General features: G+C 69.8%; 28 protein-coding genes and 2 pseudogenes (1 of these 30 cut by a window edge). 21 read left to right on the forward strand and 9 right to left on the reverse strand.

The features are described from left to right. Positions 1 to 864, reverse strand: partial view of a serine/threonine-protein kinase gene (locus tag QR64_RS06505; protein WP_039584583.1) — the beginning only. The gene continues 2,637 nt to the left of window position 1, outside the view; the window shows 864 of its 3,501 coding nt (coding positions 1-864); it begins with the start codon at positions 862 to 864; its stop codon lies off the left edge, out of view. A 159-nt stretch (positions 865 to 1,023) separates the two neighbouring features. Here QR64_RS06505 and QR64_RS06510 point away from each other — a divergent pair, with 159 nt between their 5' ends. The 7 genes from QR64_RS06510 to QR64_RS06540 all read left to right on the forward strand — a co-directional run bounded on the left by QR64_RS06510 (position 1,024) and on the right by QR64_RS06540 (position 9,702). Then, positions 1,024 to 1,380, forward strand: coding sequence for a hypothetical protein (locus tag QR64_RS06510; RefSeq protein ID WP_006553871.1), 357 nt, complete (start codon positions 1,024 to 1,026; stop codon positions 1,378 to 1,380). Between the two features lie 7 nt (positions 1,381 to 1,387). Continuing rightward, on the forward strand, positions 1,388 to 2,530 hold the full coding sequence (locus QR64_RS06515) for a class I SAM-dependent methyltransferase (RefSeq protein WP_039584584.1): 1,143 nt from the start codon (positions 1,388 to 1,390) through the stop codon (positions 2,528 to 2,530). 96 nt (positions 2,531 to 2,626) lie between these two features. After that, positions 2,627 to 3,469: a Bax inhibitor-1/YccA family membrane protein gene (locus tag QR64_RS06520; protein ID WP_006553873.1), complete on the forward strand. Its 843-nt coding sequence runs from the start codon at positions 2,627 to 2,629 to the stop codon at positions 3,467 to 3,469. A gap of 119 nt (positions 3,470 to 3,588) precedes the next feature. Beyond that, complete coding sequence (locus QR64_RS06525) at positions 3,589 to 4,974, forward strand: cystathionine beta-synthase (protein ID WP_006553874.1); 1,386 nt, start codon at positions 3,589 to 3,591, stop codon at positions 4,972 to 4,974. Between the two features lie 13 nt (positions 4,975 to 4,987). Further along, entirely contained in the window at positions 4,988 to 6,139 is a 1,152-nt protein-coding gene (locus QR64_RS06530; RefSeq protein WP_019288736.1) for a cystathionine gamma-synthase, read from the forward strand. A gap of 141 nt (positions 6,140 to 6,280) precedes the next feature. Next, positions 6,281 to 8,191, forward strand: a complete 1,911-nt coding sequence (locus QR64_RS06535) for an SEC-C domain-containing protein (protein ID WP_235367035.1) — start codon at positions 6,281 to 6,283, stop codon at positions 8,189 to 8,191. A 149-nt stretch (positions 8,192 to 8,340) separates the two neighbouring features. Next, positions 8,341 to 9,702 (forward strand): NlpC/P60 family protein, encoded by a 1,362-nt coding sequence (locus tag QR64_RS06540; RefSeq protein WP_006553877.1) that lies wholly within the window; start codon positions 8,341 to 8,343, stop codon positions 9,700 to 9,702. A 92-nt stretch (positions 9,703 to 9,794) separates the two neighbouring features. Here the strand turns inward: QR64_RS06540 and greA are convergent, their stop codons facing one another. Continuing rightward, positions 9,795 to 10,289 (reverse strand): transcription elongation factor GreA, encoded by a 495-nt coding sequence (greA, locus tag QR64_RS06545; RefSeq protein WP_033097234.1) that lies wholly within the window; start codon positions 10,287 to 10,289, stop codon positions 9,795 to 9,797. 247 nt (positions 10,290 to 10,536) lie between these two features. Next, positions 10,537 to 10,965: a DUF4307 domain-containing protein gene (locus QR64_RS06550; RefSeq protein ID WP_039584586.1), complete on the reverse strand. Its 429-nt coding sequence runs from the start codon at positions 10,963 to 10,965 to the stop codon at positions 10,537 to 10,539. Positions 10,966 to 11,127: 162 nt separating this feature from the next. Between QR64_RS06550 and mca the strand changes: the two genes are divergently transcribed. Genes mca through QR64_RS06565 form a run of 3 tightly spaced genes read left to right on the forward strand, consistent with a single transcriptional unit; the run spans position 11,128 to position 14,361 of the window. Next, positions 11,128 to 12,006 (forward strand): mycothiol conjugate amidase Mca, encoded by an 879-nt coding sequence (gene mca / locus QR64_RS06555; protein WP_006553880.1) that lies wholly within the window; start codon positions 11,128 to 11,130, stop codon positions 12,004 to 12,006. Continuing rightward, on the forward strand, positions 12,003 to 12,323 hold the full coding sequence (locus tag QR64_RS06560; protein WP_006553881.1) for a hypothetical protein: 321 nt from the start codon (positions 12,003 to 12,005) through the stop codon (positions 12,321 to 12,323). Before mca ends, QR64_RS06560 begins: the two co-directional genes overlap by 4 nt. Before the next feature lie 43 nt (positions 12,324 to 12,366). Beyond that, a complete protein-coding gene (locus tag QR64_RS06565; RefSeq protein ID WP_039584587.1) occupies positions 12,367 to 14,361 on the forward strand; it encodes a thioredoxin domain-containing protein in 1,995 nt (664 codons plus the stop codon). 64 nt (positions 14,362 to 14,425) lie between these two features. Here the strand turns inward: QR64_RS06565 and QR64_RS06570 are convergent, their stop codons facing one another. Then, positions 14,426 to 15,343: a mechanosensitive ion channel family protein gene (locus QR64_RS06570; RefSeq protein WP_039584588.1), complete on the reverse strand. Its 918-nt coding sequence runs from the start codon at positions 15,341 to 15,343 to the stop codon at positions 14,426 to 14,428. Positions 15,344 to 15,417: 74 nt separating this feature from the next. Further along, positions 15,418 to 16,086, reverse strand: a complete 669-nt coding sequence (gene trhA / locus QR64_RS06575) for a PAQR family membrane homeostasis protein TrhA (protein WP_024103272.1) — start codon at positions 16,084 to 16,086, stop codon at positions 15,418 to 15,420. A 157-nt stretch (positions 16,087 to 16,243) separates the two neighbouring features. Here trhA and QR64_RS06580 point away from each other — a divergent pair, with 157 nt between their 5' ends. Continuing rightward, positions 16,244 to 17,011 carry an isoprenyl transferase gene (locus QR64_RS06580; RefSeq protein ID WP_006553884.1) on the forward strand — a complete coding sequence of 256 codons (768 nt, stop codon included), beginning with the start codon at positions 16,244 to 16,246 and terminating at the stop codon, positions 17,009 to 17,011. Between the two features lie 73 nt (positions 17,012 to 17,084). Here QR64_RS06580 and coaA read toward each other — a convergent pair. Continuing rightward, positions 17,085 to 18,015 (reverse strand): annotated as a pseudogene (gene coaA / locus QR64_RS06585) (type I pantothenate kinase); the annotation flags it as partial. Between the two features lie 151 nt (positions 18,016 to 18,166). Between coaA and QR64_RS06590 the strand changes: the two are divergent. The 4 genes from QR64_RS06590 (at position 18,167) to panD (ending at position 22,052) form a co-directional block, all read left to right on the forward strand. After that, on the forward strand, positions 18,167 to 19,357 hold the full coding sequence (locus QR64_RS06590) for a hypothetical protein (protein WP_039584589.1): 1,191 nt from the start codon (positions 18,167 to 18,169) through the stop codon (positions 19,355 to 19,357). Positions 19,358 to 19,452: 95 nt separating this feature from the next. Further along, positions 19,453 to 20,748, forward strand: a complete 1,296-nt coding sequence (glyA, locus tag QR64_RS06595) for a serine hydroxymethyltransferase (protein WP_039584591.1) — start codon at positions 19,453 to 19,455, stop codon at positions 20,746 to 20,748. 161 nt (positions 20,749 to 20,909) lie between these two features. Then, the gene (locus QR64_RS06600) at positions 20,910 to 21,596 is read left to right on the forward strand and encodes an isochorismatase family protein (RefSeq protein WP_039584592.1); all 687 of its coding nucleotides are present in this window, start codon (positions 20,910 to 20,912) and stop codon (positions 21,594 to 21,596) included. A 33-nt stretch (positions 21,597 to 21,629) separates the two neighbouring features. Further along, on the forward strand, positions 21,630 to 22,052 hold the full coding sequence (panD, locus tag QR64_RS06605; protein ID WP_039584594.1) for an aspartate 1-decarboxylase: 423 nt from the start codon (positions 21,630 to 21,632) through the stop codon (positions 22,050 to 22,052). A 76-nt stretch (positions 22,053 to 22,128) separates the two neighbouring features. Here the strand turns inward: panD and QR64_RS06610 are convergent, their stop codons facing one another. Further along, positions 22,129 to 23,004 (reverse strand): siderophore-interacting protein, encoded by an 876-nt coding sequence (locus QR64_RS06610; protein WP_019288729.1) that lies wholly within the window; start codon positions 23,002 to 23,004, stop codon positions 22,129 to 22,131. A gap of 137 nt (positions 23,005 to 23,141) precedes the next feature. On the opposite strand from QR64_RS06610, the gene QR64_RS06615 reads away from it, so the two are divergent. The 5 genes from QR64_RS06615 to QR64_RS06635 all read left to right on the forward strand — a co-directional run bounded on the left by QR64_RS06615 (position 23,142) and on the right by QR64_RS06635 (position 50,064). After that, positions 23,142 to 33,767, forward strand: a complete 10,626-nt coding sequence (locus QR64_RS06615) for a non-ribosomal peptide synthetase (protein WP_052227217.1) — start codon at positions 23,142 to 23,144, stop codon at positions 33,765 to 33,767. Positions 33,768 to 33,842: 75 nt separating this feature from the next. After that, the gene (locus QR64_RS06620; RefSeq protein ID WP_039584609.1) at positions 33,843 to 46,070 is read left to right on the forward strand and encodes a non-ribosomal peptide synthetase; all 12,228 of its coding nucleotides are present in this window, start codon (positions 33,843 to 33,845) and stop codon (positions 46,068 to 46,070) included. Continuing rightward, positions 46,067 to 47,110: an ABC transporter substrate-binding protein gene (locus QR64_RS06625; protein ID WP_006553897.1), complete on the forward strand. Its 1,044-nt coding sequence runs from the start codon at positions 46,067 to 46,069 to the stop codon at positions 47,108 to 47,110. Before QR64_RS06620 ends, QR64_RS06625 begins: the two co-directional genes overlap by 4 nt. Positions 47,111 to 47,120: 10 nt before the next feature. Beyond that, entirely contained in the window at positions 47,121 to 48,374 is a 1,254-nt protein-coding gene (gene entS / locus QR64_RS06630) for an enterobactin transporter EntS (protein WP_039584596.1), read from the forward strand. A gap of 325 nt (positions 48,375 to 48,699) precedes the next feature. Beyond that, positions 48,700 to 50,064, forward strand: a complete 1,365-nt coding sequence (locus QR64_RS06635) for a PhoH family protein (RefSeq protein ID WP_024103276.1) — start codon at positions 48,700 to 48,702, stop codon at positions 50,062 to 50,064. Positions 50,065 to 50,106: 42 nt separating this feature from the next. Here the strand turns inward: QR64_RS06635 and QR64_RS25605 are convergent. Further along, positions 50,107 to 50,511 (reverse strand): annotated as a pseudogene (locus QR64_RS25605) (carboxymuconolactone decarboxylase family protein); the annotation flags it as partial. Positions 50,512 to 50,602: 91 nt separating this feature from the next. Next, on the reverse strand, positions 50,603 to 51,025 hold the full coding sequence (locus QR64_RS06645) for a limonene-1,2-epoxide hydrolase family protein (RefSeq protein ID WP_019288723.1): 423 nt from the start codon (positions 51,023 to 51,025) through the stop codon (positions 50,603 to 50,605). 160 nt (positions 51,026 to 51,185) lie between these two features. Here QR64_RS06645 and QR64_RS06650 point away from each other — a divergent pair, with 160 nt between their 5' ends. Beyond that, on the forward strand, positions 51,186 to 51,776 hold the full coding sequence (locus tag QR64_RS06650; RefSeq protein WP_232238033.1) for an LGFP repeat-containing protein: 591 nt from the start codon (positions 51,186 to 51,188) through the stop codon (positions 51,774 to 51,776). The last annotated feature ends 103 nt before the right edge of the window (positions 51,777 to 51,879 follow it).

A 51,879-nucleotide genomic window follows, 5' to 3' on the forward strand; every position in this document is an offset into this window, starting at 1 on the left:
GCGGAGCAGATCGCCGAACTCGGCGGCCGTCTGCGGCCGGTTCTCGGCATCGGTCGCCATGCCGCGCTCGAGGGCCTCGCACACGTCGTCGGGGATGCCCTCGCCGCGCAGGTCGGGGACGGGCTCGGAGGTGATGCGCACGAACTGCGCGACGATCTTCTCGCCCTCCTTCCGCTCGAAGGCGGCGTGACCGGTGATCGCCGCGAACAGGGTCGCGGAGAGGCCGTAGACGTCGGCGGCCGGAGTCGCGGCATGACCGCGCAGCACCTCCGGTGCCGTGAACGCGGGGGAACCGGTGATCTCACCGGCAGTGGTGCGGAAGCCGCCGCCGACGCGGGCGATACCGAAATCCGTCAGCTGCGGTTCGCCGTACTCGGTGAGCAGGATGTTGCCGGGCTTGATGTCGCGGTGCAGGACGTCGGAACGATGCGCCGTCTCGAGTGCTCCGGCGACCTTCACCCCGATCCGGACCGCCTCCGGCCAGGCGATCGGTCCGTGCCGCCGGATGCGGGTGTCGAGAGAGTCGTGCGGGTGATAGTGCATCACCAGATAGGGCAGGCCCGTGTCCGTCGCGCCGGCCTGCAGCACGGTGACGATGTTGGGGTGGCCGGAGAGCCGCCCCATCGCGCGTTGCTCGCGTAGGAAGCGTTCGAGATCGGCGGGTTCGGGGGAGCGGCGCAGCACTTTCACCGCGACGTCGCGGTCGAGTTCGGCCTGCCGGCAGCGGTAGACCACACCGAAGCCGCCGCGGCCGATCTCCACGGCGTCGGTGAAACCGGCATCGTGCAGCGCGCGCACGATGTCGGTCTCTGCGACGTCGACAATCGGCGCGCGCTGAGTGGCGGCCGGATCGTTCTCGGTCATCGGCGCAATCACCTCGGGAAGCCGTTTCCCCAGGATAGTCTCGAAATGTGCACGCCCGCCGCAGATCGTGCGTCGCCCCTGTTCTAACGTGGTCCGGCCGGACCACGGTGCCTCACCGGGAACGGACGAAACGACACTGCGACCAGAAGTGGGACATAGATGAAGAAGACTCTCGCGGCGCTGTTCGGTGCAGGTGTGGTCCTGCTTGCGGCGGCGTGTGGATCCTCGGACGGATCCGACTCGGCCGAGGAGACCACCACCACGACGAGCACCTCGGCTTCGGCGGAGGCCGGCACCTCGGGCACCAGCGTCGAACTCGGTAAGAGCTACGAGGAGAACTGCGAGGCTCTGCTGCCCTACCTCGACGAGCTCGAGGAGTGGGGCCAGGACCGCGTGGCAGCGGCCCAGGCCGTCGCCGACGCCCAGCAGCAGCTCCCGGCCTGGCAGGATCTCAGCGAAGAGGAGCAGGCCGACACCCTGCGTGCCATCGAGAACGCCGGAAAGGGCGAGTGCTGACGGTCGAGTGGTGATCGACGAGTTGTACGACAGGTTGAGGCGCTTCCCGGATGTGGAAGCGCCCAACCTGTTCGCCGTCGACGGGGCCGATCGCCTGCTCCTCGACGAAGCCGCGCCCGCACTGGAATCCGCAGCGCCGGGCACGATCGTGGTCGTCGACGACCAGTACGGCGCCCTGACCCTGGGTGCGGCCGTCCGGTTCGGCGCGGAGCGGATCCGGGTGCATCAGGACTCGGTGGTGGCCGAACGCGCCCTGGCTGCGAACGCCGAGCGTGAGGATCTCACCGACCGCTACCGTTCCTGCGGACTCGACGCGGACCTGCTCGCCGGTGCCCGAGTGGTACTGCTGCGTCTTCCCCGTTCGCTGTCGGCGCTCACCGAGATCGCCGAGATCGTGGCCCGCCACGCCGACCCCGAGGTCGTCGTGTTCGCCGGTGGCCGCGACAAGCACATCAGCCTTGCGATGAACGACGTCCTCGCTGCGTCCTTCGCAGAGGTCCGCGCGTCGCGGGGACGGCAGAAGTCGCGTGTGCTCACCGCGCGCCGAGCAACGCCCGGACCGGCCTCGTATCCCGTCCGTGAGAGGCTCGACGAACTCGGCCTCACCGTGGTCGCGCACGGGGCCGCCTTCGCCGGCCCGCGCCTCGACATCGGTACCCGTTTCCTCCTCGACTTCTTCCCCCGTCTCGACTTCCCCCGTAACGACACGGACGAGCAGATCGCGGTGGACCTCGGCTGCGGCACCGGCGTCCTCGCCGCGATGCTCGCCCGGCAACTGCCCGACGTTCGCGTGATCGCGACCGATCACTCCGCCGCCGCCGTCGCCTCCGCCGCGGAGACGGCCGCCGCGAACGGGCTCGCCGACCGGATCGACACGCTCCGCGACGACGCCGCGAGTTCGATCGCCGCCGGGTCGGTCGACCTCGTGGTGTGTAATCCGCCCTTCCACATCGGCGCCGCCGTGCACACCGGCGCGGCCCACAAGATGTTCGACGCCGCAGCCCGGATCCTCCGCCCGGGAGGACAGATGTGGACGGTCTACAACCGCCACCTCGACTACCGCCCCGCGCTGTCGGGCATCGTCGGGCCGACCCGCGTCGAGGGCCGCAACCGCAAGTTCACGGTGACCAGGTCGGTACGGAGCCGGTAGAGTCCGATTAGTCCGAGCTTTCTCGACGAAACGGGAACTCGTGAGGTTACTGCCTCGTTGAACGGACAGAAGCGACCACGAGAAGGGAAGTGCACGGTGCGCACCACCAGTAACCCGGTGTTCCGCAACCTGCCCAAGCAAGAGGGCGGCGGATACGCCACGTTCGGCTCTGCGACGGCGGGCGCCGCGCAGGCCACCCAGCAATTCGGTCAGCCCCAGACGGATCCGTGGGCACGTCCCACCGACCAGCGGACCATGACGATCGACGACGTCGTCACCAAGACCGGCATCACGCTCGGCGTGCTCGCCGTCTCGGCACTCATCTCCTACGTCCTGGTCAACTCCAACGTCGGCCTGGCAGCTCCGTTCGTCATCGGCGGCGGTCTGATCGGCCTCGTCCTGGTGCTGGTCGCGACGTTCGGCCGCAAGATGGACAACCCGGCGATCGTCCTCGCCTATGCGGTGGCGGAAGGCTTCTTCCTCGGCGCGCTGTCGTTCATGTTCACCGACATCACGTTCGGTGGCGCCGGCGGCGCGACTCTGATCGCGCAGGCCGTCCTCGGTACCTTCGGCGTGTTCTTCGGCATGCTCGTCGTGTACCGCACCGGCGCCATCCGCGTCACGCCGCGCCTGACCCGCATGATCGTCGGCGCCCTCGTCGGTGTCCTGGTCCTGGCGCTGGGCAACCTCGTCGCCGGCTTCTTCATCGACGGTGGCCTGGGCCTGCGCGACGGCGGCCCGATCGCCATCATCTTCAGCCTCGTGTGCATCGGCATCGCGGCGTTCAGCTTCCTGCTGGACTTCGACTCCGCCGATCAGCTGATCCGCGCACAGGCCCCCGAGAAGGCCGCCTGGGGCGTCGCCCTCGGCCTGACCGTCACCCTGGTGTGGCTGTACGTAGAGATCCTGCGACTGCTCAGCTACTTCCAGAACGACTAGCAGTACGCCATGAAGACCCCGGACCACGGTCCGGGGTCTTCGTCGTTTCCCAGGGGGTGTTTTCCCAGGGGTGTACACCTTCACCCTGTCGGAAAGCCACGACGTGGGAACATGGAGTCATGCGCATTGCGGATTCCGTCATCGACCTCATCGGAAACACCCCCCTCGTCAAGCTCAACACGGTGGTGAAACCCGGATCGGGGCTCGTAGCGGCGAAGATCGAATACCTCAATCCCGGCGGCAGCTCCAAGGACCGTATCGCGGTGAAGATGATCGATGCGGCCGAAGCGTCGGGCGAACTGAAGCCGGGCGGGACGATCGTCGAGCCCACCTCCGGCAACACCGGCATCGGCCTGGCCCTGGTCGCGCAGCAGCGCGGCTACAAGTGCGTGTTCGTGTGCCCCGACAAGGTCGGCGAGGACAAGCGCAACGTGCTGCGGGCCTACGGTGCCGAGGTGGTCGTGTGCCCGACCGCGGTCCCGCCGGAGCACCCCGACAGCTACTACAGCGTCTCCGACCGTCTCGCCCGTGAGCTCCCCGGTGGCTGGAAGCCCAACCAGTACTCCAACCCGGGGGGCCCGGCGAGCCACTACGAGACCACCGGCCCGGAGATCTGGAACGACACCGACGGCAAGATCACGCACTTCGTTGCTGGCGTCGGCACCGGCGGCACCATCTCGGGTACCGGCCGGTACCTCAAGGAGGTCTCCAACGGTGCGGTGAAGGTCGTCGGCGTCGACCCCGAGGGCTCGGTGTACTCGGGCGGCACCGGCCGGCCGTACCTCGTCGAAGGTGTCGGTGAGGACTTCTGGCCCTCGGCCTACGACCCGTCGATCCCCGACGAGATCATCGCCGTCTCCGACGCCGACTCGTTCGAGATGACCCGTCGCCTCGCCCGCGAGGAAGGCCTGCTCGTCGGTGGCTCCTGCGGCATGGCCGTCGTCGCCGCACTGCAGGTTGCCGAGCGCGAGGGCCCCGACGCGGTCGTTGTCGTGCTGCTGCCCGACGGTGGTCGCGGCTACATGTCGAAGATCTTCAACGACAAGTGGATGGCCAGCTACGGCTTCCTCCGCGCGCCGCTCGACGGCAAGCCCGACGACTCCACCGTCGGCGACGTGCTGCGCGGCAAGAGCGGCGACCTGCCCGACCTCGTGCACACCCACCCGTCCGAGACGGTGCGCGACGCCATCGAGATCCTTCGGGAGTACGGCGTCTCGCAGATGCCGGTCGTGGGTGCCGAACCGCCCGTCACCGCAGGTGAGGTGGCTGGTTCGGTCAGCGAGCGCGAACTGCTCAGCGCCGTCTTCGAAGGTCGCGCGAATCTCGCCGATCCGGTCGAGAAGCACATGAGCCCGCCGCTGCCGAACATCGGCGTGGGCGAGTCGATCGACTCCGCCACGAAGGCGTTCGGCGATACCGACGCGCTCATGGTGATCGACGACGGCAAGCCCGTCGGTGTCATCACCCGCCACGACCTGCTCGGATTCATCTCTCAAGGCCGATAGGACACAGATCTTCATGACAGACCAGAACCAGCACGGTTTCGCGACCCGCGCCATCCACGCCGGGTACGAGCCCGACCCCCAGACCGGTGCCGTCAACGTGCCGATCTACGCGTCGTCGACCTTCGCCCAGGACGGCGTCGGCGAGATGCGCAACGGCTTCGAGTACGCCCGCACCGGCAACCCCACCCGTCGTCCCCTCGAGGCGAACCTCGCCGCGCTCGAGAACGGCACCTACGGCCGGGCGTTCGGCTCGGGCATGGCCGCTACCGACTGCCTGCTCCGTTCGGTGCTGCGTCCGGGCGACCACCTCGTCATCCCCAACGACGCGTACGGCGGCACCTTCCGTCTCATCGACAAGGTGTTCACGCAGTGGGGGATCGAGTACACCCCGGCCGCGATCAACGACGCCGACGAGGTGCGCGCGGCCGTGCGCCCGAACACCAAGCTCGTGTGGGTGGAGACGCCCACCAACCCGCTGCTCAACATCGGCGACATCTCGGCGCTCGCCGACATCGCGCACGAGGGTGGTGCCAAGCTCGTCGTCGACAACACCTTCGCGTCGCCGTACCTGCAGCAGCCGCTCACCTTCGGTGCCGACGTCGTGCTGCATTCGACCACCAAGTACATCGGTGGTCACTCCGACGTCGTCGGTGGCGCGCTGGTGACGAACGACGAGGAGCTCGACGCCGCCTTCGCGTTCCTGCAGAACGGTGCGGGCGCCGTGCCGGGCCCGTTCGACGCCTTCCTCACGCTGCGCGGCATCAAGACGCTCGCGGTGCGGATGGAGAAGCACTCCGACAACGCCGAGAAGCTCGTCGACTTCCTGTCGGGACATTCCGCCGTGACCAAGGTGCTGTACCCGGGTCTCGAATCGCATCCGGGCCACGAGTACGCGGCCAAGCAGATGCGTCGCTTCGGTGGCATGATTTCCGTGCGCCTCGCCGGTGGCCGCCAGGCCGCGCTGGACTTCTGCAAGCGCACCGAGATCTTCACCCTCGCGGAGTCGCTCGGTGGTGTGGAGTCGCTCATCGAGCATCCGGGTGCGATGACCCACGCCTCCACCGCCGGGTCGCTGCTCGAGGTCCCCGAGGACCTCGTCCGGCTGTCGGTGGGTATCGAGGACGCCGCCGACCTGCTCGCCGACGTCGAACAGGCGCTCGGCTGACACACCGGTCGTAGAAGACAGGCGAAGAAGGCGTCCCGAAGGACGCCTTCTTCTCGTGTCGATCGGGAAAACACCGACGGCGACGTGCGGAAGGAACCGCATAGCCCCCGGAAGCACTGCCGGGCGCCGTACGATCACGTGGTGACGGACAGCGAACATCCCGAATCCGCCCTGTGGGACACCGTGCTCGACACGGTACGGCGCCATGGACCCATGACGATCGACGAGGTGGCCGATCATCTCGAGGAGCACGGATTCGGCTCGGCCGAGCAAGTGATGATCGATCTCGAACAGTCGGAACCGCATCCGCTGTTGATGTGGTTGTCCGACGACCGTGTCGCGGCGACGGATGCGCTGTTCGAGGGCAGGATGCTCACACACCGCCTCACCGCGGACGAACTCGACCGGCACGCGATCCCGGTCGACGACATCGAACCGCTCCTGCTGCTCGTCTCCGAGGACGACGAGTTCGATCTCGTGCAGCCCGGTGGATTCGAAGCTGCTGCCACGCAAAACGATCCGGATTCGGATGAGATCGTCCGCAAGGAGACGATCGTCTTTCCCGAAGGAGCCCTGGCGGGTCACGAGGCGGGAGACCTGCTCGCACTCACCGTGCGGGACGGTCGCTTGTCGTTCGCTCCGGTCGACGACGAAGTCCGAAGTAGTGAGGCCGAATTCGTGCACGCGCTCGAACAGACCATCGCCCGTCAGCAGGTGGCGAGCCTCGGGGGCGCCTTCCTCGACGTGCTCGCCGATGTACCGGACGCGTTCTCCGCGCCGTCCCTGCCGCTCGGGGACTTGCTCGCCGGAGCCGGTCTGGTCCGCAGCGGAGACCTGGTGGCACCGAACGGTTTCGACTTCGACGGATACTCCGACCGGGCAATGTTCGAGATCTATGCCGAACAGCTCGGGATCCCCGTCGACGCCGTGCCCGGCGTGGCCCTGTTCGCGTCGCTGGTCGAAGCCCTCGAACGCGGCGACGACGCCGAACTCGACGAGCGTTTCGCCGTGGGAAAATCCGGTCTGTACTCGGTGCTGTCCGATCCCGAGATCGCCGAGACCGTCTACGACGAACTGGTGGGGGAGAAGCTCGCGCCCGAGGCGATCGAACAGGCCGCGCTGTGGCTGCTCGACCATGCGCCGCGACGTGCGGCGGGGGCAGCGCACTGGATCGCCGGTCGCGCGGCCGAATCGACCGGACGCCTCACGGAAGCCGAACGGCACTACGAGCGCTCGGCCGACCTCGACTCCGCCTTCGACCTCCCGTTGTTCGACCTCGCGCGCTTCGCTTCCGATCGCGGGGACGCGATACGGGGGCTGTCTCTGCTCGCCCGGGTGCCGGGCGGCGACGAGCATCCCCTCCACGAAGTGCTCGAACGGTACCGGCCGAAGGAGGTCCCGGGGCTCGGCCGCAACGACCGCTGCTGGTGCGGGTCGGGCCGCAAGTACAAGGCGTGCCATCTCGGGCGCGCCGAGCACTCGCTCGAGGAACGCTCCGACTGGCTGTACATGAAGGCGGCCATGCACGCCCTCGAACCCGAATGGGCCGAACAGCGGGTCGCGCTGGCGGAGGCGCGTTCCGGCTACGGGGACGACGACGCGGTGGCCGAGGCCGTCGCCGATCCTCTCGTCGAGGACGTCCTGCTCTTCGATGCCGGCGCCTTCGCGGATTTCGTCGAGCGTCGCGGTGAGTTGCTGCCCGAGGACGAGGCCGAGCTCGCCCGCTCGTGGCTGGCGGTCGAGCGTTCGGTCTTCGAGGTCGAGGCGAGTGCGCCGGAGGAGTCGCTCACGCTGCGCAACGTCCGTAGCGATCGGGTGGTGGAGGTGTCCGCGCCCTGGCTCGCGGGTGAGGTGCCCGCCGGGACGTTGCTGTGCGCCCGTGTGATGCCGGTGGGGGAGGACCGGTGGGTGATGCCCGGCGGCTGCGAACCGGTGACGAAGGATCAGCGGGACACGCTCGTCACGCTGCTGGACGAGGACGCGGTCGATCCGGTGGACATCATGGACGTCCTGACCCAGCCGGACGCCGCAGACTTCTATCCGGAACCGTAACTCCGGACCCTCAGGAAGCACCGGTCCCACTGGTCCCAGCACTAGAACGTGTTCCTGAATATATGTGATAAGAACATCCGGAAGCCGCACTGGTGATCGACCTCACAGTTACGGTGAGAGCGATTGATGGATGGATGTGGGGGTAGCGGATGTCGGTGGACCCGTCTGCGGTCATCGTGGCAGTGGCTACGGCAGCAAGTGCGCTCGTTCAGGGCGTGGACCTACCAGCAGAGATCAAGGATCAGATCAACGGGGCGATCGAGTCGTTCGAGGCAACTGCCGAGAACGCCGACACGGATGCGGCGAATCTCGTCGCGTCCTTGCCGGAACCGATGCAGCAGGGAGCACAACAGGCGGTCGCGGATGCGACGACGGCGGTCGCGGGAGCGATCGAGCCGCATCTGCCCGAGGACGCGGCCGCGGCCCTGCACCCCGCCGATCCGCAAGCAGCTCCGCCCGCTCTGGCGCCCGAACCGCCGGCCGCGCGTCCCGGGCCCTTCGGAATACCGGTCCAACCCCCGGCGACCGGTGTGGTCGGGAACCCGCAACCGGGTCCCACGATCCCGGGCACCGGGATCACGTTGCCGTCGATCCCGGCGATCCTTCCCGGAACGCGACTCGCACCCATCGGTGCGATCGCAGTGTTCGCGCCGTGGCTGAAGAAGGCCGGCGAACTGTGCGAAGGGGTCTCCGCGCCGGTCCTCGCGGCCCTCTACTCCGCCGAGAACGGTTTCCGGTACGGCCCGACCGCGCCGGTCTCGCCGGTCGGCGCCCGCGGCCCGGGACAGTTCATGCCCGGCACCTGGGACCAGTACGGCAAGGACGCCGACGGTGACGGCAAGGCCGACGTCCTCGGCATCGCCGACCCGGTCATGGCGTCGGGCAACCTCCTGTGCGACAACTACAAGCTCATCGACGACTGGAAGAAGCGCGGACTGGTCGAGGGCGACACCCTCGATCTGACCCTCGCGGCCTACAACGCCGGCGTCGGCGCGGTGAAGCGCTCGGGTGGCATGCCGTCCGGTCATCCCGACTACGAGAACCAGACGAAGCCCTACGTCGCGAAGATCCGCGCGACCGAGCACGTCTTCGCCCGCATGCTCTCGCCGTTCCTGGGTCTGGGCATCGGAGGCGGAGCCGGCGACGTCGGTAATCGCATCGTCGACCTTGCCTTCAAGTACCTCGGCCTGCCGTACGTCTGGGGTGGCGGCAATATCAACGGGCCGTCCGGCGGCGGTTTCGACTGCTCCGGCCTGACGTCGTACGCGGTCTTCGCCGCGACGGGCATCACGCTGCCGCGCACGTCCGAGACACAGTGGCACATCGGCACCGAGGTGCCGCTGTACGCGGCGCGCCCCGGCGACCTGCTGTTCGGCAACTGGCAGGCCGGCGGACCCGGTCACGTCGCCATCTACATCGGTGGCGGGCAGATGGTGCACGCACCCACCACCGGCGACGTCGTGCGGGTGGGGCCGGTCTTCCCCGACATGAAGGCGCGGCGCATCTTCTGACACCTGCCGTGAACACGCGAAAGGCCCGACCGAGAGAATCCGGTCGGGCCTTTCGGCTGCAGAGGGGACTGCCGCGGTGCGGCACTCGGCGATCAGCCGCGGTAAGGTTCCGCGCTCACCAGTGTCACCTTCATGGTGTTGCCGTTGGGCAGCGTGTACTCGCGGGTCTCGCCGACCTTCGCGTCGATCAGGGCGCCACCGAGGGGCGAGCTGGGGGAGTAGGTCTCGAGCTCGCTGTTGCGGGCACCTTCTTCGCGGGTCGCGATCAAGAACGTCTCCGTGTCGGACTCGTCGCCGGCGTAGTAGACGGTGACGACGGAACCGGGGAGGGCCACGCCCGACTCGGTCGGAGCAACGCCGACCTTGGCGGTGCCCAGCAGCTCCTGGAGCTGACGGATACGGGCTTCCTGCTGGCCCTGCTCCTCGCGGGCCGCGTGGTAGCCGCCGTTCTCCTTGAGGTCGCCTTCCTCGCGACGCTCGTTGATCTCGGCGGCGATGACAGGACGATTCGCGATGAGCTGGTCCAGCTCGGCCTTGAGTCGGTCGTACGACTCCTGCGTCAGCCAGGTCACCTGGGTCTCGGTCATCCTCGATCACTTCCTTCGGGTTGGAGCCCCCGGCTCCGTGGACAAGTCGTGCACATGCAACGACCGCGACAGCACGACCCCCGTCGTCCCCCCTGGTTGTCAGGCTGAACGGAAGTCGTACTGTCTGTTGATGCTCTTATGCAGCAATACACGGCCCCAAAGGGTGGAACCGTGTATCCGGCTATTTTAGCATCACTATCGTCGCTGCTCCGGAAAAGCGCAGGAAGCCGCTGGTCGCGGTAGATTCCTAGGGTGCGCGGAGGTAGTCGGGAGCCTCGGTGCTGCAGCCGTAGGTATCGCCCATTCCGGGGCGTTGTGACGTCTTGACCGTGGATGTCAGCACGACCGTCTGCGAATCGGACGCCGGGATGAGGACCTCGCGCCGTCCGGTCTCGCTGCCGTCCTTCGACCGCGCCCGGATGATGCAGACAGCATCCTCGGACGGATCGTCCCGCGTGACCTTGAGCTGGATGTCGATGGTGCTGTCGTCGATGATCTCGAAGGCGAGGACCTCCGACTCGATCGGAGCCGAGTTGTTCTGGAACAGCACGAACGCCACGACGAGCCCGGCGAGCAGACCGGCGATGGTGAAACCCCAGCGCTTGCCGCGTGTCGACACGCGGGGCCCGGGGTACCGGGAGGAGGGGTACCGGTCGGTGGGCAGGGTGTTGCTCATCACTTTGCTTTCACAGCGGAACGATGGATCGGGCGTCGCCGCAGGGTCACGGCTGACGTCGGAATTATCAGGTGGAACTATAGAGGACGGATCCGTAGCGACCGCGACGCGGGCGCAGGGTCGGTTCCGGCGAAGCAGACGACGTGAGGTGGAGGAATACACGTGAGCGGACTACGGCTCATGGCCGTGCACGCCCATCCCGACGACGAGTCGAGCAAGGGCGCGGCCACGATGGCCCGGTACTCGGCCGAGGGACACGAGGTCCTGGTGGTCACGCTCACGGGCGGAGAGCGCGGCGACATCCTGAACCCCGCCATGGACGTGCCCGGCATTCGCGAACGCATGAGCGAGGTGCGTCAGGAGGAGATGGCCGAGGCCGCCCGCATCCTCGGGGTGCGGCACCAGTGGCTCGGCTTCGTCGACTCCGGACTGCCCGAGGGCGACCCCAAGCCTCCGCTGCCGGAGGGCTGCTTCGCTGCGATCCCGCTCGACGAACCGGTCCGCCGGCTCGTGCAGTCGGTGCGCGAGTTCCGCCCCCACGTCATGACCACCTACGACGAGAACGGTGGCTACCCGCATCCCGACCACATCCGGTGCCACGAGGTGTCGGTCGCGGCCTACGAAGCGGCCGCGGATCCGGATTTCCATCCCGAGCTGGGCGAGCCCTGGGCGGTGAGCAAGCTCTACTACTCGCACGGTTTCATCCGTAAGCGGCTCGAGCTGTTCCGCGAGGAGTACGAGCGTCGCGGGGAGCCGTTCCCGATGGAGCAGTGGCTCAACAAGTGGCGCACCGAGCAGGGCGACATCATGGGGCGCGTGACCACCCAGATCACCTGTGGCGACTACTTCCCGAAGCGCGACGACGCGCTGCGGGCCCACGCCACCCAGATCGACCCCAACGGATCCTTCTTCGCGGTGCCGTTGGACATCCAGCAGAAGGTGTGGCCGACCGAGGAGTTCGAGTTGGCCAAGACCCGCGTGAGCACGGTACTTCCCGAGACGGATCTGTTCGCGGGCATCGAGGACGGACAGGGCAAATGACGATAGGCACGCTCGCGGTCGATGTTCTGGCCGTCGAGATTCTGGCCCAGGAGCCGACCGGCCCCGAGTTCGGCAAGGCGTCTCCGCTCGGACTGGCCATCGTGGTGGTCCTGCTGGTCGCGACCGCTCTGCTGATCTGGAACATGAACAAGCGGCTGAAGAAGCTGCCCGAGAACTTCCAGCCGGAGCATCCCGAACCCGACCAGGCCGTGGACGACGGCACGCTGCCGGGTGCGATGCCCGGCGGAGCCGAGGAGAAGGCCGGCGGCACGAAGGCCACCGGTCCGGAACGTCCGGAACCCACCAAGGGAAGCTGACGACCGGCCGTCACCGGCGGTGCTCCTTCCGTAGCGTGGGGGCATGGCGAACCGACTGGCCGACGCCCTGAGCCCTTATCTGAGGCAGCACGCCGACAATCCGGTCCACTGGCAGGAATGGGGCGACGACGCGCTCGCGGAGGCGCGCGAGCGCGACGTGCCGATCCTGCTGTCGATCGGGTACGCGGCCTGCCACTGGTGTCACGTCATGGCACACGAGTCGTTCGAGGACGAGGCCACGGCCGCTGTCATGAACGAGAACTTCGTGTGCATCAAGGTCGACCGTGAGGAACGGCCGGACATCGACGCGGTCTACATGAACGCGACCGTCGCCATGGCCGGTCAGGGCGGATGGCCGATGACCTGCTTCCTCACCCCCGACGGCTCGCCTTTCTACTGCGGCACGTATTACCCGAACACGCCGCGCGGCGGCATGCCGTCCTTCGTCCAACTTCTCGAGGCCATCACCCAGACCTGGCACAACCGGCGCGATGAGGTCTCGCAGGCCGCCGACGCCGTGGCCACCGAACTCCGTCGCAGCAGCGGGGGACTGCCCGTCGGGGAGGCCGCTGTCGAGGCGGTCCTGCTCGACGCGGCGGCCGCTGCGATCGCCACCGACGAGGATCGCGAACACGGCGGCTTCGGGGGCGCACCCAAGTTCCCGCCGTCCAACCTGCTCGAGGGCCTGCTGCGCGGATACGAGCGCACGCGCTCCGCCGACACGCTCGGTCTCGTCGAGCGCACGACCGACGCGATGGCGCGAGGTGGGATCTACGACCAGCTCGGTGGCGGTTTCGCCCGCTACAGCGTCGACTCCGCCTGGACGGTGCCGCACTTCGAGAAGATGCTCTACGACAACGCGCTGCTCCTACGGCTGTACGCGCACCTCGCGCGGGTGACCGGCGCGGAACTGCCGACGCGGGTCACCCGGGAGACCGCCGAATTCCTGCTGCGCGACCTGCTCACCACCGACGGCGGATTCGCCTCGGCGCTCGACGCCGACACGGACGGGGTCGAGGGCCTGACCTACGTGTGGACCCCCGATCAGCTCGTCGAGGTGCTCGGCGCGGACGACGGCCGGTGGGCCGCGGAGGCCTTCACCGTCACTCCCGGCGGCACCTTCGAACACGGCACCTCGGTGTTGCAGCTGCTCGGCGAGCCCGACGATCCGGCCCGTCTCGCCGACGTGCGGGCACGCCTGTTCGCGGCCCGGCAGGATCGCGCGCAACCCGGACGCGACGACAAGGTCGTCACCGCGTGGAACGGCTTCGCGATCACCGCACTGGCAGAGGCCGGCATCGCACTGGGCGAACCCGCCTGGATCGACGCGGCGGCGAGGTGCGCTCGACCCAGCTCCGATCCCCGGTCCCCTGATGGACGACTGCGCCGCGCGTCGCTCGGAGGTGTCGTCGGATCTCCGGTGGGCGTGCTCGAGGACTACGGAGCACTCGTCACCGCGCTGCTCGCCGTCCATCAGGGGACCGGGGATCGGAGCTGGGTCGAGCGCGCGCGAGAACTCGCCGACGTCGCGCTCACGCAGTTCGCGGATCCGGAAAGTCCCGGGAGCTGGTTCGACACCGCGCACGACGCCGAATCGCTGGTCGCCCGGCCGCGCGATCCGGTCGACGGGGCGACGCCGTCGGGGGCGTCGCTGATCGCCGAGGCGTTGCTCGGTCTGTCCGCGCTGGTGCACGACGATCCCCGCTACGCCGATGCCGCCGCGCTGTCGCTGTCGGCGGCCTCGATCCTGCTCGAGAAAGCGCCGCGTGCCGGAGGGCACTGGCTGACCGTGGCCGAGGCGTCGGTGCGCGGTCCGCTGCAGGTCGCCGTCGCGGGTGGCGGCGCACTCCTCGACCTCGCGCGCCGGCTCGCACCGGGGGGAGCGATCGTGGTGGGCGGCGAACCCGACTCGTCGCCGCTGCTCGATGGTCGGCCGCTCGTCGACGGAGCATCCGCGGCCTACGTGTGCCGGGGCTTCGTGTGCGATCGGCCGGTGACGACGGAGACGGATCTGCGCGAGGTGCTCGCCGCGCTCTGACTCGTCGGGGCCAGGCGGTGCCAGGGGCGGTGAATCGGTGCGCTCGGTCCTCTACTTCGAGGGTCTAGCTGCTCACGGCGGCTGCGACCGCGACGTTCGGCGACTCGATGCCGTTCTGATCGAACGACTCGAGCACCGCGCGGGTGAGACTGCGGCGGATCGCCCACTGCTTGCCGGCGCGCACGCGCACGGTCAGCCGCAGCGTCACCGCACCCGCCGTCACGGAGTTGACCCCGAGCAGTTCGGGCTTCTCCAGGACGTCGGGTGCGATGTCCTCGCGTTCGACGCCGTCGAGTACGGCCCGCAGGGCGATCTGGCAGGCGCGGTCGACATTGGAGGTCGGTGCGATGGGTACGTCGATCACGGAGACCGCGTGGCCCTGGCTCATGTTGCCGACGCGCAGGATCTCGCCGTTGCGGCAGAACCACAGGGTGCCGTCGATGTCGCGGACGGTCGTCACGCGCAGGCCGACCGACTCGACGGTGCCCACCGCGTCGCCGAGGTCCACCACGTCGCCCACACCGTACTGGTCCTCGAGCAGCATGAACATGCCCGAGATGAAGTCCCGCACGAGGTTCTGCGCACCGAAACCAAGAGCAACGCCGGCGATACCGGCCGAGGCGATGAACGGCGCGACGTTGAAGCCGAGCGTGTCGAGCGTCTGCAGCACCACCCAGACGAGCACGACGACCGACACACCGGATTTGAATACCGAGCCGATCGTCTGGGCACGCTGGATCCGGCGTTCGCGCGCGTAGGGATCACCGATGGCGCGTTCGGCGCGTTCCTGCAGCGGTGCGAGGAACGATCGGCGGGGCTTGCCGGATTTCTCACGCGGCTTCGTCATGCGGTCGATCAGTCGGTGGAGGACGAAGCGGAGCACGATCGCGACGACGATGTAACTCACGATCGCGAGCGGCCGGTGGATCAGCCAGTCCCTGTTGGTCTCGGTCAGTTCGAAGGCGAGCAACGGAATAGACATCCCCCGCGAGTCTACAAACGGGTGCCGGAGGCTTCAGGTGGTGTGAGAAGTTGCACGAAGCGGTCGGTGAGGTTTCAACCGAGAATCACGAGCCACACCGCTATCGCGTGACACAGTGCCGCGATGACCGTGGCCGCGTGAAAGAACTCGTGGTGCCCGAACGTCGCGGGCCACGGATCGGGCCAGCGGGTCGCGTAGAGGATCGCTCCTCCGCTGTAGAACAGCCCCCCGACCAGCAGGAGCAGCATGGGAGCGAGACCGACCTCGGCGACCAGCTGTCCGGCAACGGGCACGATGGCCCATCCGAGCAGCAGATACAGCGGCACACCGACCCAGCGCGGCGCCGTAGGCCACAGCATCTTCAGGGCCACGCCCGCCAGCGCGCCCGCCCACACGACGATCAGCAGCGGTCGCCCGGACTCCGGGGGCAGGGCGAGTGTCGCGAACGGGGTGTAGCTGCCGGCGATGAACACGAAGATCATCGAATGGTCGGCGCGCTTCATCCACACGCGGGACCGGGGCCCCCAGTTCAGGCGGTGGTAGAGCGCGCTGACGCCGAACACACCGCACACGGTGAGGCTGTAGATGGTCGCGGGGAGTACGGCGTCCGGGCGGTCGGCGAGGAAGGCGGCGGCCGAGACGAGGGCGACGCCGGCGATGACGGCCACACCGAAGGCCCAGGCGTGGATCCATCCGCGCATCCGCGGTTTGACGGGTAGTTCCTCGAGGCCGAATGCCGTCATGCGTGCGCTCCTCTCGGTACCGATCAGTAACCTACGCACCCGTAGGTTTGTTCCGTCGTCACGTTACAGCCCGTGAGGGCGCTCCGGGAGACTCTGTGGCCACCGACGCGACCGTCCGTACGCCTGGGCGTAATGTGACTCGCGTGGTGATGACGGGGTGAGCGTCCGCGGACTGCTGTACCGGCTCTACGAGCGCAGGCTGCTGAAGGAACTCGACGGAGCACGGCATCCGCGACACGTCGCGGTCATGTGCGACGGCAATCGGCGTTGGGCGCGCGAGAACGGCTTCACCGACGTCAGTCACGGCCACCGCGAAGGTGCCAAGAAGATCGCCGAGCTGCTGAGCTGGTGCGACGCGGCCGGTATCGAGACGGCGACGATCTACCTGCTGTCCACCGAGAACCTCCGGCGCGACCCGGAGGAGCTCGATGCTCTGCTCGAGATCATCTCCGACGTGGTGGAGGAGATCTCCGCGCCCGGCCAGAACTGGGGCGTGAAGATCGTCGGCACCACCGACCTGCTCCCGGCCGACCACGCCAAGCGGCTGCACGAGGCCGCGGCCGGCACCGCGGGCCGGACGGGCACGCACGTCAACGTCGCCGTCGGGTACGGCGGTCGCCAGGAGATCGTCGACGCGGTGCAGTCGCTCCTGCGGGTGCGCTACGCGCAGGGGTTGCGTGGCGAAGAGCTCGTCGAGTCCGTGACGGTCGACGGTGTCGACAGCCACCTCTACACGTCCGGTCAACCCGATCCGGACCTCGTGATCCGTACCTCCGGCGAGCAGCGACTGTCCGGATTCCTGCTCTGGCAGTCCGCCTACTCGGAGATCTGGTTCACCGAGGCGTACTGGCCCGAGTTCCGCCGGGTCGACTTCCTGCGCGCGCTGCGCGACTACGCCGCCCGGCACCGCCGGTTCGGCGCCTGACGGCACCCGCCGGTTCGGCGCCTGACGGCGCCCGCCGGTTCGGCGCCTGGAACAGGGCCGAGCGGCGGGGCGNAGAGCTTGCGCAACCGGAGCCGGTTGATGGCGTGATCCGAGTCCTTGCGCAGGACCAGGGTCGCGCGGGGACGCGTCGGCAGGATGTTCTCCACCAGGTTCGGCAGGTTGATCGAGTGCCAGATCTCCTTCGCGGCACTCATCGCGTCCCGGTCCGACAGGTTCGCGTAGTGGTGGAAGTGCGCCTCGGGATCCGCGAAGGACGTCTTACGCAGCGCGAGAAAGCGTTCCACGTACCACTTCTCGATGTCCTCGATACGCGCGTCGACGTAGATCGAGAAGTCGAACAGGTCGGAGACCATCAACCGCGGACCGGTCTGCAGCACGTTCAGGCCCTCGATGATGAGGATGTCCGGCTGCCGCACGATGTGGTACTGACCCGGGATGATGTCGTACGAGATGTGGGAGTAGATCGGCGCCGCAACCTCTTTCGCTCCCGACTTGACCTCGGTGACGAACCGCAGCAGTTTGCGCCGGTCGTAGCTCTCGGGAAAACCCTTGCGGTGCATGATGTTGCGCCGCACCAGTTCCTTGGTGGGGTAGAGGAACCCGTCGGTGGTCACGAGATCCACCCGCGGGTGATGGTCCCAGCGTGCCAGCAACGCCTGCAGCACACGGGCCGTGGTGGACTTGCCGACCGCCACCGAACCGGCCACACCGATCACGAACGGCACCTGCTGGTCGGGATGCTTCTCCCCGAGGAAGGTCGCGGTCGCGGCGAACAACCGCTGCTTCGCTGCGACCTGCAGGTGGATCAACCGGGCGAGGGGGAGATACACCTCCGCGACCTCCGCGAGATCGATCTGCTCGCCCAGGCCCCGAAGCCCGATGAGTTCGTCCTCGGTGAGGACGAGGGGAGTCGACTTCCGCAGCGTCCGCCACTGCTTGCGGTCGAACTCGACATACGGGCTCGGTTCGTTCAGACGAGCCATCGGCACGGCTTCCCGGTGGCGCGGCGGATGCGGCGTTGCATGTCCATGTAACGGATTGTGCTCGCTGACACAGGCGGATGCCTCCCCGGGGTCCCCACCCCGGCGGGTTCTCCCGTGTCGGGTCGCCGACGAGCGACTACGCTCGGCCGGTATGGGAGCCGACGACTTCGTGAACGAATATCTGCTGCTGGGCCTGGCTTTCGACCGGCTCGAGGACGGGTACGTCGACGCCTACACCGGCGATCCCGCGCTGCGGCGGAAGGTCGAGAACGCCCCGACCCCCGATCCCCGTGATCTATCACACACCGCGCGACGCCTGCGGGACGAACTTCCCGGTGCGGCACTGTCCGACGAGCGCACCCGTTTCCTCGACGTGCATCTGCGCGCCCTCGACTGCTCGGCCCGCAAGTTCGCGGGGGAGGAGATCGGTTTCGTCGACGAGGTCGAGGCATACTTCGACGTCCGCATCGCGCCCGGCGACGAGGACACCTACCGCGACGCGCACCGTCGCCTCGATGCGTTGCTGCCCGGCACCGGATCGCTCACCGAACGGATGCAGGCCCACCGCAAGTCCGATGTGATCCCCGCCGATCGTCTCGCCGAATGCGTCGACGCGTTCTCGAGCGCTCTACGGGAGAAGGTGCGGGCGGTCTACCCATTGCCCGACACCGAGCGTGTCGAGTACGAGATCGTCGGCGACAAGCCGTGGTCGGGCTTCAACTACTACCTCGGCGACTACCGTTCGCGGGTCGCGATCAACTCCGATCTCGAACAGACGATGGCGCACCTGCCGCGGCTGATCGCGCACGAGGCGTATCCCGGGCACCACACCGAGCACTGCCGCAAGGAGGCCGGTCTCGTCGCCGGCGGTCAGGCCGAGCAGACGTTGTTCCTCGTCAACACCCCGCAGTGCCTCATGGCGGAAGGGCTCGCCGATCTTGCGCTCGAAGCGATCGTCGGCCCGGGCTGGGGGGAGTGGGCGCAGGACATCTACGCCGATCTCGGGCTCCGGTTCGACGGCGAACTGGCCGAGCAACTGTCCGAGGCGTCCGAGCAGTTGCTCTCGGTGCGGCAGGACGCCGCGCTGCTGCTCCACGATCGCGGGCGCAGCCACGACGAGGTCGTGGAATTCCTGCAGCGCTGGTCGCTGTCGAGCCCCGACCGTGCCCGGCAGTCGCTGCGGTTCCTGTCGTCGCCGTTGTGGCGCGCCTATATCAGCACCTATGTGGAGGGCTACCGGCTCCTCGGCAGCTGGCTCGGGCAGGTTCCGGCCGGAGCCGAGCGCGCCGACCGTTTCCGGCGCCTGCTCGACGAACCCCTGGTGCCCAGCAGCCTGCGGTGAACCGCAGGTCGCTCGGGGACCGGCTTCCGGAGCGGTGGACGGCCTTCGTAGACTGGAGGACGTATCCCTGACGTCCTCTGCTTGGAGAAACCTCGATGACCGCTGCGCCCGGCGCCGACGTGAACACTGCCGCACTGAACGACCTCGATCCCGAGGTCGCCGAGGCCATGGCCGGCGAGCTGTCGCGTCAGCGCGACACGCTCGAGATGATCGCGTCGGAGAACTTCGTGCCGCGCGCCGTCCTCCAGGCCCAGGGCAGCGTCCTGACCAACAAGTACGCCGAGGGTTACCCCGGTCGTCGCTACTACGGCGGCTGCGAGAACGTCGACGTCGTCGAGGACCTCGCCCGTAACCGCGCCAAGGAGCTCTTCGGCGCCGATTTCGCGAACGTGCAGCCGCACTCGGGTGCGCAGGCGAACGCGGCGGTGCTCATGGCGCTGATGACCCCCGGCGAGAAGCTGCTCGGTCTCGACCTCGCGCACGGCGGCCACCTCACGCACGGCATGAAGCTCAACTTCTCCGGCAAGCTGTACGACGTCGCGTCCTACAGGGTCAGCAAGGACGACCACCGCATCGACATGGACGAGGTCCGCGACATCGCGCTGCGCGAGAAGCCGAAGGTCATCGTCGCCGGCTGGTCCGCCTACCCGCGCCACGAGGACTTCGCCGCCTTCCGCTCCATCGCCGACGAGGTCGGTGCCTACCTGTGGGTCGACATGGCGCACTTCGCCGGTCTGGTCGCCGCAGGCCTGCACCCGTCGCCGGTGCCCTACGCCGACGTCGTCTCCACCACCGTGCACAAGACCCTCGGTGGCCCGCGTTCCGGCCTGATCCTCGCCAAGCAGGAATGGGCGAAGAAGATCAACTCGGCCGTCTTCCCCGGCCAGCAGGGCGGACCGCTCATGCACGCGATCGCCGCGAAGGCCGTCGCGCTGAAGATCGCCGCGAGCGACGAGTTCAAGGACCGCCAGCGGCGCACCCTCTCCGGTGCCCGGATCATCGCCGACCGCCTGTCGCAGTCCGACGTCGCCGACAAGGGCATCTCGGTGCTCACCGGTGGCACCGACGTGCACCTGGTCCTGGTCGACCTGCGCAACTCGCAGCTCGACGGCCAGCAGGGTGAGGACGCCCTCCACGAGGTCGGCATCACCGTCAACCGCAACGCCGTGCCGTTCGATCCGCGTCCCCCGATGGTCACCTCGGGCCTGCGCATCGGCACCCCGGCGCTCGCGACCCGCGGTTTCGGCGACGAGCAGTTCACCGAGGTCGCCGAGATCATCGCGCAGACGCTCGTCGGTGGCGCCGACGCCGAGTCGCTGCGGACCCGCGTGAGCGCCCTGGCACAGTCCGTGCCGCTGTACGAGGGCCTCGAGGACTGGCGTCTGATCTGACGGCTTCCTACTGTCGCCGACCGGCCCGCACCGATCTCCGGTGCGGGCCGGTCGGCGTATCAGGGGTCGAGACATCCCACCGTAGGGCTGGTTAGGGTAGCCTACGCATGCCGACACTGTCGGTGCCCGCACGCGTACCCCGAACAGCAGAAGGAAGTCGCATGGCCATCCCGAGCATCGATCCGTACGAGTTGCCTACCAGCGACGAGATTCCCGCTGCTCGGGTGGACTGGACGATCGATACGTCCCGCTGTGCACTGCTGATCCACGACATGCAGAAGTACTTCATCGACGCCTACCGGCGCGATGCCGAACCCCTCGCGACCGTGGTGCCCAACATCGTCCGCCTCCGCGAGGCGTGCCTGGCCGCCGGTATCCCCGTCGTCTACACGATGCAGCCCGGCGACCAGCATCCGTCGCGTCGCGGCATCCTTGCCGACTTCTGGGGCGTCGGGCTGAGCACCGGCCGCGACACCGAGGTCATCGACGAACTGACCCCCGGCCCGGACGACATCCAGGTCACCAAGTGGCGCTACTCGGCGTTCCAGCGCACCGACTTCCGTCAGCTGCTCGCGCACAACGGCCGCGACCAGCTCATCGTCACCGGCGTCTACGCACACATGGGCTGTATGCTCAGCGCCGCCGACGCCTTCATGAGCGACGTCGCGCCGTTCATGGCCCTCGACGCCACCGCCGACTTCTCCCGCGACGAGCACCTCATGGCGCTCCAGTACGTCGCCAAGCGGGTCGGCCGGGTCGAGACCACGGACGCGCTGATCGAGTCGATCACCGCGTCAGCGCGTCGCCGCGACCGCGAGACCGAAGAACTCACCGCATCGCTGCGCTGACCGACACGGTCCGAGAATCGGGAACTTCAGCACATACAGCGAATTCTTCTGTCCGGCAAGATCCATCGCGCGCCCGTCACCCACGCGGATCTGCACTACGTCGGATCGGTGACGATCGACCGCGACCTGCTCGATGCCGCGGACATCCGCGAGGGCGAACTCGTGCACATCGTCGACATCGACAACGGGGCACGGCTCGAGACGTATGCGATCGAGGGGGAGCGCGGGTCGGGTGTCATCGGCATCAACGGTGCTGCGGCACGGCTCGTTTCGCCCGGCGATCTCGTGATCATCCTGTCCTACCGCACCGTCGACGACGCGCAGGCCCGCGACTTCCGGCCGCACATCGTGCACGTCGACGGGGTGAACACGATCGTCGAACTCGGCGCCGATCCGGCACAACCCGCCCCCGGCGCCCCGGATCAACTCTCACCGCATCAACTCTCACCGCGCTGACGCGGGAAGCGATTTCGGTGCTCTCGACGTCGCCAGGCGCGGTCGAGAACACCGAAACAGAGCACACAGGAATCGTCTAGGTGGTGCCGCGACGACGCGCCTCGAGCGTCTCGACGGCCTGCTCGCGCAGCAGCCGCAGGCGGGCCAGCGGGCGATCGGACTCGGGGCTGCGCCAGTAGCCCGACGCGTCGAGCATCGGCTTGGCGATGCCGAGTCGCTTCGACACGGCGCGCAGTTCCTTCACGATCGATGCCTCGCCGGCGATCCACATCCAGCCCTCCCCGCCGCGCGGCGCACCCGACTCGACGGCCTCGGCGAGCACGGTGGCGTCGGAGACTCCGGGACGACGGTGCACCCACCTCACGCCCGCGAGATCGGACTGTTCCTCCTGCGGACCGTCGACCAGCGCGAAGACGTGCATCGGCACCGTGCCACCGTAGGTCTCGACGAAGCGCCCCAGTGCGGGTAGTGCGGTCTCGTCGCCGGCGAGCAGCCACCAGTCGGCGCCCTGCGGCGGGATGATCGCGACCTTGGGTCCCGCGAGGTGGAGCACGCTGCCGGGTTCGGCGGTGCGGGCCCAGTTACCGGCGGGGCCGTGTCCGTGCAGGACGAAGTCCAGATCGAGCTCCCCGGCCACGGGATCGAAGCGACGCACCGTGTAGGCGCGGGCCACGGGTGCGGGCTTGCGGGGCCAGTGCAGGTGCCCGTCGTGCTGTTCGGGCAGGGCAGGGGTCTCGCTGCCGGGTTCGGGCAGGAAGATCTTGACGTAGTCGTCGGCACCCTCGGTGGTGAACGCCGGGGCATCGTAGTCGCCGCTGCGGAAGGCACCGAGCTGCTCGCCGCCCAGGGTGATCCGACGCATCCGCGGTGTCACGTCCACCGCGCGGAGCACGGTCAGGCGCCGCAGGACGATGGGTAGGGAGACGCGGGTCGGGGGCGTCGTCACCGGCATGGTGAGCTCCTTCCGGACGGGACCGGCCGGACAATTCGGGCGGGCGCGTCGCTGCTGGTATGGTTAGGCGGCCCTAACTATATCCGGACGGAGGGGCGGATCCGAGGGGGCGGGTCCAGGAATGCCGAGGAGTACCCGTGGAATCGATCGTGCCTCTGCCGTTGACCGCTGCCCAGGCGGGAATGTGGTTCGCGCAGACGATCGACCCCTCGAACGCGACACTCGTCACCGGGCACTTCCTCGAGATCGACGGCGCCATGGATCCGGACGTGCTCGCCCGCGCCGTCCACACGGTCTTCGACGAATCCGCCGGACTGCGCGCCCGGATCGCCGTCGTCGACGAGGTGCCCGTCCAGTTCCCCGGTGCCCATCCGGCGCCGGAGATCGAGGTCACCGACCTCACCGCCGACGCCGATCCGCGGCGGACGGCCGTCGACACGATGCGCGCGATCCTGCGCGTGCCGATGGATCCGACGGCCGAAGCCGGCATCGGCGCCCGGGTGTTCGTCCTCGGACCGGACCGTGTCCTGCTGTTCCTGCGCGCCCACCACGCCTTGCTCGACGTCTACGGCTACAGCCTGGTCGAACGCCGCATCGTCGCCGTGTACACCGCACTCGTGCGCGGCGAGGACGTCCCGCCCGCGACCTTCGGCTCCGTCGAGCAGGTCGTCGCCGAGGACGAGGAGTACCGCAGCGGCGAGCGCATCGTCGCCGACCGCGACTTCTGGACCGAGACGCTGCATGGTGCACCCGACGCGCTCGGCCTCGCGGAGACCGCGGTGCCGGCCGCGTCCTCGCTCGCCCGCGCGGTGGTCACCGAATCGGTGCAGGTCCCCGGGGACGTCGCCGAGGCGCTCGACGTAGCGGCACGCCGCGCCGGGGTGGGCTGGCCCGACCTCGTCACCGCCGCGACCGCCGCCTATCTCGGCCGGGTCACCGCGGTCCGCGACGTGGTGCTCGGCTTCCCGGCCATGAACCGGATGGGCAGCGTCGCCGCGAAGGTGCTCACCACCGCCGTCAATGTCGTGCCCCTCCGCATCGAGGTCGCTCCGGAGGCGAGTCTCGCGGCGCTCGCCGCCGACGTGCGCGCCACCGTCGCTGCGCAGGGACGCCACAGTCGCTACCGGGGCGAGGACATCCACCGCGACCTGCGTCTGCCCGCGACCAGTCCCGGTCCGGTGGGCCCGACGGTCAACATCAAGCCGTTCGGCGACACCGTGCGATTCGGCGACGCGACCGCCACCGTGCACTCGCTCGCGCGCGGTCCCGTCCACGACCTCGCGGTGGTCGCCCGTCGTGTCGACAGCACCCGCGCACTCGAACTGACCCTCGACGCCGACGCCGACCGGTACACCGCCGAGGAGGTCGCCGGTCACGCCGCGGCCATCGCGCGACTGCTCACCTTCGCCGCCCGGGAGGACGCGGACGAACGTCCTCTCGCCCATGCCGACCTGCTGAACCCGGATTTCCGCGCCGATCTCGAATCCCGTTGGCAGGGCGTCGTATCCGAGTCTGTCGCGCCCGACGCGATGGATCTGTTCGACGCGCAGGTGGCCGCCGCCGGTGCCGCACCCGCGCTCGTCGCCGGCGCCGACCGTCTCACCTACGCCGAACTCGACGCGCGCATCGATGCCGTCGCAGGCGAACTCGCACGGGCTGGTGCGCGGTGCGAGGTGACGGTCGCGCTCGCCCTGCCACGCACCGCCGACATGGTGGTCGCGCTCCTCGCCGTGCTGCGGACGGGCGCGGCGTACCTGCCGCTCGATCCCGCCTTCCCCGCCGAGCGACTCGAGTACATGCTCGACGACGCGCGACCGGCGATCCTGCTCACCACCGACGACTTCGCCGACCGTCTCGGCGCATCGACCCCGGACGCCACGGCGGTCTTCCGTGACGGCGTCCTGCACTGGCGCGGCGACGTCCCCGTCGGCACCACGCCTTCCGAGCGAGTTGTGCCCGACCAGTCGGCATATGTCATCTACACCTCGGGTTCGACCGGCCGGCCGAAGGGTGTCGTGCTCTCGCGCGGCGCACTCGCCCGCTTCGTCGACGCCGCGACCGATCTCGTCGGAATCGGCACGCACACTAGGCTTCTCGCCCTGACCACCCTGTCGTTCGACATCTCGGTGCTCGAACTGATCGTGCCGCTGTGCCGCGGCGGGGCCGTCGTGCTCGCGGGCGACGACGAGGCGCGCGATCCGGCGGCCCTGGCCGCGCTCGCCGCCACCGAGTCGGTGGACTGCATCCAGGCCACCCCGTCGCTGTGGGGCGCGATCGTCGAACACGACGGTCTGGATCTCGCCGGTACGGGCGTGCTTGTGGGCGGCGAGGGCCTGCCCGCCGTCCTGGCCGGAACCCTCGCCGCGCGAGCGCGTTCGGTCGTCAACATGTACGGCCCCACCGAGGCGACGGTGTGGTGCACCTCCGCTCCGGTCGCACCGGATCTGCCGTGGACCGGGTCGGTGGGCCGCCCCTATCCGGGAACCGGTGTGCGCGTGCTCGACCGGCAGTTGCAGCCCGTGCCGGTCGGCGCGGCCGGTGAGCTGTACGTCGTGGGGCAGCAGCTCGCGCGCGGCTACCGCGGCCGCCCCGACCTCACCGCGGCCCGCTTCGTCGCCGATCCCTTCGGCGCCGGCCGGATGTACCGCACGGGCGATCTCGTGCGCTGGACCGCCGACGGCACCCTGCAGTATCTCGGACGCGGCGACGACCAGGTCAAGGTCCGCGGACACCGCATCGAACTCGGTGAGATCGAGACCGCCGCAGCGCAATTCGCCGGTGTGGCGCAGGCCGTCGTGGTCGCCCGGCCCGACGCCACCGGTGCGGCCCGCCTCGTGGGCTACGTGACCGGCACCGACGTCGACAGCGCAGCACTGCACGACTTCCTCCGCACACGTCTGCCCGAGTACATGGTGCCGTCGCTGACGGTCGTGCTCGACGAGTTCCCGCTCACCGCGAACCTCAAGGTCGACCGCAAGGCACTGCCCACCCCGGAGATCGGCGCCCCCGACACCGGTCGCGATCCCGAGACCGCCACCGAACACACCCTCGCCGGTGTCTTCGCCGACCTGCTCGGACTCCCGGCCGTCGGTGTCGACGCCGACTTCTTCACCCTCGGCGGAACGTCGCTGTCCGCCACCCGTCTCGTCGCCCGGATCCGCTCGGCGCTGGACATCGAGGTGTCGCTGCGCGACGTCTTCGACGCTCCCACCGTGGCCGAATTGGCCGTGGTGGTCGACGGCGCGAGCCCGGCACGTCCCCGCTTCGTCGCAGGACCGCGACCGGCGCGGATCCCGCTGTCGTCGGCCCAGCAGCGCCTGTGGTTCCTCGACCGTGCCCAGGGACCGTCGCCGACCTACAACATCCCCTTCGCCCTCGAACTGCGCGGCCGGCTCGACGCCGGCCTGCTCGACCGTGCGCTGGTGCACGTCGTCGCCCGGCACGAGGTGCTGCTCACCGTCGTCGACGTCGTCGACGGTGAGCCCGTGCAGGTCGTCACCGACACGCCGTCGACGGTCCTGCAGGTCGCGGAGGCGCGCGACGGGAATGCCGCGGCACTTCTCGACGCGGCCGCGCGGGCATCCTTCGATCTGGGACAGGACCGTCCGTTCCGTGCGCATCTCGTGCGACGCGCACCGGATGACGCGGTGCTGCTGCTCGTCGTGCATCACATCGCCGGCGACGAGTGGTCGGCCGAGACGGTCTTCGCCGACCTCGCCGCCGCCTACGCCGATCTCTCTGCGGGTCGTGTGCCCGACGACGCGCCGCGTCCCCAGTACGCGGACTTCGCGGTGTGGCAGCGCGGTCTCGCCGACGACCCCGCCGCCGCCGTGCTCCGCGACCGCGACCTCGCGTTCTGGTGCTCCACCCTTGCCGGAGCACCGGAGGAACTCGCCCTGCCACACGACCGTCCGCGACCCGCGGTGCCGAGCCACCGCGGCGGCGAGGTACACGTGCAGGTGGGTTCGGAACTGTCTGCGGCCCTGCGGGATATGTGTTCCCGTTCCGGGACGAGCATGTTCATGCTCACCCACGCCGCCGTGGCCGCCCTGTTCACCGCGCTCGGGGCGGGCGACGACATCGTGCTCGGCGCGCCCGTCGCGGGTCGCGCCGACAGCGGACTCGAGGACGTCGTCGGATTCTTCGTCGACACCATCGCCCTGCGCACCGATCTGTCCGGCGATCCCGATACCGCCGAGATTCTGACGCGCGTACGGCACGCCGACCTCACCGCCCTGGCCCACCAGGAGGTGCCCTTCGACGAGGTGGTCGACGCCGTCGGTGTCACCCCGTCGCTCGCGCGGCACCCGCTCTTCCAGACGGTGGTGCAGTACCGCACCGAACCGGTCGTCCCGCAGATCGGCGACACCACCGCGACCGTGTCGTATCTGTCCACCGGCACGTCGAAGTTCGATCTCACCGTCGACTTCGTCGACGCGGCCGACGGCCTGTCGATCCGCTTCGAGTACGCCGAGGACCTCTACGACCGTACGAGCGTACGGACCCTCGGGCAGCGTCTGCTGTCGGTGCTCGCGGCCTTCGCCGACCCCGAACCGCGACACCTCTCATCGATCGACGTGCGCACCGACGAAGAGCGCGCCGCCGACACCGTCGCGACGGTGCCCGCCACCACGCAGCTGCTGCCGGACCTGCTCGCGGCGGCCTTCGCCGCCCGCCCGGATCACCCGGCGCTCGTGTTCGGCACCGAGACGTCGAGCTATCGGGAATTCGGGGCGCGCGTGCACCGTTCGGCTCGCGCGCTCGCCGAACGGGGTGTCGGGCCCGGCAGTGTCGTCGCGGTCGCGGCGGCACGGTCCGACGCCGCCGTGGTGGCGCTGGCCGCCGTCGTGGTCTCCGGTGCCGCCTACCTGCCCGTCGACCTGTCGTACCCGCCGGCGCGCATCGAGTTCATGCTCACCGACGCCGCACCCGATCTCGTGCTTGTGGATACGGAAGGCGCCGTGCCCGGAGAGGCACCGGAGCTGACCCTCGCCGCACTGGCCGAAGCGGCGCAAGGCTACTCGGACGCACCGATCACCGACCTCGACCGCAGCCGCCCGCTGCATCCGGCGGACGGGTCGTACGTCGTCTACACCTCCGGTTCGACGGGTGTGCCCAAGGGTGTCGTCGGAACCGCTGCGGCGCTGGCGAACCGGTTGGCCTGGCAGGCGGCACGCGTCCGCCCGGCCGGCGACGACGTGCGCCTGGCCAAGAGTTCGCTGAGCTTCATCGACGGATCGACCGAGCTGTTCGCCGGTCTTCTCTCCAGCGCGACGATGGTCCTGGCCGACGACGCCGCCTCCCGCGACGCCGAGACCCTCGCCGATCTCGTCGTCCGGCACCGCGTCCGGATGCTCACCGCGGTGCCCAGCCTCGCCGAGACCCTCGCGGCCCTGCGCCCCGAGGCCGCGGAACTCGTCGACACATGGTTCCTCAGTGGAGAACCCCTCGGCACGAGCGTGATCGCGGCACTGCCGGGCGCACGGGTGATCAACTCGTACGGTTCATCGGAGGTCGCCGGCGACGTCACGATCTGGACGGCGCCGGGCTCCGACGTCGACCGCGTCCGCATCGGTGCCCCAGTCGACGGCGTGACCGCGCGCATCCTCGACCGGCACCTGCGTCCCGTCCCGGACGGGGTGACCGGCGAACTCTACGTCGGGGGAGTGCAGTCCGCCCGCGGCTATCTCGGCCGCCCGGATCTGACCGCGGCGCGGTTCGTCGCCGACCCCACCGGCAGCGGCACCCGGCTCTTCCGCACCGGGGACCTGGTGCGGCGCAACGCCTCCGGAGAAATCGAGTTCGTCTCGCGCGCCGACCACCAGCTGAGCCTGCGCGGTTTCCGCATCGAACCCAGCGAGGTCGAAGCCACATTGCTGCGGCACCCGGCGGTGACCGCGGCCCTCGTCACCGTGCGCCCGTCGGCGTCCGGGACCGATCTGCTCGTCGGTTACGTCGTCGCCGATCCGGCCGCGCCGCGTCCGGCGGCCATCGACCTGCAGGACCATCTGCGGACCGTGGTGCCGGACTACATGATTCCCGCGGTCTTCGACGTGCTCGACGCCATGCCGACCCTGCCCAACGGCAAGGTCGACCGCGCGGCTCTGCCCGATCCCGCACAGAGCCACAGCACGCGCGAGGCGACCGACGACGAACGCGTCGTGTGCGAGGTGCTCGCCGAACTCCTCGGTGTCCGCCAGGTGGGCCCCGACGACGACTTTTTCGCCCTCGGCGGCAATTCGCTCCTCGCGACACGTCTGTCCGCGGCGCTGCGCATGCGCACCGGCCGGAACCCGTCGATCCGCGACATCTTCGATCTGCGCACCCCCGCGCGACTCGCGGCGACGGTCCCGGCCACCGCCGTCGGACCCGAACTCGTGCGCCGCGACCACGCCGATCTCGTCCCGATGTCGGCGGCGCAGCGCCGGCTGTGGTTCCTCTTCCGCCTCGAGGGAGCGTCGGCGACCTACAACATCCCGTACACGATGCGGCTGCGCGGCGCGCTCGACGTCGACGCTCTGCGGGGTGCCCTGCAGCACCTGATCGCCGGGCACGACACGCTGCGCACGGTGTTCACCGAGCCGGACGAGGGCGACGTCGAGCAGATCGGCTACCAGCGGGTGCTGCCCGCCGAGGACTGCACCGTCGACCTGCGGATCGTCGACGCCGCCCCGGCGGATCTCGACGTGCTGCTCACCGAGGAGGCGGGCCGTCCGTTCGATCTCGCCCACGACCTGCCGATCCGCGCGACGCTCGTGCGCACCGCTCCCGACGACGCGCGCCTGTTGGTGCTCGTGCACCACATCGCCGCCGACGAGTGGTCCGCCACGCCGCTCGTCGCCGACCTGTCCGCCTGGTACGCGCACCTGACCACCGGGGCACCCGCGCCTGCGCCGCTGCCGGTGCAGTACCGGGACTTCACTCTCTGGCAGGACGAACGTCTCGGTACCGGGGACGAGTCTCTGCGTGAGGTCCAGACCGAGTACTGGGCACGCGTCCTCGACGGCGCACCCGAGGAACTCGCCGTTCCGCACGACCGGCCGCGCGGGGCCTTCAGCAGTTACCGCGGCGGCGCGGTCCCGTTCACCGTCGACCCGCGCACCCGGGAAGCACTCGCCGACGTCGCCGCCGAATCCGGCGCGACGATGTTCATGCTCACCCACGCGGTCGTCGCAGTACTGCTGCGCGCGCACGGCGCCGGGGACGACATCGTCCTCGGCACTCCCGTCGCGGGTCGTCCCGACGCCGCCCTCGACCGGATCGTCGGCTTCTTCGTCAACACGCTCGTGCTGCGCACCGATCTGTCCGGCGACCCCACCCTCCGCGACCTGCTCACGCGGGTCCGGGAGGTGGACCTCGACGCCTATGCTCACCAGGACCTGCCGTTCGAGGTGCTCGTCGAACGACTCGCCCCGGCACGGTCGCTCGCACGCCAGCCGCTGTTCCAGATCATGGTGCAGTACCGCGACCGCCTCGACGAGATCCGCATGCCCGGACTCGACGCCGAACCGGTCTTCGTCGAGACCGGCACGTCGAAGTTCGACCTGACCTTCGACCTCGCCGAGACCGACGACGGCGGGATCCGCGGTCGCATCGAGTACGCGACCGACCTGTTCGACCGCGGCACCGTCGACGGATTCGTGCAGCGGCTCACGGCTCTGCTGGCGGAGATCGCGGCGAATCCGGACGCCTCGCTGTCGCAGTTGAGCGTGCTCACCGTCGACGACCGGAAGGCATTGGTGGCAGCGGAGATCGGCACGGTCCGAGACGACGGTCCCGATCGCACGGTCCCCGAGCTGTTCTCGCAGCAGGTCGCTGCGACACCGGATGCCCTCGCGCTCGTCGACGACGCCACCGGACGGCGGTGGACCTACGCCGAACTCGACCGTGCCGTCGCCGCGCTGGCCGGGCATCTGCGTGCCGTTCCCGGAGTAGGAATGGATGCCGTCGTGGCCGTGGCGATTCCGCGCAGCACCGCTCTCGTGATCGCCCTCCTTGCGATCCACCGCGTCGGTGCGGCCTATCTGCCGCTCGACGAGAACTATCCCGCCGAGCGACTCGCGTACATGCTCTCCGACGCGCAGCCCGTCGCGGTCGTGGCGGCCGCCGGTGTGGCGATGACCTTCGACTCCGGTGTGCCGGTGCTCGAGGTCGACGAATCCGGTTCCGTCGAAACCGATCCCGCAGATCCGGTCGCAGCACCGACCGTGATGCCCCTCGACTGCGCGGCGTACGTGCTCTACACCTCCGGATCCACCGGAACCCCGAAGGGTGTCGTCGTCGGCCATCGCGCCGTGGCCAACCGGCTGCGGTGGATGCAGGACGAATACGGTCTCACCGCCGAGGATCGGGTGCTGCAGAAGACCCCGTCCGGATTCGACGTGTCGGTGTGGGAGTTCTTCTGGCCGCTGATCACCGGCGCCACGCTCGTCGTCGCGACCGCCGACGGTCACCGCGACCCGCATTATCTGCGCGATGTGATCGCCCGGCAGTCGATCACCACGGCGCACTTCGTGCCGTCGATGCTCGCGGCGTTGCTCGACGTGCTCGCCGCCGAGCAGGACCGGGCACTGCGCCTGACCCGGGTGATCTGCAGTGGTGAGGCGCTGACCGCCGACCATCGCGACCGCTTCCACACCCTCGTCGACGCCGAACTGCACAACCTCTACGGCCCCACCGAGGCCGCCGTCGACGTCACCGCGGCACCGATTCCGGCGCAGGACATTCCGTGGGTCCCGATCGGACGGCCGATCGACAACACCCGCACCCTCGTCCTCGACGAGCGGCTCCGGCCCGTGGCGCCGGGCGTCGTCGGCGAGTTGTATCTCGGCGGTGTCCAGCTCGCCCGCGGCTACCACCGGCGCGCGGGCCTGACGGCGGGCCGGTTCGTCGCCGACCCCTACAGCGACGCGGGGGAGCGGCTCTACCGCACCGGCGACCTCGTGCGGTGGCGCGACCGGGGCGCGGGCCTCGAACTCGACTACATCGGCCGCGCCGACGGGCAGGTCAAACTCCGCGGCCTGCGCATCGAACTCGGGGAGATCGAGGCGACGCTGGTCGCGCATCCGAACGTCGCGCAGAGCGCCGTCGTGGTGCGCGACGGCATGCTCGCCGGCTACGTGGTGCCCCTGTCCGGGCGCACCGTCGAACCGGCCGATCTACTCGCGCACGCCGCGACCTCCCTGCCCGATCACATGGTCCCGGTGACCGTGACCGTGCTCGAGGTACTGCCGCTCGGACCGAACGGCAAACTCGATCGCAGGGCACTTCCCGATCCGCAACCGACCGCGACGACGCGCCGCGACCCGGAGACCCCCGCCGAGGCCACACTGTGCGAATTGTTCGAGGAGGCACTGTGTCTCGACGTCGTCGGACCGGACGACGACTTCTTCGCGCTCGGTGGCGACAGCATCGTCTCGATGCAGGTCGTCACGGCCGCGCGCCGCAAGGGCATCGAATTCGGCCCGCGCGAGATCTTCCGGTGGCGCACCCCGGCCGGTCTCGCCGCCGTCGCGCAGTTCGCCGAGACGGAGGAACAGCCGACGGGCCCCGTGGACGACCGGGAACCGGGCCCGGTGCCCGTGCCGCCGGCCGTGCACGCACTGCGAGAGATCGGTGCAGAGCCGGCCGGAGCCGCACTCGTGTTCGCCGTCGACACCCCGGCGGACGAGGAGAAGGCGACGGGTGCCGTGCGCACGGTGGTCGCCGCTCACGATGCGCTGCGCATGCGGATCACCCGCGTGGCCTCGGTGCTGTGGTCGCTCGACACCCACCCCGCCGGCGACGAGGTACCGGTACGGGTCGTCGAGACCACCGACCTCGCAACAGCGCAGCAGCAGGCCCGCACCGAGGCCGCCGAGGCTCTCGACCCCGAGGCCGGACCGGTGCTCTCGGCCGTGTGGCTGACCACCGGGCAGACCGGTCGACTCGTGGTGGCGGTCCACCCGATCGTCGCCGACGGTGTCTCCGTCGGCGTGCTCGCCGCCGACCTGGCTGCGGCGGTCACCGGGGGACCGGTTGCCGTTCCCGCAGCCACCGCGCAGGGACTCGCGACCCGCATCAACGAGCGCGCGCAGGAACCGGCGCTGCTCGGGGAACTGGCGCACTGGGTGCAGGTCCTCGCCCCGGGCGCCGCGCTGAGCACCGCGGTGCTCCCCGTCGGCGATCCGGTCGAGATCGCCGCAGTCGAGGTCAACGCCGGTCCGTCCGGTGGGCAGGACCTCGCTGTCGCGGCAGTGACCGCGTTGGCAGTCGCCGTCGGACGCGTCCGCGAGGCCGCGCCGGCACATTTGCTCGTCGAGATCGAACGCGACGCACGTGAATTCTCCGACGGCGAGCCGGACTGCACCCGGACCGTGGGTCCGTTCGCCGTCGGTGTGCCCGTGCGGGTTCCCGTCGCCGACGATCCGGACGCGGTGTCGACCGGTGTGGCCGCCGCCGTGGACGCGGTGCCCGGGGACGGGTCCGGTTACGCGCTGCTGCGGCACCTCAACGCCCAGGCCGCACCGGCCTTCATGGCACTGGCCCGGCCCGACGTTCTCGTCCGGATCGACACGGTGCCGACGGAGCGGCGGACCCCGTGCGGGCGCGCCCTCGAGCTGTCGGTGCGGATCGAGGAGAAAGCGGGCGGTCGTATATTCACAGCCACGATGCGGTCGGACGGACGAATTTCCTGCGAGGAGATCCGAGGGCTGTCCGAGGCCTGGACGACGGCGATGAACGCGCCGGTGGGAGCAGGTTTCAGTACCCCCTCGGGCGCCTAGTATGGTTAGCCTAACCATTAGCTAGTCGGTATGCGCCTGCGGTTCGTCGCGGCATCCGTGGGAGAGAGAAGTTCGATGCAGTCGGTGTATCCCGTCACGCGCGCGCAGCGGACCATCTATTTCGGTCATCAGCTCGACGCCACCGGGCACCTCTACAACACCGGCATGTACACCGAGACCATCGGTGACGACATCGACATCGACCGGATGATCACGGCGATCCACTCGGTCCTCGACGCCGCCGAGACCCTGCACGTCAACTTCGACGTCGACGCCGACGGCAATGTCGTCCAGATCCCGCGCGCGACCCGCGAGTGGGACCTGCCGGTCATCGACTTCCGCGGCGAGGACGACCCGGCCGCGGCGTCCGACCGCTGGATGCGCGCCACGATGAACGAACCGCAAGATCTAGCCCGCGACCTGCTGTTCCGATTCGCCATCCACCGCCTCTCCGACGACACCGTACGGCTGTACCAGCAGTACCACCACATCGTGAACGACGGCTACGGCATCGGTCTCGCGACCACCGCGATGACCAGGGCGTACGTCGAGGGCAAGGGTCCCGACCGCGCCACGGAGTGGACCCTGGAACGGTACGTGCGCGTCGACGAGGAGTACGTCGCGAGCGAACAACGCGAACTCGACCGCCGCTACTGGCTCGACGAACTCGCCGACCTCCCGCAGGTGACGCGCCTGCTCGGCTCTGGTCGCCTGTCGAGCCCCGGAGAACTCGTCGCCTGGTCGCACATCGACGCCGACGGACGCGGCCGGCTCGAGCGGTACGCCAAAGCCCACGGCACCCGGCCCGCCACCGTGCTCATCGCCCTCCTCGGCACCTATCTGGCCCGGGCCACCCGCCGCAGTGACGTGGTGATCAGCCTGCCCACGACCGCGCGCGGCACCCGCGAACTGCGCACCGTGCCCGCGATGGTCGCCAGCGTCCTGCCCCTGCGCTTCGACGTTCCCGACGACGCGCGCCTGGCCGACGTCGCCGAGGTGATCGACGGCAAACTGCTCGGCCTGCTCAAACACGGCCGGTACCGCGGTGAGGATCTCGGTCGCGAACTCGCCGAGATCGACCCGGACTGGCGGCCCCCGACCGTCGGCGTGAACATCATGCCCGCAGCTGCCTCGCGGTACTCGGTCGGGCGGGAATCGCAGGCGCACATGCTGTCCTCCGGGCCGGTCGGCGAACTGGAATTCGTCCTCGTGCTCGAGAAGGCCGGGCACCCGATCGAGATCGGACTGCGCGGTCATGCCGACGACGCACCGCTCGCGCAGCGCTGCGCCGCCGATCTCGACGACTTCCTCGCCGCGATCCTCGACGACCTCGACGCGCCGCTCGGCACCTTCGACGTCGCCCCGGCGCCGGCCCTCGGCGACAGCTCCGAGACCGACCACGAGGACACCGCCGCCGGACCGCTCGCGCTGCTGCCGGCCACCGCGCGACGCCGCGACGCCGGACTCTCCGTGGACGCCGACCTGCGCGAATACCGCGTCCCGGCTCCGGAGGATCTCACCGACGACGCCGTGCTCGCCGCGGTCGCCGCCGTGGTCGAGCACCACCCGGCGCTGCGGACGACCCTCACCGCACCGGCCCCGGTGCTGTGGCTGCTGTCGGTGAACGACACCGCCGCCGTCGACGTCCGGACCCTCGTCGCGAACGCCGCCCTGCCGGTGGGAACCGCGACCGCCGACCTGCCCCTGCGCCCCGACGCCACCGCCGGCCGGGTCCTGACCGCGGTGCGGCTCACCGCTGCGGACGAGAGCGCCGGGGAACTGGTCTTCCTCGCCCCCGCCGGGCTCGTCGACGAGACGTCCTGGTCGATCGTCACCGCCGACCTGCACCGTGCCCTGCGCGCCGCCCGGCGCGGCACGCAGATCGTGCTGCCGCCCGTGCCCACCTCGCCCGCGACCCACGCCCGCGTCTTCACCGAGCAGGCCGCCTCCCCGCAGCGACTCGCCGAGCTTCCCGACTGGATGACCACCGTCGCACCCGGTGCCGAGTTCGCCGCAGCGGTGGCCACCGGCCGCACACGGACGCCTGTGACCCTCACCCTGACCGACGACGAATTCTCCATGGCGACCACCGCAGTGGCCGGTCTCGTCTCGGGCGTCTCGACCGATGTGTGGACCGCGGTGACCGCAGCCGCGGTCGCGAACACCCGCGAGAGCGGCGACGGTGAACTGCTCGTCGACATCGTCCGCGACGGCCGCATCGCACTGGCCCCCGACGCCGACCTCACCCGCACCGTCGGCGCGCTCGACTGGACGACGCCGGTGCGGCTGGCGCTCGCCACCGATCCGCTCGACGCCCTGCGCACCGCGAAGGAACGCCTGCGCGCAGCCCCCGACCGGGGCATCGGCTGGCCGATGCTGCGTTACGCCAACGTCCAGGCCGGACCGGCCCTCGCGCCGCTCGGACAGCCGCAGGTGCTCGTGCGGAGCGGCGGAGACCGCATCGGCAACTACCTGCTCGATATCCACGTCGAACGGGGAACCGGCGGCGCCACGGTGCATCTGACCGCCGACGAGGCGCTCGACCCCGATCTCGTGGCCCGGCTCGCCGAGGCATGGCGCGCGGCATTCGACGATCTCCTCGGCCGCGCCGACGCAGCTTTGGGGCGGACCTGTCTCACTCCGTCCGATCTCGGGCACGTCACGCTCACGCAGACCGAGATCGACCGCGTCGCACGGATCGCGCCCGTGCGGATCGAGGACATCTGGCCGCTGTCGCCGCTGCAGCGCGGCCTGTACTTCCAGTCGGTCTTCGACTCGTCGAAGGACATCTACACCGCCCAGTTCTCGCTCGACTTCGGCCACCGCCTCGACGTCGAGCGCCTGCGCCGCGCCGCCGCACGTCTGCTCGCCGAGAACCCCACCGTGCGTGCCGGTTTCACCGACGACGGTCTGGCCGATCCGGTGCAGTTCATCGGCGCGGCGGATCTCGAGGTGCCGTTCACCGAGGTCGACCTCACCGACCTCGACCCCGCCGAGCAGCAGGCCCGCGCCGAGAAACTCATCGAGGAGGATCGGCTGCAGCCGTTCGACCTCGCGTCCCCGCCGCTGTGGCGCATGCTGCTGCTGCACCTCGACGGCATCGACCGTCTCGTCGTCAACCGCGAATTCATCCTGTGGGACGGCTGGTCCGGTGCGCTGTTCGTCGACGAACTGCTCGCCCGCTACGCCGGTGACGAAATCGCGGCGCCCGAAGCGGGTTTCACCGACTACCTGCAGTGGCTCGCCGCCCGCGACCGCGCCGCCGCCGAGCAGGCCTGGCGCGACGAGTTCGCCGGTTTCGACAAGCCCACGCTGCTCGCCGGATCCACCCGCGACCGCGCCGCCATCGTGCCGCTGCGCATCGAGTCGTACATCGACGAGACGCTCACCGCGACACTGCGCAATCGGGCCCGCAGCACGGGCGTCACCCTCAACGCGTTGATGAACGCCGTCGTCGGCCTGCTGCTCGCCGCCGAATCCGGCAGCACCGACGTCGTGTTCGGCTCCACCGTCGCCGGGCGGCCCACCGAGATCGTCGGACTCGACCGCGTGGTCGGCATGTTCCTCAACACCGTCCCGGTGCGGGTGCGCCTGTCCGGCGCCGAGACCGTCGCGGACCTGCTGCGCCGCATGCAGGACGAGTACGCCGACCGCATGGAGTTCGAGTATCTCGGACTCGGCGACATCCTCCGTGCCGTCGGTCATTCCGAACTGTTCGACACCCTGTTCGTACTGCAGAACTTCAAGGACGCCGACGAGATGGCCCGGCAGTCCGCGCGGCACGACATCCTCGCCGAGGACAGCCTCGACCACACGCACTATCCCCTCGCGATCGTCGTGTCGCCGGGGCGGACCATGCACGTCAAGATCGACTACCGGCCCGACGTCGTCGATGGTGCGCGTGCCCGGGCCCTGCACGACCGCTTCGTGGCGCTGCTCGACTTCGTCGCCCGCGGAGTCGATCTGCCGGTCGCGTCCGTGCCCGCACTGACGGCCGCCGAACACACCGTCACCGACGCCCGGCTGCGCGCCGAGATCCCCGAGGTCGAGGACGTCACCGTCGCCGAGATGCTCATCGCCCGCGCCGCGACCGACGCCGACCGCATCGCCCTCGTCTCCGGTGAACGGAGCAGCACCTACGGCGAACTCGCCGGCCGCGTCGAAGCGCTCGCCCGCACCCTCATCGCCGGGGGAGCGGGACCCGAGACCATCGTGTGCCTCGGTCTGCCCCGCAGCATCCACACCGTCGTCGCGCTCTTCGCGATCCTGCGCACCGGTGCCGCCTACCTGCCGCTCGAACTCGACCAGCCCGACGAGCGTCTGCGCACCGTCATCGACGACGCGCTGCCGGCGCTGTTCCTCACCACGACCGCGGTGCAGAACCGTCTCGGCCTGCCCGCCGACCGCAGCATCCGCCTGGACGGGCCCCTCGCCGCGAGTACCGCGCCGTTGACCGACGCCGAACTCGGTGCCTTCGCCCCGGGTCGCCCGGGCCGGCTCGAGCACCCCGCCTACGTCATCTACACCTCGGGGTCCACCGGCAAGCCGAAGGGCGTGGTCACCCCCTATCGGGGCCTGACCAACATGCAGCGCAACCACCAGGACGAGATCTTCGATCCGGTGGTCTCGTCGGTGGACGGACGCCGGATGCGGGTCGCGCACACCGTGTCGTTCGCTTTCGACATGTCGTGGGAGGAACTGCTCTGGCTCGTCGAGGGCCACGAGGTGCACGTCTGCGACGAGGACCTGCGTCGCGACGCCACCGCGCTCGTCGAGTACTGCAACACCCACGCCATCGACGTCGTCAACGTCACCCCTACCTACGCGACGCAGCTGATCGCGGACGGCATGCTCGACGAGGGTCCGGGACAGCACCGCCCGCCGCTCGTTCTGCTCGGCGGTGAGGCCGTGTCGGATTCGGTGTGGACGCGCCTGCGCGAGACCGATGGCACCCTCGGGTACAACCTGTACGGCCCCACCGAGTACACCATCAACACCCTCGGTGGCGGCACCGACGACAGCGCGACCCCCACGGTCGGCGTCCCCATCCGCGCGACCCGCGCCTACATCCTCGATCCGTGGCTGCGACCCGTCGTCGACGGTGTCGTCGGCGAGTTGTACATCGCGGGTGTGGGTCTCGCGCGCGGCTATCTGAACCGTTTCGGGCTCACCTCCGACCGCTTCGTCGCCGATCCGTGGTCGGCCGGTGGCCGCATGTACCGCACCGGCGACCTCATGCGCCGCCGCACCGACGGCAACCTCGACTATCTCGGCCGCGTCGACGACCAGGTCAAGATCCGCGGTTACCGCGTCGAACTGCACGAGATCGCGGCTGTGCTCGAGGAGCACCCCGAGGTCGGTACCGCGGCGGTGATCGCCGTCGACGACCCGCTCGTGCCCGGCACGAAACGACTTGCTGCCTACGCCGTTCCGGTCGGAGACGGCGATCCGCCCGACCTGTCGTCGCGGCTCGTCGCCCACCTGCGCGCCCAGTTGCCCGACTACATGGTCCCGGCCGGGGTACAGCTCATCGATTCCGTGCCGATGACCGTCAACGGCAAGCTCGACACCCGCGCCCTGCCCGAACCGCAGGCCGCCACGGGCCTCGGTGGACGCGCCCCGCGCACCGAGACCGAGAAGGTCCTGTGCGAGGTCTTCGCCGACGTCCTCGGGGTCGACGAGGTCGGCGCCGACGACGACTTCTTCGAACTCGGCGGGCACTCGATGCTCGCCATGCGGATCGTCGGCCGCATCCGCTCCGAACTCGGTGTGGACGTCACCATCCGCGACCTGTTCGAGGCTCGCAGCGTCGAGGAACTCGCCCGCCGCATCCCCGGCGCCGCAGCGGCGCTCCCGCCGATCACCGCGCGGACGCGCCCCGACCGGGTGCCGCTGTCGGCCGCCCAGGAACGCCTGTGGCTGCTCCAGCAGTTGCAGGACGACAGCCTCGCCTACCACTACGCGCACGTCGCCCGCCTCGACGGCGCGGTGGACGCCGATGCCCTCGTCGCGGCGGTCGCCGACGTCGTGGAACGTCATGAGAGCCTGCGCACCGTCGTCGATTCCGAGGACGGCACGCCCTACCAGCGGATCCTGGACACGCCCGAGGCCGTGCGCGTCGAACTGCACGAGACAGAGTCCGAGGATGCCGTCCGGGCGCTGCTCACCGAGCGGCTCACCGCGTCGTTCGATCTGCACACCGACCCGCCGCTGCGCGTGGTGCTGGTGCGCGTCGCGCCCGACCGGCACGTCCTCGCAGTGGTGCTGCACCACATCGCGACCGACGAATGGTCGGATGCGCCGCTGCTCGGCGACCTCACCCGCGCCTACCAAGCCCGGTCGGCCGGCGCGACACCCGAATGGTCTCCGCTGCCCGTCCAGTACGCCGACTACACGCTGTGGCAGCGCGAACTGATCGAGGCCGGCCGGATCGACACCCAGATCGACTACTGGACCGACACTCTCGCGCAATTGCCCGACGAGATCGTCCTGCCCACCGACCGGCCCCGCCCCGCGCGGCCGACCGGAGCGGCGGGCAACACCACCGCGACGGTCCCCGCCGACATCGCCGCCCGCCTGCGCGCGGTCGCGGATGCCCGCGGCGGCACGATGTTCATGGCGCTGCACGCGGCCGTCGCGGCACTGCTCTCCCGGCTCGGCGCGGGCGACGACATCGTCGTCGGCACCCCCGTCTCGGGCCGTTCCGACACCGCACTCGACGAACTCGTCGGTTTCTTCGTCAACACGCTGGTGCTGCGCACCGATCTGTCCGGCGAGCCCACCTTCGCCGAACTCCTCGACCGGGTGCGCGAGACCGATCTCGCGGCGATGGCGCACCAGGAGGTGCCCTTCCAGCAGCTCGTCGAGCGACTCGCACCGCCGCGCGTCGAGGGACGGAACCCGCTGTTCCAGGTGATGATGAGCTACCTGCAGCGCCCCGCGCAGCTGCCCGACCTGCTCGGTGTGCCCACCCGCTGGGAACCGCTGAGCAACGTCCGCGCCAAGTTCGACCTCAACCTCACCTTCGTCGACGCCCCGGACACCGGCGAGGTCGCCGTATCGGTCGAGTACGCGACCGACCTGTTCGACGCCACCATGGCCGACACGCTTCTCGCCGCGCTGCTCACTCTGCTCGATCAGGTCGCGAGCGCACCCGCGGCCCGGATCGGCGACGTCGCGATCCTCGACGCCGACGAGGCCGCGGGACAACTCGCCGTCGGCACCGGCGAGCGCGTCGACTTCGCTCTCGCCCCGCTGAGCGAGGTGCTCGCCCGCAGCGCCGCCGAGCACGCCGAACGGCCGGCTCTCGTCGCGGCCGACCACACCCTCACCCATGCCGCCCTCGACGCCGCCTCGAACCGCCTCGCCCGCGAACTCGTCGCGCTCGGCGCCGGTCCGGGTGCGATCGTCGCGGTCGCGGTGCCCCGCTCCGTGGGGCAGGTCGTCGCGATCCACGCCGTCGTGAAGTCCGGTGCGGCCTACCAGCCGATCGACACCACGCTGCCCGAAACGCGCATCGAGTACCTGCTCGGCGATGCGCATCCGCGAGTCGTGCTGACGCGCAGCGACATCGAACTGCCCGGCGAGCATCCGCGACTCGACCTCGACGACACCGAGGTGCGTGCCCGCATCGACGCCCGCAGCCCGGAGTCGGTCACCGACACCGACCGGATCGCGCCGCTCACCCTCGACCACCCGCTCTACGTCATCTACACCTCGGGGTCGACGGGTCTGCCCAAGGGCGTCGCCGTGTCGCACCGCGCCGTGGCGAACCGGCTCGAATGGGTGCGCCGCGAACTGCCCGCCTCGCCCGACGACCGGGTGCTGCTGCGCACACCCGCGACCTTCGACGTGTCGGTGTGGGAGTTGTTCGCGCCGTTCGTCGACGGTGCGAGCGTCGTCGTCGGCGGACCCGACGCGCACCGCGATCCCGTCGAATCGGCGACCCTGCTGCGCGACGGGAACATCACCGTCGCCCACTTCGTGCCGTCGATGCTCGAGGAGACCCTCGCCGTGCCCGCCACCGCGGACGCCGGGAGCCTGCGCCGCATCGTGTGCAGCGGTGAAGCACTGTCGCCGCGCACCGTCGCACGCGCGGCGACGGTGCTCCCGCAGGTGAAGGTCCACAACCTGTACGGCCCGACCGAAGCCGCGGTGGAGGTGACCCTCGACGCCGACCCGGGTGCCCGGATCGGTTCGCCTACCCGCGGTTCCGTCATCGGGCGGCCGGGCGCGAACGTGTGCCTGTACGTGCTCGACCGGTATCTGCGCCCCGTGCCGGCCGGCACCCCCGGTGAGCTGTACATCGGGGGAGTACAGGTTGCGCAGGGCTACCTGCGGCGCCCGGCGCTCACCGCCCAGCGGTTCGTCGCCGACCCCTACGGCGATCCCGGCGACCGGCTCTACCGCACCGGCGACCTCGCACGCTGGGACGCCCACGGCGACCTCGAGTATCTCGGCCGCGGCGACGACCAGATCAAGCTGCGCGGTCTGCGCATCGAACTCGGCGAACTCGAGGCGGCTCTCGATGCCGTCGACGGTGTCGCCCGTGCTGTGGCCGCGATCAAACCCCGTCCCGCAGGCGATTCGGTGCTCGTCGGATATATCGTTCCCGCAGCGGAAGTCGCGGTGGATCCGGTGGCGGTCCGTGACGCACTCGTCGGACGTGTGCCCGACTATCTGCTGCCCGCACGGGTTCTCGTGATCGACGCGGTCCCGACGACCTTCAACGGCAAACTCGATCGCGGTGCCCTTCCGACACCGGAGTTCGACACCGGATCCGGACGGCAGCCGCGTACCGAACTCGAGGCGACGATCGCGACACTGTTCGCCGATGCGCTGGGACTCGACGAGGTCGGTATCGACGTCGACTTCTTCGCGCTCGGTGGGCATTCCCTCGCTGCGATCCGGCTCGTGAACGCGATCCGTTCGGAGCTCGGCGCGGATCTGGCCCTGCGCACGGTCTTCGACGCCCCGACGGTGGAGTCGCTCGCGCAGCGGTGCGCGGCCGCCGGGCAGGCGTCTCCGCGACCCGCGCTGGTGGCGGCCGACCCGCGACCTGCGATGGTGCCGCTGTCGTACGCGCAGCAACGCCTCTGGATTCTCGACCAGCTCGGGGCCCGCGGCGGCGTGTACAACGTGCCTGTCACGTGGCGGGTGCACGGGCGCGTCGACGTCCCGGCACTCGAAGCGGCCGTGCGCGACGTCGTCCTGCGCCACGAGTCGCTGCGCACGGTCTTCCCGAGCGCGGACGGACAGGCCTACCAGCAGGTGCTCGCGCCGGACGAGGTCCGCGTGGTCGTCGACCACCGCTCGGTCGCCGCGGCCGATGTCCACGATGCGCTGGCCGAGGCGATCGATCACCGCTTCGATCTGTCGGCCGAGCTCCCGGTGCGGCTGTCGGTCCTCGACGCCGGGGACGGCACCGTGGTGGCGCTGGTGATTCACCACATCGCCGTCGACGAGTGGTCGACCAAGGCGCTGCTCACCGATCTGGCGACCGCCTACGCGCTGCGGCAGGTGGGGCGGGCACCGGAGTGGACGCAGCCCGCCGTGCAGTACGCCGACTTCACACTGTGGCAGCGCGACCTGCTCGGCGACCCGGCGGATGCGGAGTCGCTCGCCGCGCGTCAGCGCGCCTACTGGCGCGACGCCCTCGCCGGCCTGCCCGAGGAACTGCCGCTGCCGACCGACCGGACCCGTCCGGCCCGCACCTCCTATCGCGGTGGCGCGGTGCCATTCGCGCTCGACGCGGAGGTCGTGCGCGCACTGCGGGAACTCGCACGCGCACACGACGTCTCGATGTTCATGGTCGTGCAGGCCGCCGTCGCGGTGCTGCTCGCCGCCTACGGCGGCGGCGAGGACATCCCCCTCGGCACCCCGGTCTCCGGACGCGGCGACGCGCAACTCGAGGATCTCGTCGGTTTCTTCCTCAACACCCTCGTGCTGCGCACCGACCTGTCCGGCGACCCCACCGTCGCCGAACTGCTCGACCGGATCCGCCGCACCGACCTCCAGGCGTTCGACCACCAGGACCTGCCCTTCGAGCAGGTCGTCGACGCGGTGCTCGGCTCCGACCGATCCGTCTCGCGCGCCCTGCACCCGCTGTTCCAGGTGATGATCGTCTATCTCGTCGAACCCGATCCGCGCAGTGCGGGTGGGCTCACGGCGGGTGTCACCCCCGAACCGCACCCGATGGAGACCTCGAAGTTCGACCTGTCGTTCGACCTCGTCGAGTATGTGGGCACCGACACCCTCGTCGGCGTCGTCGAGTACAGCTCCGACCTGTACGACCGCGGCACCGTCGAACGTCTCGTCGCCGGACTCGACCGGGTGCTGCGCACGCTGGCCGGGGGAGAGGCGCACCGGCGCCTGTCCGCCATCGACGTCCTGGCGGCCGACGAACGCGCCCGGCTCGAACAGTGGCGGGCCACACCGGCACCGGTCGCCGAAGCCGTCACCGTCGCTGACCTGTTCGACGACGCGGTCGCCCGTCACCCGCACGAGACCGCGCTCGTGGCAGTCGATCTCGAATGGAGTTTCGCCGACCTCGCGTCCCTGGTCCGCCGGTGGGCGCGACTGCTCGTCGACCACGGTGTCGCTCCCGAGACCCGCGTGGCGCTCGTGCTGCCCCGCACGGCCGACACGATCGCGGCGATGCTCGCGGTGCTCGTCTCCGGCGGTGCCTACGTCGCGCTCGAACCGCGCACTCCCACCGAGCGTCTCGCGACGATCCTCGGCACCGCGGAGCCGGCCGTCGTGCTCACCACCCGAGAACTCGCGTCGTCGCTGCCCGCGGTGGACGCGCCGGTGCTCGCGCTCGACGACGAGACGCTCGCGGCGCGGGTCGCCGGCTACGACGACGCCCCGCTGACCGACGCCGACCGGCTCGCACCGCTGCGCGCCGACCACCCGGCCTACGTCGTGTACACCTCCGGCTCCACCGGCACACCCAAGGCGGTCCTCGCCCTGCACCGCGGCCTGACCGCGCTGTTCCACAGCCACCGCGCCGACCTCTACGCGCCGACGCAGGCACGGACCGGACGCGACCGGCTCCGGGTCGGCCACGCGTGGTCGTTCGCCTTCGACGCGTCCTGGCAACCGCAGCTGTGGCTCTTCGACGGGCACGCGGTGCACGTCGTCGACGAGAAGGTCCAGCGCGATCCGGCCGAGATGGTCCGCGTCGCCCACGAATCCCGCTGGGACTTCGTCGAGGTCACCCCGTCGCACCTCACGCAGCTGCTCGATCACGGACTCGCGGACGACGGACGGTGCCCGGCCTCGCTCGGCTTCGGCGGCGAGGCGGTCTCCCAACCGATGTGGGACCGGTTGCGCGGGCTGGACGGCGTGAGCGCCTACAACCTCTACGGGCCGAGCGAGAGCACCGTCGACGCGCTCGTCGCACGGGCTTCGGACGCCGAGGCGCCCGTTGCGGGCCGACCGGTCGCCGGCACCCGGGCCTACATCGTCGACCGGTGGATGCGTCCCGCGCCGATCGGTGTGGAGGGCGAGCTCTACCTCGCCGGTCGTGGACTGGCCCGCGGCTATCTCGCCGACCCGGGTCGCACCGCCGACCGTTTCGTCGCGGACACGATCGACCCGGAATTCCCCGGAGACCGCATGTACCGCACGGGTGACCGGGCCCTGTGGACGCCCGACGGACACATCCGCTACCGCGGACGCGGCGACGACCAGGTCAAGATCCGCGGATACCGGATCGAACCGGCCGAGATCGAGACCGTGCTCTCGTCGCAACCGGACGTCGCGACCGCAGTGGTGCTCGCCCGCACCGATCTCGGTGCGACGGCACGTCTCGTCGCCTACGTCGTCCCGGCCGCCGGGCACACCCTCGACGCCGAGACGCTGCGACGCGCGGTCGCGCGGGTGCTGCCCGACTACATGGTGCCGTCGGCGACGGTCGTGCTCGACGCCCTGCCCACGCTCGCCAACGGCAAGATCGACCGCGCAGCGCTGCCGCGACCGGAACTCGCCCCGCGAACGCACCGGGCACCGTCCACACCGGCCGAAGAGCTGCTGTGCGCCCTCGCCTCCGAGGTCACCGGCGTCGAGCAGGTCGGCGTCGACGACGATCTGCTCGAACTCGGATGCGACAGCATCTCGGTGATGCGGATCCTCGGCGGACTGCGGGCGGCCGGATACGTGATCGACGCCGAGTCGATCTTCACCGCCGGGTCGATCGGCGAACTCGCCGCGACCCTCCACGAGGACGAGATCCGCGGCGCCGGGAACGGACACCCGGACGACGGACCTACGAAGAGTTCTACAGCAGAGGAGAATCGATGAGGATCCACAAGCGACTGCGCCGGATCGGCGTCGCCCTCGCCGCCACCGCCATGCTGGTCGGTGTCACGGCGTGCGGCTCGGACACCGACAGCGGCAGCTCGTCCGGCAGCGCGACGGCGGCGAACGGCGAGTTCCCGGTCACCGTCTCCGGCAAGTTCGGCGACACGACCGTCGAGTCGGCCCCGACCCGCGCCCTGCCGCTGTCGCCGCAGGACGCCGACATCCTGCTGTCGTTGGGCGTCACCCCGCTCGCGCTCCCCGTCGATGCCCAGAACCTCGCGGCGACCGGCGGCACCGGCGTGTGGCCGTGGGAGGCCGAAGCACTCGGCGCCGACGTCCCGCCGCTGCTGAACATGGACGGCGGTGCCACGGTGATCGCCGAGCAGATCGCCGCGCTGCAGCCCGACATCATCGTCTCCACCGGCTTCTGGGGACTCGAACAGAACACCTACGACCAGCTCGCCGAACAGTTCCCCGTCGTCCACTTCGACTACCGCGCCAACGGTGAGCCGTGGCAGGACTCCACCCGCAAGATCGCCTCGGCCCTCGGCATCCCCGAGAAGGCCGAGGAGGTCATCGAGCAGGCCGAGGTCGATCTCGACGCCGCCAAGGAGCAGTACCCCGCACTCGAGGGCGCGACCTACAACGCGATCATCGGCGACACCGGTGGCCAGCTGTCGGTGCTCGCCGCCGACGACCGCGGCATCGGGCAGTTCCTGAACTCGCTCGGCCTCGAGCTCAGCGAGTACGCGAACACACTGCAGGTCGATGCGGACGGACGCGGTGTGCTGTCCTACGAGGAGATCTCGCAGCTCGACGCCGACCTGCTCGTGGTCGTCTCGCCCACCGGCGATCTCGGATACCTGACCAAGTTCGAGGCGTGGAACCGTCTTCCGGCCGTCGAGCGCGGCGCGGTCGTCTCGCTCGCCCGCAACACCGGCATGCCGAACGCCGTGGGCTTCCCGTCGGCGTTGTCGCTGAAGTGGGCCACCGACGAGATCGCTCCGATGCTCGCCGACGCCGCCGCGAAGTCCGAGTGACGGCCCGGCAATGAGCAACGGCGCCCTCTTCGATCTGCGGCCGCTGCGCGAGAGCGCGGCCTTCCGCCGGATCTTCATCGCTCGCACCATCTCGATCTTCGGTATCGGGATGCTCATGGTCGGCGTACCGATCCAGGTCTACGACCTGACCGGATCGTCGCCGATGGTGGGTCTGGTCTCCGCGCTCGAAGGGGGCGCTGCGATCGGCGGCATGCTGCTCGGCGGCATGCTCGCCGACCGCTACAACCGCAAGTTCCTGATCCTGTTCGCCCGCACCGTCTCCGGTCTCACCTTCGTCGGACTGGCCGTCAACGCCGGTCTGTCGTCGCCCTCGGTGCCGGCGATCATCGCCCTGACGGTCGTCAACGGCCTGATCGGGTCGATCAGCATCGCGGCTCTGCTGGCAGTCGTGCCCACGCTCGTCCCCAAGGACCAGCTCGTCGCCGTCGGTGCGCTCAACGTGCTCAGCGCCCGCGCGGGAGCCGTCCTGTCCCCGGCGCTCGGCGGACTCGTGATCGCGACGTTCTCGGTGGCGTGGAACTACTGGGTGGCCGCGATCGGCACCGCCGTGACCGTCACCCTGCTCTCGGGCCTGCCGGCGCTGAACCCACCGACGGCGGACGCCGGGCACGACGCCGACGCACCCGCGGAGACGGTGACCGGCTTCCTGCGCCGCGAACGCGTCGTCGGCGGGGTGATGATCGCCGGCGTCGTCGCGATGCTCGGCGGCGGTGTGCTCGTGCTCGTGCCGGCCTTCGCCGACGCGCGTTTCGAGGGCAATGCGGTCGCCATCGGCGTCATGTACGCGGCGATCGCGCTCGGCGCCGCCGCGGCCACGGTCACCAGTGGATGGCTCGGCCGTTCGGTGCGGCCCGGCCGCGTGCTGCTCACCGCCCTGGTCCTCGGATTCGTCGTCCAGGCACTGGTCGGCTTCACGTCCGTCCTGGCGCTCACCATCGTGCTGCTCGTGATCGTCGGTGTGTTCGGGGCCGTGCAGGAGGTGCTGCGCTACTCGCTGATCCAGACGCACACGCCGCACACGCTGCTGGGCCGGGTGAACGGTCTGTGGTCCGCCCAGGAGGTCGCGGGCATGTCGGTCGGTGCGCTCGTCGCGGGTCTGTTCGGCGGCATCTTCGACGCCCCGGACGCGGTCGTCTGGTACAGCGCCGCGATGGCCGTCCTCGCGCTGCTCGTGACCCTGGTGCTGCGACGACTGCGCGGCGCGACGGTGGAACCGAGCGCGCATCCGGTGACGGTCGAGTGACCGTACGCCGCGCGATCCACGGGTTCGCGTTCCTGACGCAGCGGAGCCGACCGTGTTTGCTGGGGTTCAGGGGTACTTATGAGGTGTCGTTAACGCGATCTTCACCGACACGCTTCCTCCGCCATCGAGCGAATCGTCCGTATCGGGGTTAGCGTCGGGGGTGTAGGCGGCGCAGGTGCCGTCTACACGGGAGGTCCCTGATCGTGTGGCTGACACAGTCCGAGCGAGGGGGCCGGCACCGGGCCTCCGTGGTCGTGACGACACCGGGGACCCACCGGCCCACCGAATACGTCCGGGCGGTGCCGTCCGGGCCGAGGAGCCCCACGTGAACGCAACACGCTCCGTCCCCACCCGCTCCGGCCACGCCTCCGGTACCGCCGCTGCGAAAGAATCCGCTGTACGCACCTACGTGCTGGACACTTCAGTGTTGCTCTCCGACCCTTGGGCGGTCACCAGGTTCGCCGAGCACGAAGTCGTCCTTCCGCTGGTCGTGATCGGCGAACTCGAAGGGAAACGGCACCACCACGAACTCGGCTGGTTCGCTCGCGAATCGCTGCGCCTGCTCGACGACCTGCGGCAGCGGCACGGACGCCTCGACCAGCCCATCCCTATCGGGGACGAGGGTGGCACCCTCCACGTGGAGCTCAATCACACCGACCCCATGGTCCTGCCCGCGGGATTCCGCACCGACACCAACGACTCCCGCATCCTCGCGTGCGCCCTGAACCTGGCCACCGAGGGACGCGACGTGGTGCTCGTCAGCAAGGACATCCCGTTGCGCGTCAAGGCCGGTGCCGTCGGCCTCGACGCCGACGAGTACCACGCCCAGGACGTGGTGATCTCGGGATGGACGGGCATGACCGAACTCGAGGTCGACCGGACCCTTATCGACGAGATGTTCACCGAGGGCATCGTCGACATCGACGATGCGCGGGATCTGCCGTGCCACACGGGGATCAGGCTTCTCGGTGGCTCCTCCAGCGCGCTCGGCCGGGTCACCGCCGACAAGCGGGTGCAGCTCGTCCGCGGCGACCGGGAGGCGTTCGGACTGCACGGGCGCTCCGCCGAACAGCGCGTCGCCCTCGACCTGCTGCTCGACGAATCCGTCGGCATCGTCTCCCTCGGCGGCAAGGCCGGAACCGGAAAGTCCGCGCTGGCACTGACGGCGGGACTCGAGGCCGTCCTGGAAAGACGAACCCACCGCAAGGTGGTGGTCTTCCGGCCGCTCTACGCGGTGGGTGGGCAGGAACTCGGCTACCTGCCGGGTACCGAGGCCGAGAAGATGAATCCGTGGGGGCAGGCGGTCTTCGACACCCTCGAAGGACTCGCCAGCCCGGCGGTGCTCGAGGAGGTGCTCAGCCGCGGAATGCTGGAAGTGCTGCCGCTCACGCACATTCGCGGCCGGTCGCTGCACGATTCGTTCGTCGTCGTCGACGAGGCACAGTCGCTCGAACGCAACGTACTGCTCACCGTCCTGTCGCGGCTCGGTGCGGGATCGCGCGTCGTGCTCACCCACGACGTCGCCCAGCGCGACAACCTGCGTGTCGGCCGGCACGACGGTGTCGCGGCGGTCATCGAGAAGCTCAAGGGACATCCGCTGTTCGCGCACGTCACGCTCACCCGCAGTGAGCGGTCGCCGATCGCGGCGCTGGTGACGGAGATGCTCGAGGAGTTCGCTCCGGGCGCCTGACGCCCGGGCACGGCCGACACGGCGCGTCCGGCAATGCCGGANGTCCTCGGGGAGAGGGCCGAGTTCGGTCTCGAGCACTTCCTGGACGACGCGCATCGCAGCGAGTCCGGCGGGAGCGCCGCAGTACGCCGAGCAGTGGATGACGGATTCGACGATCTCCGTGCGGTCGAGTCCGTTGCGCAGGGCACCGCGGACGTGTCCGCGCAGTTCGTTCTCGGCACGCAACGCGATGAGCATGCCCAGGTTGAGCAGGCTGCGGCTGCGGCGGTCCAGGCCGGGGCGCGACCACACGGCGCCCCAGGCGTGCTCGGTCACGAACTCCTGCATCGCCTCGGAGTCGGTGCCACGGGAACGCTCGAACGCCCGCTCGACGAAGTCGTCACCCATCACTTCGCGCCGGATCTCCAGACCCGTCGTGAATCCCGGAGTGTGCTCGGCGTCGGACATGTCATCGCTCCCTGCTGATCCGTCGCCGAACGGTTCGGCGACGAACGGATTCTATGCGGGCAGCCTCGGGAAGCGGTGAGGGCGAGGAGCGTCAGGAGCGACGCAGGACGGCGCGCAGGACGCCCACGACGGTTCCGCGGAGGAAGGTGAGGACGTCGAAGTGGTCGTCCCACAAGGCGATCCGCCCGTCGCGCAGTTCGAAGGTGCCGCACACCCAGAACTCGATGCGCACCGGCCCGAAGCGCAGGATGTCGGTGCGTTCGGTGAGCACGATGTCGCCCTCGGCTGCGATGTGGTGGACGACGACGCCGAAGCCCACCGAAGGTCGCGCGAGACCGGCAAGGATCTTCCGGACCCGGGCGCCGCCGCGGACGGTGGGGAGCCAGGTGTTGTGCCACGCGATGTCGTCGGTGATCAGAGAGGCGGCGCGGTCGATGTCCTCGGCGGCCGTTGCCTCCAGGAAATCGGTCACCGTGGCGACGGCGTCGTGCGCGGTGACGGTCTGTGTGCTCATCGTTCTCCTCGGCGTCGGCTGCGTCGCATGGTAACGGCAGGAGACCTGGGGTGGGGCGGATTGGTGCACGGCACGGAATCACCGGAAACCGGGTTGTGTCGCCGAGGAGTCGGGCACCCTGAAATCAGGTACCCGTCCTCTCAGTGACAGGAGCGAACCGATGAATCGAATTCCCCGACGCAGAGCAGCGTTGGTGGCGGCCGCAGCGGCGATCGGACTGGTGGTCGCCGGTTGCAGCGACGACCAATCCGCGGAGGACACGGTGGGCAGCGCGACCAGCGCGGTCCAGTCCGCCGCGGAGAGCGTGGCATCCGGGGCGGAGAGCGCCGTCGAATCGATCACGCAGGGCGACGATTCGCCCGAGGCCGACGAGCCCGCGGCGGATCGGTCCAGTGCGGTGCCGGGACCGGACGGCGAGCAGGTCGAACTCAGCGGGCCGATCCTGCAGAAGTACGCCGAGGTCGGCGGTGCGTCCAGCCCGCTCGGCGCCGCGACCGGCCAGCAGGAGGAAGTCGGCGACGGTTACGTCGCGGAGTTCGAGGGCGGCATCATCGCGTGGAGCCCCGACACCGATTCCCACATCGTGTGGGGTGAGATCCGCACGGCCTGGGAGGCCGCGGGTGGTGCCGGTGGCGACCTGGGCTTCCCGATCACCGACGAGGAACAGACCCCCGACGGTGCGCGAAGCAACTTCCAGTTCGGTTACATCACGTGGGCGCCCGGCGCCGGGACCGAGGTGGTCCAGGAATGAGGTGACTCCCCGACTCGCTGAGCCCTCGCTATCCGCTCACGTTTTCGCCATCCGCTACAGCAATTCGCTGGTTGTCAGGATGTTCGTGAGACACCTGGCAATC

Origin of the sequence: Rhodococcus sp. Chr-9, from assembly GCF_000801125.1 — a bacterium.
Lineage (GTDB): Bacteria > Actinomycetota > Actinomycetes > Mycobacteriales > Mycobacteriaceae > Rhodococcus > Rhodococcus pyridinivorans.

Excerpts from the sequence above, each read along its gene's own strand:
- QR64_RS06510 (WP_006553871.1), top strand. The coding sequence starts at position 1,024 with ATGAAGAAGACTCTCGCGGCGCTGTTCGGTGCAGGTGTGGTCCTGCTT.
- QR64_RS06525 (WP_006553874.1), top strand. The coding sequence starts at position 3,589 with ATGCGCATTGCGGATTCCGTCATCGACCTCATCGGAAACACCCCCCTC.
- QR64_RS06530 (WP_019288736.1), top strand. The coding sequence starts at position 4,988 with ATGACAGACCAGAACCAGCACGGTTTCGCGACCCGCGCCATCCACGCC.
- QR64_RS06540 (WP_006553877.1), top strand. The coding sequence starts at position 8,341 with ATGTCGGTGGACCCGTCTGCGGTCATCGTGGCAGTGGCTACGGCAGCA.
- greA (WP_033097234.1), bottom strand. The coding sequence starts at position 10,289 with ATGACCGAGACCCAGGTGACCTGGCTGACGCAGGAGTCGTACGACCGA.
- QR64_RS06550 (WP_039584586.1), bottom strand. The coding sequence starts at position 10,965 with ATGAGCAACACCCTGCCCACCGACCGGTACCCCTCCTCCCGGTACCCC.
- QR64_RS06560 (WP_006553881.1), top strand. The coding sequence starts at position 12,003 with ATGACGATAGGCACGCTCGCGGTCGATGTTCTGGCCGTCGAGATTCTG.
- QR64_RS06565 (WP_039584587.1), top strand. The coding sequence starts at position 12,367 with ATGGCGAACCGACTGGCCGACGCCCTGAGCCCTTATCTGAGGCAGCAC.
- QR64_RS06570 (WP_039584588.1), bottom strand. The coding sequence starts at position 15,343 with ATGTCTATTCCGTTGCTCGCCTTCGAACTGACCGAGACCAACAGGGAC.
- trhA (WP_024103272.1), bottom strand. The coding sequence starts at position 16,086 with ATGACGGCATTCGGCCTCGAGGAACTACCCGTCAAACCGCGGATGCGC.
- QR64_RS06590 (WP_039584589.1), top strand. The coding sequence starts at position 18,167 with ATGGGAGCCGACGACTTCGTGAACGAATATCTGCTGCTGGGCCTGGCT.
- glyA (WP_039584591.1), top strand. The coding sequence starts at position 19,453 with ATGACCGCTGCGCCCGGCGCCGACGTGAACACTGCCGCACTGAACGAC.
- QR64_RS06600 (WP_039584592.1), top strand. The coding sequence starts at position 20,910 with ATGGCCATCCCGAGCATCGATCCGTACGAGTTGCCTACCAGCGACGAG.
- QR64_RS06610 (WP_019288729.1), bottom strand. The coding sequence starts at position 23,004 with ATGCCGGTGACGACGCCCCCGACCCGCGTCTCCCTACCCATCGTCCTG.
- QR64_RS06620 (WP_039584609.1), top strand. The coding sequence starts at position 33,843 with ATGCAGTCGGTGTATCCCGTCACGCGCGCGCAGCGGACCATCTATTTC.
- QR64_RS06625 (WP_006553897.1), top strand. The coding sequence starts at position 46,067 with ATGAGGATCCACAAGCGACTGCGCCGGATCGGCGTCGCCCTCGCCGCC.
- entS (WP_039584596.1), top strand. The coding sequence starts at position 47,121 with ATGAGCAACGGCGCCCTCTTCGATCTGCGGCCGCTGCGCGAGAGCGCG.
- QR64_RS06645 (WP_019288723.1), bottom strand. The coding sequence starts at position 51,025 with ATGAGCACACAGACCGTCACCGCGCACGACGCCGTCGCCACGGTGACC.
- QR64_RS06650 (WP_232238033.1), top strand. The coding sequence starts at position 51,186 with ATGAATCGAATTCCCCGACGCAGAGCAGCGTTGGTGGCGGCCGCAGCG.